44 protein-coding genes and 4 tRNA genes (1 of these 48 cut by a window edge) are annotated in these 48,825 nt (G+C 40.7%); 38 read left to right on the top strand and 10 right to left on the bottom strand.

Translation table 11 applies throughout. From position 1 onward, the window contains the following. Positions 1–323 precede the first annotated feature (323 nt). From ACFVS1_RS20765 to dnaA, 8 genes are all read right to left on the bottom strand, one after another. On the bottom strand, positions 324–1,391 hold the full coding sequence (locus ACFVS1_RS20765) for an HD-GYP domain-containing protein (protein WP_387550150.1): 1,068 nt from the start codon (positions 1,389–1,391) through the stop codon (positions 324–326). Between the two features lie 395 nt (positions 1,392–1,786). Beyond that, positions 1,787–4,345: a DNA gyrase subunit A gene (gene gyrA / locus ACFVS1_RS20760; RefSeq protein WP_387550117.1), complete on the bottom strand. Its 2,559-nt coding sequence runs from the start codon at positions 4,343–4,345 to the stop codon at positions 1,787–1,789. A 97-nt stretch (positions 4,346–4,442) separates the two neighbouring features. Beyond that, positions 4,443–6,368, bottom strand: a complete 1,926-nt coding sequence (gene gyrB / locus ACFVS1_RS20755) for a DNA topoisomerase (ATP-hydrolyzing) subunit B (protein ID WP_352924396.1) — start codon at positions 6,366–6,368, stop codon at positions 4,443–4,445. A 75-nt stretch (positions 6,369–6,443) separates the two neighbouring features. After that, positions 6,444–6,707, bottom strand: coding sequence for an extracellular matrix regulator RemB (remB, locus tag ACFVS1_RS20750; RefSeq protein WP_352924358.1), 264 nt, complete (start codon positions 6,705–6,707; stop codon positions 6,444–6,446). Between the two features lie 12 nt (positions 6,708–6,719). Then, entirely contained in the window at positions 6,720–7,838 is a 1,119-nt protein-coding gene (gene recF / locus ACFVS1_RS20745; RefSeq protein ID WP_048687943.1) for a DNA replication/repair protein RecF, read from the bottom strand. A gap of 21 nt (positions 7,839–7,859) precedes the next feature. Then, positions 7,860–8,072 carry a S4 domain-containing protein YaaA gene (gene yaaA / locus ACFVS1_RS20740; protein WP_034316192.1) on the bottom strand — a complete coding sequence of 71 codons (213 nt, stop codon included), beginning with the start codon at positions 8,070–8,072 and terminating at the stop codon, positions 7,860–7,862. Positions 8,073–8,291: 219 nt separating this feature from the next. Beyond that, positions 8,292–9,428: a DNA polymerase III subunit beta gene (dnaN, locus tag ACFVS1_RS20735; RefSeq protein ID WP_352924356.1), complete on the bottom strand. Its 1,137-nt coding sequence runs from the start codon at positions 9,426–9,428 to the stop codon at positions 8,292–8,294. A gap of 192 nt (positions 9,429–9,620) precedes the next feature. Further along, complete coding sequence (dnaA, locus tag ACFVS1_RS20730) at positions 9,621–10,970, bottom strand: chromosomal replication initiator protein DnaA (RefSeq protein WP_352924354.1); 1,350 nt, start codon at positions 10,968–10,970, stop codon at positions 9,621–9,623. 931 nt (positions 10,971–11,901) lie between these two features. Here dnaA and rpmH point away from each other — a divergent pair. The 11 genes from rpmH to ACFVS1_RS20675 all read left to right on the top strand — a co-directional run bounded on the left by rpmH (position 11,902) and on the right by ACFVS1_RS20675 (position 22,290). Beyond that, positions 11,902–12,036, top strand: a complete 135-nt coding sequence (gene rpmH / locus ACFVS1_RS20725) for a 50S ribosomal protein L34 (protein WP_034316183.1) — start codon at positions 11,902–11,904, stop codon at positions 12,034–12,036. A gap of 80 nt (positions 12,037–12,116) precedes the next feature. Further along, on the top strand, positions 12,117–12,473 hold the full coding sequence (rnpA, locus tag ACFVS1_RS20720) for a ribonuclease P protein component (RefSeq protein ID WP_063234313.1): 357 nt from the start codon (positions 12,117–12,119) through the stop codon (positions 12,471–12,473). Positions 12,474–12,648: 175 nt separating this feature from the next. Next, positions 12,649–13,437 carry a YidC family membrane integrase SpoIIIJ gene (spoIIIJ, locus tag ACFVS1_RS20715; RefSeq protein WP_352924352.1) on the top strand — a complete coding sequence of 263 codons (789 nt, stop codon included), beginning with the start codon at positions 12,649–12,651 and terminating at the stop codon, positions 13,435–13,437. Then, the gene (gene jag / locus ACFVS1_RS20710) at positions 13,434–14,054 is read left to right on the top strand and encodes an RNA-binding cell elongation regulator Jag/EloR (RefSeq protein WP_387550112.1); all 621 of its coding nucleotides are present in this window, start codon (positions 13,434–13,436) and stop codon (positions 14,052–14,054) included. Before spoIIIJ ends, jag begins: the two co-directional genes overlap by 4 nt. A gap of 337 nt (positions 14,055–14,391) precedes the next feature. Continuing rightward, positions 14,392–15,777: a tRNA uridine-5-carboxymethylaminomethyl(34) synthesis GTPase MnmE gene (mnmE, locus tag ACFVS1_RS20705; protein WP_387550110.1), complete on the top strand. Its 1,386-nt coding sequence runs from the start codon at positions 14,392–14,394 to the stop codon at positions 15,775–15,777. 21 nt (positions 15,778–15,798) lie between these two features. Next, positions 15,799–17,685: a tRNA uridine-5-carboxymethylaminomethyl(34) synthesis enzyme MnmG gene (gene mnmG, locus ACFVS1_RS20700; RefSeq protein WP_352924346.1), complete on the top strand. Its 1,887-nt coding sequence runs from the start codon at positions 15,799–15,801 to the stop codon at positions 17,683–17,685. Positions 17,686–17,715: 30 nt separating this feature from the next. Continuing rightward, complete coding sequence (gene rsmG / locus ACFVS1_RS20695; RefSeq protein ID WP_241589435.1) at positions 17,716–18,432, top strand: 16S rRNA (guanine(527)-N(7))-methyltransferase RsmG; 717 nt, start codon at positions 17,716–17,718, stop codon at positions 18,430–18,432. 379 nt (positions 18,433–18,811) lie between these two features. After that, the gene (noc, locus tag ACFVS1_RS20690; RefSeq protein ID WP_387550107.1) at positions 18,812–19,672 is read left to right on the top strand and encodes a nucleoid occlusion protein; all 861 of its coding nucleotides are present in this window, start codon (positions 18,812–18,814) and stop codon (positions 19,670–19,672) included. A 259-nt stretch (positions 19,673–19,931) separates the two neighbouring features. Further along, on the top strand, positions 19,932–20,693 hold the full coding sequence (locus ACFVS1_RS20685) for a ParA family protein (protein WP_352924342.1): 762 nt from the start codon (positions 19,932–19,934) through the stop codon (positions 20,691–20,693). After that, positions 20,686–21,546 (top strand): ParB/RepB/Spo0J family partition protein, encoded by an 861-nt coding sequence (locus ACFVS1_RS20680; RefSeq protein ID WP_387550105.1) that lies wholly within the window; start codon positions 20,686–20,688, stop codon positions 21,544–21,546. The genes ACFVS1_RS20685 and ACFVS1_RS20680 overlap by 8 nt, the downstream gene beginning before the upstream one ends. Before the next feature lie 42 nt (positions 21,547–21,588). Beyond that, positions 21,589–22,290, top strand: coding sequence for a DUF554 domain-containing protein (locus tag ACFVS1_RS20675; RefSeq protein WP_352924338.1), 702 nt, complete (start codon positions 21,589–21,591; stop codon positions 22,288–22,290). A 54-nt stretch (positions 22,291–22,344) separates the two neighbouring features. On the opposite strand, the gene yyaC is transcribed toward ACFVS1_RS20675, so the two are convergent. Further along, positions 22,345–22,980, bottom strand: a complete 636-nt coding sequence (gene yyaC, locus ACFVS1_RS20670; RefSeq protein WP_352924336.1) for a spore protease YyaC — start codon at positions 22,978–22,980, stop codon at positions 22,345–22,347. Positions 22,981–23,373: 393 nt separating this feature from the next. Between yyaC and ACFVS1_RS20665 the strand changes: the two genes are divergently transcribed. The 25 genes from ACFVS1_RS20665 to rlmN all read left to right on the top strand — a co-directional run bounded on the left by ACFVS1_RS20665 (position 23,374) and on the right by rlmN (position 45,767). Continuing rightward, on the top strand, positions 23,374–24,210 hold the full coding sequence (locus tag ACFVS1_RS20665; RefSeq protein ID WP_387550102.1) for a mechanosensitive ion channel family protein: 837 nt from the start codon (positions 23,374–23,376) through the stop codon (positions 24,208–24,210). A gap of 20 nt (positions 24,211–24,230) precedes the next feature. Beyond that, complete coding sequence (locus ACFVS1_RS20660; RefSeq protein ID WP_034316158.1) at positions 24,231–24,428, top strand: DUF951 domain-containing protein; 198 nt, start codon at positions 24,231–24,233, stop codon at positions 24,426–24,428. Positions 24,429–24,596: 168 nt separating this feature from the next. Beyond that, on the top strand, positions 24,597–25,697 hold the full coding sequence (gene ychF / locus ACFVS1_RS20655; protein WP_387550101.1) for a redox-regulated ATPase YchF: 1,101 nt from the start codon (positions 24,597–24,599) through the stop codon (positions 25,695–25,697). Positions 25,698–25,890: 193 nt separating this feature from the next. Next, positions 25,891–26,175: a 30S ribosomal protein S6 gene (rpsF, locus tag ACFVS1_RS20650; protein ID WP_034316153.1), complete on the top strand. Its 285-nt coding sequence runs from the start codon at positions 25,891–25,893 to the stop codon at positions 26,173–26,175. Positions 26,176–26,244: 69 nt separating this feature from the next. After that, the gene (gene ssb / locus ACFVS1_RS20645) at positions 26,245–26,769 is read left to right on the top strand and encodes a single-stranded DNA-binding protein (protein ID WP_057278276.1); all 525 of its coding nucleotides are present in this window, start codon (positions 26,245–26,247) and stop codon (positions 26,767–26,769) included. A gap of 48 nt (positions 26,770–26,817) precedes the next feature. Further along, positions 26,818–27,057 carry a 30S ribosomal protein S18 gene (rpsR, locus tag ACFVS1_RS20640; protein ID WP_053348323.1) on the top strand — a complete coding sequence of 80 codons (240 nt, stop codon included), beginning with the start codon at positions 26,818–26,820 and terminating at the stop codon, positions 27,055–27,057. 236 nt (positions 27,058–27,293) lie between these two features. Beyond that, positions 27,294–28,241 (top strand): YybS family protein, encoded by a 948-nt coding sequence (locus tag ACFVS1_RS20635; RefSeq protein WP_387550098.1) that lies wholly within the window; start codon positions 27,294–27,296, stop codon positions 28,239–28,241. Positions 28,242–28,282: 41 nt separating this feature from the next. Then, positions 28,283–30,253: a DHH family phosphoesterase gene (locus ACFVS1_RS20630; RefSeq protein WP_352924329.1), complete on the top strand. Its 1,971-nt coding sequence runs from the start codon at positions 28,283–28,285 to the stop codon at positions 30,251–30,253. Beyond that, positions 30,250–30,699: a 50S ribosomal protein L9 gene (rplI, locus tag ACFVS1_RS20625; RefSeq protein ID WP_352924327.1), complete on the top strand. Its 450-nt coding sequence runs from the start codon at positions 30,250–30,252 to the stop codon at positions 30,697–30,699. Before ACFVS1_RS20630 ends, rplI begins: the two co-directional genes overlap by 4 nt. Positions 30,700–30,839: 140 nt before the next feature. Further along, positions 30,840–32,204, top strand: coding sequence for a replicative DNA helicase (dnaB, locus tag ACFVS1_RS20620; RefSeq protein ID WP_034316139.1), 1,365 nt, complete (start codon positions 30,840–30,842; stop codon positions 32,202–32,204). Positions 32,205–32,483: 279 nt separating this feature from the next. After that, positions 32,484–33,776 (top strand): adenylosuccinate synthase, encoded by a 1,293-nt coding sequence (locus tag ACFVS1_RS20615; protein ID WP_076368493.1) that lies wholly within the window; start codon positions 32,484–32,486, stop codon positions 33,774–33,776. A 264-nt stretch (positions 33,777–34,040) separates the two neighbouring features. Continuing rightward, positions 34,041–34,116: transfer RNA gene (locus ACFVS1_RS20610), tRNA-Lys, on the top strand. Between the two features lie 8 nt (positions 34,117–34,124). After that, a tRNA-Glu gene (locus ACFVS1_RS20605) sits at positions 34,125–34,196 on the top strand. A gap of 23 nt (positions 34,197–34,219) precedes the next feature. Then, a tRNA-Asp gene (locus ACFVS1_RS20600) sits at positions 34,220–34,295 on the top strand. A 29-nt stretch (positions 34,296–34,324) separates the two neighbouring features. Continuing rightward, positions 34,325–34,397: transfer RNA gene (locus tag ACFVS1_RS20595), tRNA-Phe, on the top strand. Between the two features lie 410 nt (positions 34,398–34,807). Next, complete coding sequence (locus ACFVS1_RS20590; RefSeq protein ID WP_387550095.1) at positions 34,808–36,226, top strand: peptidoglycan DD-metalloendopeptidase family protein; 1,419 nt, start codon at positions 34,808–34,810, stop codon at positions 36,224–36,226. Between the two features lie 280 nt (positions 36,227–36,506). Continuing rightward, positions 36,507–37,214, top strand: a complete 708-nt coding sequence (yycF, locus tag ACFVS1_RS20585) for a response regulator YycF (protein ID WP_034316131.1) — start codon at positions 36,507–36,509, stop codon at positions 37,212–37,214. Positions 37,215–37,219: 5 nt separating this feature from the next. Further along, positions 37,220–39,052, top strand: a complete 1,833-nt coding sequence (walK, locus tag ACFVS1_RS20580) for a cell wall metabolism sensor histidine kinase WalK (RefSeq protein WP_387550093.1) — start codon at positions 37,220–37,222, stop codon at positions 39,050–39,052. After that, positions 39,049–40,380, top strand: coding sequence for a YycH family regulatory protein (locus ACFVS1_RS20575; RefSeq protein WP_387550091.1), 1,332 nt, complete (start codon positions 39,049–39,051; stop codon positions 40,378–40,380). Before walK ends, ACFVS1_RS20575 begins: the two co-directional genes overlap by 4 nt. Next, positions 40,367–41,164: a two-component system regulatory protein YycI gene (locus ACFVS1_RS20570; protein WP_352924320.1), complete on the top strand. Its 798-nt coding sequence runs from the start codon at positions 40,367–40,369 to the stop codon at positions 41,162–41,164. The genes ACFVS1_RS20575 and ACFVS1_RS20570 overlap by 14 nt, the downstream gene beginning before the upstream one ends. 6 nt (positions 41,165–41,170) lie before the next feature. After that, entirely contained in the window at positions 41,171–41,965 is a 795-nt protein-coding gene (locus tag ACFVS1_RS20565) for an MBL fold metallo-hydrolase (protein ID WP_241589446.1), read from the top strand. Between the two features lie 273 nt (positions 41,966–42,238). After that, positions 42,239–43,459 carry a S1C family serine protease gene (locus ACFVS1_RS20560; protein WP_352924318.1) on the top strand — a complete coding sequence of 407 codons (1,221 nt, stop codon included), beginning with the start codon at positions 42,239–42,241 and terminating at the stop codon, positions 43,457–43,459. 150 nt (positions 43,460–43,609) lie between these two features. Further along, the gene (locus ACFVS1_RS20555) at positions 43,610–43,771 is read left to right on the top strand and encodes a CxxH/CxxC protein (RefSeq protein ID WP_101223962.1); all 162 of its coding nucleotides are present in this window, start codon (positions 43,610–43,612) and stop codon (positions 43,769–43,771) included. A 372-nt stretch (positions 43,772–44,143) separates the two neighbouring features. Continuing rightward, positions 44,144–44,623: a 23S rRNA (pseudouridine(1915)-N(3))-methyltransferase RlmH gene (gene rlmH / locus ACFVS1_RS20550; RefSeq protein WP_352924316.1), complete on the top strand. Its 480-nt coding sequence runs from the start codon at positions 44,144–44,146 to the stop codon at positions 44,621–44,623. Positions 44,624–44,699: 76 nt separating this feature from the next. Further along, entirely contained in the window at positions 44,700–45,767 is a 1,068-nt protein-coding gene (gene rlmN / locus ACFVS1_RS20545; protein WP_387550087.1) for a dual-specificity RNA methyltransferase RlmN, read from the top strand. Positions 45,768–45,829: 62 nt separating this feature from the next. Here rlmN and ACFVS1_RS20540 read toward each other — a convergent pair whose 3' ends face one another. After that, positions 45,830–46,162: a heme oxygenase gene (locus tag ACFVS1_RS20540; protein ID WP_214744458.1), complete on the bottom strand. Its 333-nt coding sequence runs from the start codon at positions 46,160–46,162 to the stop codon at positions 45,830–45,832. 294 nt (positions 46,163–46,456) lie between these two features. Between ACFVS1_RS20540 and ACFVS1_RS20535 the strand changes: the two genes are divergently transcribed. Together ACFVS1_RS20535 and ACFVS1_RS20530 are read left to right on the top strand one after the other, a co-directional pair. Further along, positions 46,457–47,905 (top strand): DEAD/DEAH box helicase, encoded by a 1,449-nt coding sequence (locus ACFVS1_RS20535; protein WP_387550084.1) that lies wholly within the window; start codon positions 46,457–46,459, stop codon positions 47,903–47,905. A 335-nt stretch (positions 47,906–48,240) separates the two neighbouring features. Beyond that, a protein-coding gene (locus ACFVS1_RS20530) for a catalase (protein ID WP_387550082.1) crosses the window boundary here: on the top strand, positions 48,241–48,825 show its 5' end (the start). 1,485 nt of this gene lie beyond the right edge of the window; only the first 585 of its 2,070 coding nucleotides appear in the window; its start codon is at positions 48,241–48,243; its stop codon lies off the right edge, out of view.

Below are 48,825 nucleotides of genomic sequence, written 5' to 3'. Positions count from 1 at the left end.
TGTTTGACTTGCTCATTTGCTTTTTTGATAGTGTGTGCTCACTTAAAATTTAACGTTGGCGCTTTGTTTTGTTCAGTTTTCAAAGAGCAATTTATGTCATTTGTTTAGAAACGACTTTAATAATATATCATCTATATTATTTTTTGTCAACAACTTTTTTCTTTCGCTGTCGACTTAGTTATTATATCTAGTATAAGGAATAAAAGCAATAGTTATTTTAAAATAAATAATATAAATGAATTCATAGATTTCAAATCCCATGACTGTACACCTATTCAAGAAGAAAAAGCTTACGTTTTAAGAGTAAACTTTTTCTTTGAACATTATAGTATTTCTTCTATATATAATTCCCGGTTAATACCTAAATTGATAATTTGTTCACTATCCATCACCTTTATGACCGGTCTTGTTTGCGACCCGGCATCAATAAAAATGATTTCAGCGATGAATCCATTGTTCAGTTTGACCCTGCTTCCAATGGAAAAATTAGCGAAGCTTGATAACAAGGTTTTAACTACCCCAATATCAAATTTACCAAAATCATCATGTAAGATCATCTCTAATACCTTAAACGGTGATTGTTTCTTTCTATATGCCCTTTCGGAAGTCATGGCGTGAAATACATCTGCAACAGCAATGATTTTTGAGAATAAGTGCATGGGCTTTGTTTTCAATCTTTTGGGATATCCCGTTCCATCTAACCTTCCATGATGCTCTAGAACGGCTATCTTCACACTATCCTTTATGATGGAACTATCTTTAATCATCTTGTAGCTGAAAATAGGATGAGTATGTATCTCCTCATAATCATCCGCTGTAAGGCTTTCCGTTTTATTTAATAACCTTGGTTGCAGCTTTGCCATCCCGCAATCTGCCAGACATCCGCCAATTGCCGCTTGGTAGACATCAGCCCTATCGCACTTCATTTTAAATGCAATATATCCTCCAAGCAATCCAATGGAAATGGCATGATGATAAACATATTCTTCTTTATTGCAATAGTGGTGCAGCATCATAATGTTTCCCGGTTCCTCTAAAGCCTTATCCATAAGGGGAATCATGATTAAACGAATCATGGCCACCTCGACTTTACTGCCTGCCTGCCAATTTTTAAATAATCGTTTATATGTTTGTACTGACTTAAGATATAAATCCATAAAACCCGATGACTCTTCCATTTCATCCAATTCTGGATCTATTACTTCTTTCGGCAGAAATTTCTTTCCATCAATCAAAGTTTTTTCAACACTTACCTCAGTTATTAAAAAGGCTTGCAAAGCCTCAATCAATCGCGTGGTCAATATTGTTTTTTCATGCATTATGGGGCGGTTCGTAAGACCTTTAATTTCTTTCGAGAGGATGCAGCCTTCGATTAAATAGCGAGTTTTCACTAGCAAAACGTTTCACCTCGGTAGTATTAATAAGTATCATTTCCCTTTAAAAACATGGTAATAACTTATCTTTATTATGATTAAATACCTAAAGAAAATCAATTTATTAACAACTTTTCCCGAAACAGATAAGACTTTTTACTCATCCCCAAACCACTCTTGATATCATTTTGAAATTCAGCTAATGCGCAAAAAAAAGACCCAGCTTAATTGCTGGGTTGACAGTTTTTTAGGTTTATACAATTTAGGCGTTGCCTTTTTGGTTTAACTTTTGATAGAACCCGTTGCCTAAAGTCTTCATTGTTCTATAAATGGAATTAGTAAAACTTTAACTCTAGGCTAAAATTCAAAAGGGGTTCGGAATTTTAATTCCGAACCCCTTTTTTATGAAAAGATTATTCTTCCGTATCTTTTTCAGTTTCTTCATTTTCTTCAATTACAGTAGGTTCAGGATCAGAATCCGGATCTAGAGTCGTGACCGTTTCTATATCCAGGTCTTTTTCTTCTTCTTCTTCTTCTTCCCTTCCTACAATGGCAACCGTCGAAACATATTCATTATCTGCGGATTCGAGTCGGATGAGCTTAACACCCTGTGTATTTCGGCCCGTTTTAGAAATGCCTTCGACTTCCATTCGGATCAATACACCAGCTGCTGTAATCAGCATCAAATCTTCATCTACACCCGTAACTGTTTTCACGGCTATAAGTTCACCATTTTTCTCAGTGACATTACATGTTTTTATTCCTTTTCCTCCACGGCTTTGAATACGGTATTCTTCCGCAGAAGTCCGTTTTCCATAACCGTTTTTCGTAACGATCAGGACTTCTTCATCATCTTCAAGAATTTCCATTCCGACAACTTCATCATTCGTCCCTAAGGAAATCCCTTTCACTCCCGCTGCAGTACGTCCCATTGTCCGTACATCCGTCTCTGGGAAACGGATCATCATCCCGGACTTCGTTCCGATTATGATCTGCTTCTCTCCATTCGTAAGTCGGACAGAAATCAATTCATCATCTTCACGTAAACCTAGGGCAATTAAACCGTTATTACGGATATTTGCAAAAGACGACAAAGGTGTACGCTTCGATATCCCATGTCTGGTCGTGAAGAATAAATACCAATCGTCCGCAAATTCCTTCACGGGTATGATTGCATTGACCCACTCACCTTTATCGACTTCCAACAGGTTGATAAGCGGCAATCCTTTTGCCGTCCTGCCATATTCAGGTATTTCATATCCTTTGGCACGATAGACTTTACCTTTGTTGGTGAAGAATAATAGAGTGTCATGAGTCGATGTGGTTAACAAGTGACCGACAAAGTCATCTGTATTCGTTCCCATACCCTGTATTCCGCGCCCTCCGCGTTTTTGACTGCGGTATGTGGTTGCAGGCAAGCGTTTAATATAACCGTTATGCGTAAGTGTCACGATTATATTTTCCTCTGGGATTAAATCTTCATCTTCCAGGCTTTCAAATCCGGCTAATGTGATTTCAGTTCTCCGTTTATCATCAAAACGTTCTTTAATTTCAAGAAGCTCTTCACGGATAATTTCAAGAACCTTTTCCTCATCAGCAAGAATCGCTTTATATTCTGCAATTATAGCCATTAATGCCTGATATTCATCTTCAATTTTTTCACGTTCCAAACCTGTCAAACGCTGTAAACGCATATCCAGGATAGCTTGCGCCTGTTTTTCGGAAAGTGAGAATTGTGTCATTAAGCCTTCACGGGCAATGTCTGTCGTTTGGGAACTGCGGATCAACGTAATGACTGCGTCCAAATTATCAAGTGCAATGCGCAACCCTTCTAAAATATGGGCGCGGGCTTCCGCTTTCCGTAATTCAAATTCAGTCCTGCGCCGTATGACTACCTGCTGATGCTCCAAGTAGTAGTGCAGGCATTGTTTTAAATTAAGCACTTTAGGCTGACCGTCCACCAAAGCAAGCAAATTGATTCCGAAGGTGGTCTGCATCGCAGTATGCTTATACAGGTTGTTTAAAAGGACATTCGCATTAACATCCTTTCGAAGCTCCATGACAATACGCATGCCATTGCGATCCGATTCATCCCGTAAGTCGGTAATGCCTTCGATTTTCTTATCTCGAGCAAGTTCTGCAATTTTTTCAATCAATCTTGCTTTATTCACTTGATAAGGGATTTCCTTAACAAGGATTACCTGTTTACCATTCGGTTTCTCTTCAATCTCGACTTTCGCCCGTTGAATGATTGATCCTTTTCCGGTTTCATAGGCCTTTCTGATTCCGCTTCGTCCTAAAATCAAACCGGCTGTCGGAAAGTCCGGCCCAGGGATATATTCCATCAACTCTGGAATTGTAATTTCAGGATTCTTACTTAAAGCCAATACTCCGTCAATTACCTCACCTAATTGATGGGGTGGAATATTGGTTGCCATCCCTACCGCTATTCCTGATGAACCATTCACTAACAAGTTCGGGAAGCGGGCAGGCATAACGGCTGGTTCTCTTTCTGAACCATCGTAGTTATCCTGGAAATTGACCGTATCTTTATTTAAATCTCGGAGTAGCTCCATCGAGATTTTCGACATTCTCGCTTCTGTGTACCTCATTGCGGCAGCTTGGTCACCATCGACCGAACCGAAATTCCCATGACCATCTACAAGCATATAGCGATAGTTAAAAGGTTGCGCCATCCGTACCATCGTTTCATATACAGCCGAATCACCATGCGGATGATATTTACCGATGACTTCCCCGACGATACGGGCTGATTTCTTAAATGGTTTATCCGAAGTCATTCCAAGATCGTTCATTGCATAAAGAATTCTTCGGTGTACCGGTTTTAAACCGTCCCTTACATCAGGCAAAGCCCGCGACACGATAACACTCATCGCATAATCCAAAAACGATGTCCGCATCTCGGTACTTATATTTATTTCTTTTACACCTGATCTTTCATTTTCTGACATGGAGCCAACCTCCTATTAAAAGCTTATACTCTCTTTTAAATTTAACTGTTCGTACACTATGTAAAGAACAGGATGTAAAAAGCATCCTGTCAAAAAATCAGATATCAAGATTTTTTACATAAATTGCATTTTCTTCAATGAAGTTACGTCGCGGTTCGACCTTGTCGCCCATCAACATCTCGAAAGTTTCATCTGCCTCGGCAGCATCTTTCAAACTGACTTGAAGCAGCGTTCTCGTTTCAGGGTTCATGGTCGTTTCCCACAATTGCTCCGGATTCATTTCCCCCAGCCCTTTATAACGCTGCAGGTTAGGCTTTGGAGTACTTGGCAAACTCGCCATGATTTCTTCAAGCTGGCGGTCATTATAAGCATAATCCACTTTTTTCCCTTGCTGAATCTTGAAAAGTGGCGGCTGAGCAATATATATATATCCATACTCGATGATTTTTCTCATATACCGGTAGAAGAATGTCAACATCAGCGTTCTGATATGGGCACCATCGACATCCGCATCGGTCATGATAACAATTTTATGATATCTAGCTTTTTCAGTATTGAATTCATCACCAATGCCTGTTCCAAGTGCTGTGATGATCGTACCTATTTCTTCATTGTGCAGGATTCTGTCCAATCGCGCTTTTTCAACATTAAGGATTTTACCCCTTAGCGGCAAGATGGCTTGGAAATGACGGTCTCGCCCTTGTTTTGCCGATCCCCCCGCCGAGTTTCCTTCAACGATGTATAATTCGCTGATACTCGGGTCCTTAGAAGAACAATCTGCCAATTTACCTGGTAGATTGGATACTTCCAAAGCACTTTTCCTCCGGGTCAATTCACGTGCTTTCTTCGCTGCCAATCGGGCTCTCGCTGCCATTTGCCCTTTATCTACAATTTTTCGGGCCACGGCAGGATTTTCGTATAAGAAGGCATCAAGTCGTTCCGAAAGAATGGAATCAGTAACCGTTCTTACCTCAGAGTTTCCGAGTTTGGTTTTCGTCTGACCTTCAAATTGCGGGTCAGGATGCTTAATCGAAATGATTGCCGTTAAACCTTCCCGGACATCTTCACCTGAGAAATTGGCATCCGCTTCTTTTAAAAGACCATTTTTCCGTGCATAATCATTGATGACACGGGTCAAAGCAGTCTTGAATCCTGATTCATGTGTACCGCCTTCATAGGTATGAATATTATTGGCAAAAGAAAAGACATTACTGATATAGCTGTCATTATATTGCAAAGCCAATTCAACGGAAATTCCATCTTTCTCGCCTTCCATGAAAATCGGTTCCTCATGCAATACCTCTTTAGATCGGTTCAAATGCTCAACATAAGATTTGATGCCGCCCTCATAGTGGTAATCCCTGATTTTCTCTTCATCTTCACGTTTATCTTCAATGATCAGCTTCAAGCCTTTATTCAGGAATGCAAGCTCACGGATTCGTGTGGCTAATGTATCGAAATCATATTCCAGGGTATCTGTGAAAATTTCACCATCAGGAATGAAGTGTACAGTCGTTCCTGTATGATCGGTTTCCCCGATGATTTTCAAATCTTCTTTTGGGATACCGCGGTTAAATTGCTGATAATGGATTTTACCTTCACGATGAACGTAAACTTCCAATACCGTGGATAAGGCATTAACTACTGATGCCCCCACACCATGCAGACCGCCGGAGACCTTATACCCTCCGCCGCCAAATTTACCGCCTGCATGAAGGACCGTCATGATTACTTCTACAGCTGGGCGTCCCATTTTTTCATGGATCCCCACTGGAATTCCCCGACCATTATCGACTACGGTTATGCTATTGTCTTCTTCGATCGTCACTTTGATTTCCGTACAGAAACCAGCTAGTGCCTCATCAATACTATTATCGACAATTTCCCAAACAAGATGGTGAAGTCCTTTTGCAGAGGTAGTGCCGATATACATTCCCGGACGTTTACGAACTGCTTCTAAGCCTTCTAAAACCTGTATCTGATTCTCATCGTATGCCTGAGCTTGTACTTCTTTTTGTTCCATTGTCATACGTATCACCTACACTTTTCTTTTGGCATTTATCAATTTTCAGGAGTAAATATAACGTTTAGCTACAATTCAAAGAATATCTATATCATCGATTAAGAGCGATGGCTGCAGTGAACGCTTTTTCAAAGTGGACGACGCAAGCGGTGAATAATATACCTGTTTGTCCGTCACTACAATCGATTTAACCGAGTTTTTTGCTAAATGGTAAGTTACATCAGACTTTTTCTCCAAAAATTCACTCATGATTGGGGAGGTCTGAAGCAGCTTCTTATCTAAAATGGCTATGACATCGTCCGTTTTCACAAGAATGTCTTCACCAATATGGAGATACATACATTCACCTCATCATTTAACCTTTTTTATACTTCCTTGACTAACATAAAAGGTGGACGCTTCTCTTAGGGTTTGATGATCGATTCCATCAACGGAGGGTGTCGTCACGAATGTTTGCACTTTCCCTTGTATTGTATTCAGTAAATGGGATTGACGGAAATCGTCAAGTTCCGATAACACATCATCCAATAATAAAATGGGATACTCGCCGATTTCTTCATGGATCAGCTCAATTTCAGCAAGTTTCAAAGACAGGGCCGTGGTTCGCTGTTGTCCTTGTGAACCGTATGTCTGGACATCCCGGTCATTCACAAAAAAAACCAGGTCGTCACGATGAGGACCTACCAGTGTTACACCCCGTTCAATTTCCCTTGTTTTTATTTTATCAAATTTTTCTGTGTATACTTCTATCATTTTCGTCAAATCCATAGATTCTGATACATCAAGAGACGGTTTATATTGGATTTTCAATACTTCTAGATTTCTGGAGATCCCCGAATGAATCGGCTCTGCCCATTGCTGGAGCTTTAAAAGAAACTCGTATCTTCTTTCGACAATTTTCGCTGCATACTGAATAAATTGATCGGTCAGCACGTCAAGCATCGTCGTATCCGTTTGTTTCCGGGTCTGCAGAAGCTTTAAGTAATGATTTCTTTGTTGAAGTATTTTATGATATTGGCTCATATCATGAAGGTATACGGGAGAAACCTGGCCAATTTCCATATCTATAAAACGGCGTCTGACTAGAGGACTTCCCTTTACAAGGTTCAGATCCTCAGGCGCAAACATGACCACATTCATATTTCCGACATATTGACTCAACTTTCTTTGTTCAATATGGTTGCACTTTGCCTTTTTCCCTTTTTTTGAAATGGTCAGCTCAAGTGGTATTGAGGTATTTCTCTTTCTAACTCTTCCCTCTATTTTAGCATACTCTTCATCCCAGCGAATAAGTTCTTTATCATTTGAGGTGCGATGAGATTTTGCCATTGCTAAAACAAAAATAGATTCCATTACGTTTGTTTTTCCTTGAGCATTCTCGCCGAGGATTACATTGACTTTATTCTCAAAAGTCAGATTCAATTCGGTATAGTTGCGGTAATTTTTCAAACTTATATTTTCAATATACATATTCCGCTCTTCCCTTATGTTTTAGCTTGTAATTGTGTAGGTGCCAAATCCAGGAATCTCTATTTTATCACCTGATCTTAATTTTCTGCCTCTTCTCACGTCTAATTCGCCATTAATATAAACCTCGTATTCACTTAAGAACCATTTCGCCATTCCGCCGCTTTGAATTAAATCGGCCAACTTCAGGAATTGACCAAGCGTAATATATTCAGTATTGATTTTTATGGAGTCCATTTCATGCCTCACTCATTTCTAAGTAGTCTTTAATATTTCATTTTACTAAATTAATCCCATTAAGACAAAGTATAGCTTTTTCAGTTCTTATTTTTAGCGATTCAGCGTTCCGTACAGCATTTAAAAACGCCTAAAACCCTTTGGTAACCTATGTTTAAATATAAAAAAATTAAAGACCTGCTATACAAGCCTTTAATTTTTTTGAAATATTATTTTAGCTTAGTAAGTTCTTACTGGGAGAATTAATTGCAGCATGGAATCATCATGTAGCGGACGAATGACAAACGGACGCATTGCACCTGTGAAATTAATTTTTATATCGGAACCTTCCAATGCTTTTAGAGCATCCATTACAAATTTGGCACTGAATGAGATTTTCAGGTCTTCACCTTCAATGGCTTCTGCCTGAACCTCTTCAATTACTTTACCAATTTCAGGAGTATTGGAAGAGACTTCGATTATACGGCCTTCCAGGGTTGACAATTTGACGACATTATTTCTTCCTTCTCTCGCCAATAAAGAAGCCCTGTCGATCGCTTGTAGAAAATCCTTGGTGTGAACAGTCACATCGGTTTTGCTATCTGATGGAATCAAGCGTGATGTATCAGGATAATTCCCTTCAAGAAGTCTTGAGAAGAATAATAAATTTTCAGCTTTGAAAAGTACTTGGTTTTCGGTAATGACGATTTCAATGAGTTCGTTTGTATCATCAAGGATTTTACTTAACTCATTCAGACTTTTACCTGGGATGACAACACTATAGGTCCCGTTAATTTTATTTTCTATTTTGGCTGTCCTCATTGCAAGCCTATGACTGTCTGTTGCAATACAGGTCAATTCGTCATCTTGAACCTTCAAGTTTACACCTGTTAAGATGGGGCGTGTTTCTGACGTGGACACTGCAAAGCCGGTTTGTCGGATAAGGGTCTTTAAAAGGTCCGTTGGAAGTTTGAAGATATTTTCTTCTTCAATGATCGGAAGATGTGGATATTCTTCCGGATCCAGTCCATTTAGATTAAATTCAGCTTTGCCGGAACGAATAATCGTTTGAAAGTTGTTCTCCACTTCAATTTCTACCGTATCCATCGGCAGCTTTTTGACAATTTCACTGAAAAAACGGGCATTCAGGACAATACCGCCGCTGCTTTTAACTTCAACAATTTCATCTCCGTCAACCTCAGCCGGAATGAATGATTGGATGGAGATATCAGAATCACTTCCTGTTAGAGTGACACCTTCACTAGTAACGCTTATTTTTATCCCCGTTAGAATCGGAATCGTCGTCCTTGATGTGACTGCTTTCATTACTTCTTGGACACTATGAACTAATCGATCTCTTTGGATTATAAATCTCATGTTTCATCCTCCAATTTTTAATTGCCGAATAGGCATATTTATTAATAATTTTTATTAAAAAAGATAGTAGTAATAGTAGTAGGGCCTGTTGATATGTGGATAAGTCCACTCAACCTAAGGAAAAACAGTCTATCCACATGTGGACAGACTGTGTGTAAGTAGTCGTCAGTTATTCACATTATCCAGAATCTATTATACCCTCAGCTGATCCTGGATTTCTTTTACCTGACGCTGAAGCTGGGTGTCCGTCTGCATGAGTTTGGAGATTTTTTCATGCGCATGGATAACCGTCGTATGATCGCGACCTCCAAATTCATCACCTATCTTGGGCAGGGATGAGTCCGTCAACTCCCTGGAAAGATACATGGCAATCTGTCTTGGAAATGCTACGGATTTAGTCCGTTTTTTCGCCTTGAAATCCTCAAGTTTGACACTATAATGTTCACCGACCGTTTTCTGGATTTCCAAGATGGTGATTATTTTAGGTTTTGAGCTAGGGATGATGTCTTTTAATGCTTCAGCTGCCAAATCGGCATTTATATCTTTATTAATCAATGAAGAATAAGCGACGACACGAATAAGTGCACCCTCAAGCTCTCGAATATTGGAATCGATTTGGTTGGCGATATAGAGCATGACTTCGTTCGGGATATCAAGTCCCTCAGCTTTTGCCTTTTTACGCAATATGGCAATCCGCGTTTCCAGATCAGGTGGCGTGATATCCGTGATCAAGCCCCACTCAAACCTTGAACGGAGGCGATCCTCTAGTGTAGGTATTTCTTTTGGCGGGCGGTCACTCGAGATGACGATTTGTTTGCTTTCTTCATGCAATGCATTGAATGTATGGAAAAACTCTTCTTGAGTTTGTTCTTTTCCCGCAAGAAATTGAATATCATCAATTAATAAAACATCCACGCTTCGGTATCTATCACGGAATTCCCCAGCTTTATTGTCCCGGATCGAGTTGATGAATTCATTCGTGAACTTTTCAGACGATAAATAAACGACCTTCGCATTCGGATTATGCTCTAGAACATAATGCCCGATTGCATGCATTAAATGAGTTTTTCCAAGGCCGACGCCCCCGTATATAAATAAGGGATTATAGGCTTTGGCCGGAGCTTCTGCAACAGCGAGAGACGCGGCATGGGCAAAACGATTGCCGGAGCCGATGACAAATGTATCGAATGTATTTTTCGCATTAAGCATATGCTGTGGAAATGCAGCATGCTCCTTATCCTGCTTTTTTATCTTTTTAGGCTGAACAGGAACGGTAAAATCATCATCTTCGTGATTGGGGGGAATGATGAATTTTGCTTCCAATTCCTCACCGGTAAGTTCAAACAATACATCCGAAATAAGATGGGAATAGCGTTCTTCAAGCCAATCCCTGGCAAATTCATTGGGAGCGGTGACTGTTAATGTATCACCTTGCAGTAAATAAGCCTTGGTTGATTTAAGCCAAGTCTCAAAGCTTGGTTTACTGATTTTTTTTTCGATTTTTCCGAGCGCCTGGTTCCAGAGGCTATCGATGTTATCCAAACTTATCCCTCCTTTGCAAAATATTTTTAATAATTGTATCTAAATGTATAGGCACAAATAAACTCATCGATTGCCGTCTTTATATTAATTTTGACAGCAAAGGTTCGGTGAGCTGTATTAAGGGATTTTTGTGTTGTGTAATGGAGTGCCTAAAAACTATATCTTGCGCTGTACAACCTTTGTACAATCTACATCTGGTGAACCAATGTAGATTTGAATGTTTATTCATCAACAGGTATTTTAAGAAATATATAATAAAGAAGAAAAAAGGGTTTTCGACAATATCCACCATCTGTGGACAGATTAATATACACAGGTCGGATAAACTATCCACAAGTTATTCACAGTCTGTGGATAAACGTTACCTGTTGATAAAGTTATTCAGAGTGAAAACACAAATATAATATCAGAAATTCAGGCGTCTTGCAATGGGTTAGAAAACTTTATCCACAACTTACCGAGCTTGTGGGAAAAACTTTTCCACAGGCCATTGTTATGTGCAAAAGTCTATAAAATGGGATGTGGATAGAAAAAAACATGTCGAAATTTATCCACAGACCGTGATTATAGGCTCGACTAATTTGTTTTGAATGAGGTTGTTCAAGCCGAAAGAGCAGCATGGGACTGATCGAAAGATGATTCACGTCCATTCTTATTATTTGTCGAATGTTGTTTCGATCAAGGGGGATTCATTGCGAATCTTATATTTGGGCTCATGGATAAAATGATGGAAATTTCCCTTTCCCCAAAAATTTCTATATCAGTTCGGAGCAAAATCATTTACAATAGGCTAGGTAATAAAAAAAGGCCAACTGGACATTGAGCATTAAAAAAGAATTATTTTTATGGATGAGGTTGACAAGTAGAAACCTCCATCTATATAATTGTAAAGACTGTCTTTAACTGTTATTCCTCAGGGAGGTGTCATATAATGAAAAGAACTTATCAACCGAATAACCGCAAACATAGTAAAGTTCACGGTTTCCGTGCACGTATGAGCACGAAAAACGGACGTAGAGTAATCGCTGCACGTCGCCGTAAGGGCAGAAAAGTATTATCTGCATAGACCACTGAAAAGTCTCAGTGGTCTTTTTTCGCAAAATAAGGGATTTACTGAGACTCAATTCATGTAATGAAGGTGTAAAAATGAAAAAAAAGTTAAGGATTAAGAAAGAGGACGAATTTCAGCTTGTTTTTAAAAAAGGTGAATCTTCTGCTAATCGGCAATTCGTTGTCTATGTCCTAGAAAAGCCAGGTCAGGATTATTTTCGGATCGGCCTTTCAGTCAGTAAAAAAATCGGGAACGCCGTTGTAAGGAACCAAATCAAAAGATACATACGGCAAGCGTTTTTGGAATTGAAAGAAGATATAGAAGAGGGTAAGGATTATATTGTGATTGCTCGAAAACCAGCGGCGGAGATGGACTTTTTCCAGGTGAAAAGCAGCTTGATCCATGTCCTGAAACGTTCTAAATCACTAAACTTTAAAATGAAAAAACAATAAAGTCCCCCTACCATCGAATAAGCACTCCTCGGATCATGTGGTTACTTGAGAAAGATGACATAGAAAATCCCGATTGTAACTGTGGAAAAAGTGGATTACTTTTCCTTGGAATCTTCTAATAAACAGTTCACAATTGTTTCAAAAAAGATTGATTGCAGTTAGGAGGAAATTACGGTTGAAAAAACGAATATTACTCATTATTGGACTAGCCTCGATAATGATGTTGTTAGCAGGGTGTACGGAAATTAAAGAACCTATTACTGCGGAGAGTGAAGGTTTTTGGAATTCATACATTGTCTATCCATTATCAGCCCTGATCATTTGGCTTTCTGAAGCATTTGGCGAGAACTATGGTTTGGGAATCATCGGTGTTACTCTTATCATTCGCTTAGCATTACTGCCATTAATGATTAAACAGGTGAAAAGCTCGAAAGCCATGCAGGCCATTCAGCCTGAAATGAAAGAACTTCAAGCAAAATACAGCTCAAAAGATGCTGCCACACAACAAAAACTACAGCAAGAAACAATGGCTCTATTTTCAAAATATAATGTGAATCCATTGGCGGGATGTTTGCCGATATTGGTGCAAATGCCGATTTTGATCGGATTTTACCATGCAATCAGCCGTACGGAAGAAATTGCTTTACATAGTTTTCTTTGGTTTGATTTAGGTTCCCCGGATCCTTATTATATTTTACCGGTCGTTGCTGGTATCACGACCTTTATTCAGCAAAAGATGTCCATGGTTGGAATGAACTCCAATCCACAAATGGCGGCACAAATGACCATGATGCTTTACATCATGCCAATCATGATTGTTGTATTTGCTATTAATTTCCCCGCTGCTCTTTCTCTTTACTGGGTAGTTGGTAACATCTTTGGTATCGTTCAAACATATTTCATCAAAGGTCCGGATCTTAGAAAAGCAGCTGCGGAAAACGCGGGAGGGGCAAAGAAAAAGTGAAAAAAGTGACTGCTACAGGACAATCTGTCGAAGAAGCAGTAAATTTAGCTTTAGCTCAACTGAACAGCACTAAGGATCGCGTGGAGATTGAAGTGGAAGATGAAGGCAAAAAAGGATTTTTTGGTTTATTTGGTGCAAGGAAGGCAATCGTCCATGTGACATTGCCTCCGGATCCCATTGAAGAGACACTTGGATTTTTGAAGAATGTCTGCGTCGAAATGGAAGTCAATGCACAAATAGATGTCACCCGAAAAGGGAAGAACGTAACTTTCCATTTATCAGGTGATAAAATTGCCTTATTGATTGGAAAAAGGGGTCAAACATTAAATTCACTTCAGTATTTAGCGCAGCTTGTCGCAAATCGGTATTCAAAGCAGTATTTGAATATTACTGTAGATGCAGAAGATTATCGAAATCGCCGCAATGAAACCTTAATCCAATTGGCTGAAAGAATGGCAAATAAAGCCATGAAAACAGGTAAAGCTGTTTCACTCGAGCCGATGCCATCCTATGAACGTAAGGTCATCCATAATGCCCTCTTGGATTATCCAAAAATAAAAACGACTTCAAGTGGGACGGAACCTTATCGCCACTTGGTCATTACTCCACTTAAATGAACCTTCTGCTTTTAAGCAGGGGTTCTTTTTTTTAGGCCCCGCCATCAATGTGTGTCGAATATGTTTTTGCAAAGTATCAATTCAACAATAAGTGACATATTTCTTTATCTTTATATATTTTTTATCCGTAAAGGGAAGCGGACGACATTTGTTATTCACATGTGGATAAGTTAAAATGAATGTTACAGAATATGGATTAATGGCATGTGGATAACTCTTGAGAGGAAGGAGTATCTACTTTTTTTCATCAATATACTGTGGTATTGTAGTAATTTAGGGATTCGACGATTTTATTATCAGAAAAAAATAGAAACATCAATATATAAGAGGTGAAAGCATGGAATTCGATACAATCACCGCTATCTCTACACCCTTAGGGGAAGGGGCAATCGCCATCGTTAGAATCAGCGGTGATGAGGCCATAGAAATAGCCGACAGGATCTTTAAAGGACCAGGTGGAAAAGGATTGCTTGATGTGAAATCACACACGATTCATTATGGCCACCTTATCCAGCCTAAAACAGGTGAAATCATAGAGGAAGTCATGGTTTCGGTCATGATGGGTCCAAAGACATTTACAAGGGAAGATGTAGTTGAAATAAATTGTCACGGTGGAATCGTTTCGGTCAATCGGGTATTGCAGCTCATTCTCTCACAAGGTGCTCGTTTAGCAGAACCTGGTGAATTTACGAAACGGGCTTTTTTGAATGGCAGGATCGACCTCTCTCAAGCTGAGGCCGTTATGGATTTAATCCGGGCTAAAACGGATAAAGCGATGAATGTTGCATTAGGTCAAATGGAAGGCCGGCTTTCGAAATTAATCCAAAGCCTGCGTCAAGAAATTTTACAGACCCTCGCCCAAGTCGAGGTTAATATAGATTATCCGGAATATGATGATGTCGAAGAAATGACACATCGTTTATTTTTGGAAAAGGGCAGTTATGTGAAGAAGGAAATAGAGAAGCTGCTTCACACGGCCCAACAGGGTAAGATACTTAGGGATGGGCTTGCGACCGTTATCATAGGACGTCCTAATGTAGGGAAATCTTCTTTGCTTAACAGCTTAGTTCATGAGAATAAAGCAATCGTCACTGATATTCCAGGTACAACACGTGACGTTATTGAAGAGTATGTCAATGTTCGCGGTGTACCGCTTAAACTTGTCGATACGGCAGGAATTCGCGAAACGGAAGATATCGTTGAACGAATTGGAGTTGAACGGTCCCGTGCAGTATTAAAAGAAGCTGATTTAATCTTGCTTGTATTGAACTATTCCGATGATTTCACTACTGAAGATGAGAAACTATTCCAAGCGGTCGAGGGAATGGATGTCATCGTCATCATCAATAAAACAGACCTTCCACAAAAAATCGATATGGAAAAGGTTAAGGAAAAGGCGGCATCCCATAAAGTTGTTACGACTTCATTACTGGAAGATCGAGGGGTCGATGAATTGGAGGAAGCCATCGCTTCTTTATTTTTCGAAGGTTCTTTAGAAACGGGAGACCTGACCTATGTTTCCAATGCCAGGCATATAGCTTTGCTGGGGCAGGCATTACAGTCTATCGAAGATGCAATCGATGCTATTGAAATGGGTACGCCGGTTGATTTGGTTCAAATCGATTTCACGAAAGCCTGGGAGCTGCTCGGAGAAATCATTGGCGAAAGCGTTCAGGATAATTTGATCAACCAATTGTTCTCTCAATTTTGTTTAGGAAAATAAGTGTAAAAGGAGGAAAAGGATATGCAATACGAAGCAGGTAGTTATGATGTCATTGTTATTGGTGCAGGTCATGCTGGCAGTGAGGCCGGTCTTGCAGCGGCAAGAGTCGGAGCTAAAACGTTGATGATCACCATTAACTTGGATATGGTCGCCTTCATGCCATGCAATCCCTCCGTTGGCGGGCCGGCAAAAGGGATAGTCGTTAGGGAAATTGACGCTTTAGGCGGAGAAATGGGGAAAAATATCGACAAGACCCATATTCAAATGAGGATGCTCAATACGGCTAAAGGTCCGGCTGTTCGTGCATTGAGGGCGCAGGCAGATAAATTTCTCTATCAACAAGAAATGAAAAAGACGATAGAAGACCAAGAAAATTTGACATTGATTCAAGGAATGGTAGAGGAATTAATTGTTGAAAACGACGTATGTACGGGTGTCATCACTAAAACAGGCGCGGTGTACCGTGCGAAAACTGTCGTAATCACGACTGGAACATATTTACGCGGTGAAATCATTTTAGGGGAACTGAAATATTCAAGCGGCCCAAATAACCAGCAGCCTTCCATCAGGCTTTCTGAACATTTGGAGCAGTTAGGATTTGACTTGGTCCGTTTTAAAACAGGAACGCCGCCACGTGTGAATAGCTCTTCCATAGATTACAGCAAAACGGAAATTCAGCCTGGCGATGAAGTGCCACGGGCATTTTCTTATGAAACGACGAAGTTCATAACGGATCAATTGCCATGCTGGTTAACGTACACGAATGAGGGTACACATCAGCTCATTGATGAGAATCTGCACCGTTCACCAATGTATTCCGGAATGATTAAAGGAACCGGCCCCCGTTATTGTCCATCGATAGAAGATAAAGTCGTTCGTTTTAATGATAAACCACGGCATCAAATCTTCTTGGAACCTGAAGGCCGCAATACAAAGGAAGTTTATGTGCAAGGTTTATCCACCAGTCTGCCTGAAGATGTACAAGTGAAAATCCTGCAAACAATTCCAGGACTTGAAAAGGCGGAAATGATGCGTGCAGGATATGCAATTGAATATGATGCGATCGTTCCTACGCAGCTATGGCCTACACTTGAAACGAAGAAAATCAAAAATCTGTATACGGCAGGCCAAATTAACGGGACGTCCGGCTACGAGGAAGCAGCAGGACAAGGATTGATGGCCGGTATTAATGCAGGATTGAATGCAATCGGTAAAGAAGAACTGATTTTAAGCCGTTCGGATGCCTATATTGGTGTACTCATTGATGACCTTGTGACGAAAGGTACGAATGAACCATACCGTTTGCTGACTTCACGTGCGGAATACCGTTTATTATTGCGTCATGATAATGCCGATTTACGCTTAACGGAAATTGGATTCAATATCGGGATGATCAAAGAAGAACGCTACAATCGTTTCCTTATGAAAAAAGAAGCGGTTGAAATGGAAAAGGAACGACTGAAATCAAACTTCATCAAACCGACCAAAGAGGTTCAAGAAGTCATTACTGCAAGCGGCGGCAGTGAGTTGAAGGATGGAATCCGTGCCTCCGATTTATTGAAACGGCCTGAAATGGATTATTCCCACATTCAGAAGTTGGCGCCAAGTGATGTCGAACTGAGCGATGAAGTGACGGAACAGGTCGAAATCCAGATCAAGTATGAAGGATATATCGAAAAATCCTTGCAGCAAGTCGATCGCCTGAAAAAAATGGAGAATAAAAAAATTCCAGAGAATATCGATTATGATGCAATTTCTGGTCTTGCAACGGAAGCACGTCAAAAATTAAAGCAGGTCCACCCGCTATCAGTAGCTCAGGCTTCAAGAATTTCAGGTGTGAATCCCGCTGATGTTTCCATTTTGCTTGTTTATTTGGAACAAGGTAAGATCGCCAGAGTATCTCAGTAATGGAAATACCCGAAAAGGATTGAAGCAAACATGAATATTGAACAGTTCCAACAAGCACTGCTGGAGAAAGGGATCGAGCTTTCTCCTCAGCAGCTTGATCAGTTTGACACTTATTATCGATTATTGGTGGAATGGAACGAAAAGATGAACTTAACAGCCATCACTGATAAAGAAGAAGTTTATCTGAAGCATTTTTATGATTCAATCAGTGCAGCCTTCTATTTTGACTTTAATAAATCATATCGAATTTGCGATGTTGGGGCTGGAGCTGGATTTCCGAGTATTCCATTGAAAATTTGTTTCCCTGATATCCACGTCTCGATTGTGGATTCCTTGAATAAGCGAATTTCCTTTTTGAATCACCTTGCTGATTCCTTGCAATTAAAGGGAGTTTCCTTCTATCATGACCGGGCTGAAACCTTCGCCCAAAAACCAGAGCATCGCGAATCCTATGATATTGTCATGGCAAGGGCGGTAGCCAGGATGTCTGTTTTAAGTGAATTATGTTTGCCGCTTGTTAAACCGGATGGGACGTTCATTGCCATGAAAGCGGCTAGTGCACAAGATGAAATGGACAATGGGAAGAAGGCCATTTTTACGTTAGGCGGAGAAATCGAAGAAATTCATCCTTTCACATTGCCAGAGGAAAATAGTGAAAGAAACATCATTACTGTAAAAAAAGTGAAGAAGACTCCTAAAAAATACCCGAGAAAACCAGGGACACCAAATAAACAGCCTATTGAATAATCTTTGCAAGAAGAGTATGTTTTTCATAGTAAGCGCTGATGATTCAGATATATGGCTGGTACTCGCCCTTCTTTTCTTTTACTATAAATGTATGAACTTATTATTTTCACTCAATCCTGCATTTGCCAACAAGAAGGCATTTAGGTGCATGTTAAAACGTGTGCACTGTGCTGGCTGATTCAGGGAAATAGTCTAGGACATGCCGGCCGATATCCTTAATAACTGGCCTTCCATTCCTCATTATTGCCTTGATGGCGCCAGTCGACATGATTTTTACAGTGAAGGGCCATATGTATAACCATGTCGGGAAATGTATGCAGGACTTGTCCTTTAAATAGAGAATATGTTATTTGGGAGTTTTAAAAGGTGGTGTAGGAAGATGAAGCATCCTTTTTCGCGGTTCTTTGGGTTTGGCGAAAAGGAAGAAGAGCAACTAGAGATGGAGACACCTAGCAATAATAATGAAGAGATAAGAAAAATTTCCATTTCTGATATTGTGCCTAATCGATTTCAACCAAGGACCGTTTTTAATGACGATAAAATTGCTGAATTGGCTCAAACGATTCATACACATGGGATCATTCAACCAATTGTAGTAAGGGCTTATGGTCAGGGAAAATATGAAATCATTGCAGGTGAGCGTCGTTTCCGGGCCATGCAAAAGCTTGGCTGGGAATTGGCACCTGCTATAATCAAGGATTTCACCGATACAGAAACGGCTTCCGTCGCGCTGATAGAAAACCTTCAGCGTGAAGAACTGACACCGATTGAAGAAGCTTTGGCTTACGGAAAACTATTGGAGCTGCATAGTTTAACCCAAGAAGCTCTGGCACAAAGACTGGGAATAGGTCAATCTACCGTGGCGAATAAGCTTCGGCTGCTTAAGCTGCCACAGGAGGTTCAGGATGCACTTCTTCAAAAGCAAATTACGGAACGCCATGCCCGCTCGTTGATACCGTTAAAGAGTCCTGAAAAGCAGCTTAAACTGCTTTTGGAAATCATCGAAAAAGGGTTGAACGTCAAGCAGACCGAAGAGCAGGTCGTCAAGCTCCTCACGGGTACTGTGCAGAAGCCGAAACCTAAGCGAAAAGCGTTTAGTAAAGACATGAGGATTGCCGTGAATACCATACGCCAATCACTCAATATGGTTACAGACAATGGAATAAATTTGGATGCAGAGGAAGAAGAATTCGAGGAGTATTATCAGTTCACGATAAAAATACCCAAGAAAAAAAATTGATTCCCCATCCTTAGCCCGCTTGGTAGTCTTCGATTACCAAGCTTTTTTATTTTCTCGCCAAAACTGGCATTTTCCGCCTTGAAAATATTCAACTTTCCCCGGATTTTTAATGCTTTTAGGTGTATTTGAAATTTTAAGAGGAATTTCAGAAAACGATTTCTTCCAGTAATATTCATGATAAAATAGAAAGAAATAAATGGATTTACGGTACTAATCAATAGATATAGCGTGATGAAGATAGTTGAAAGCAGGTGAATTCGTGGGGAAGATTCTCGCCATTGCCAATCAAAAGGGCGGTGTTGGAAAAACGACAACTTCTGTCAGTCTAAGTGCTTGTCTCGCATATATAGGACAGAAAGTCTTGATGGTCGATATTGACCCGCAGGGAAATGCGACAAGCGGTGCAGGGATTGACAAAGCCGATGTGGAACAATGTATTTATGATGTATTGGTTGATGATGTCGAGGCCAGTACCGTTATCATGGAAACAAAGGTAGAAAACCTATATGCCATACCTGCGACAATTCAACTTGCAGGTGCAGAAATTGAACTTGTTCCAACCATCTCGAGGGAAGTCCGATTAAAAAGGGCGTTAGAATTGGTGCAAAGCCAATATGATTATATTGTGATTGACTGCCCGCCATCGCTGGGTTTGCTTACGCTTAATGCCTTAACGGCCGCTGATGCCGTTTTGATTCCGGTACAATGTGAATATTATGCATTGGAAGGTTTGAGTCAACTGTTGAATACGGTCCGCCTCGTCCAAAAGCATTTGAACCATGATTTGAAAATCGAGGGTGTGCTCTTGACGATGTTGGATGCAAGAACAAATCTAGGTCTCCAGGTCATAGAAGAAGTAAAAAAATACTTTCAGGATAAAGTCTATCAAACGATCATTCCCCGCAATGTCCGTTTGAGTGAAGCACCAAGCCATGGAGAACCGATAATTATATATGATCCAAAGTCACGTGGGGCGGAGGTCTATCTAGAACTGGCAAAGGAAGTGGTATCAAATGGCTAAAGGACTTGGCAAAGGACTTAACGCACTTTTCAACAGTGGGGAGATCAGTAAAGATGAAATCGTGCGCGAAATCAAAGTAAGGGAATTAAGGCCAAATCCTTATCAGCCCCGAAAGAACTTTCGGCTTGAAGCTATAGAAGAATTAAAACAATCCATCATGGAACACGGGATATTACAGCCGATTATTGCCCGGGAAAGCATTAAGGGATATGAGATCGTGGCTGGGGAAAGGCGTTATCGTGCTGCAAAGGAAGCTGGTTTAAAGACAGTTCCGGTCGTTGTGAGAAAATTGAGCGAACAGCAGATGATGGAACTGGCGATTTTGGAAAACCTGCAACGGGAGGATTTGAATCCGATCGAGGAAGCTGTCGCTTACCAAACACTTCTTGAAAAATTGGAATTCACCCAGGAGCAATTGGCCAATCGGCTAGGTAAAAGCCGGCCCCATATAGCAAACCATGTTAGATTACTTTCTTTGCCTGAAGGAATTAGGAGATATATCTCCGACGGGGAAATTTCCATGGGGCATGGACGGGCATTGCTAGGTTTAAAGAAAAAAGAGTTGCTTAAGCCGGTAGCGGATAAAATCCTCAAAGAAGGTATGAATGTCAGACAGCTAGAGCAATATATACATCAATTGAATGATACCGTTTCACGTGAAACCAAATCTAAGAAACAAGAGAAAAAAGATATATTCATAAAGCAACGGGAGACAAGTCTGCGTGAAAGACTAGGAACGAGCGTAACGATAAAACAAAGCAAGAAAAAAGGAAAAATAGAAATAGAATTCTTTTCAAAAGAAGATTTGGAAAGAATTTTGAATTTGATCGATCAAGAGAACCTTTCCTCTTAGATCGCCTTTATGACGACTTATGCAGAAAATTAGGTGGATGAGATGGTATTATTAGGGGCCTTGGTGAATGGTGCCTGCATTTTAATCGGTTCGATTTTAGGAAGGTTTTTACAACATATACCTGAAAAGATAAAAGAAACGGTCATGAGCGGCATCGGTTTGGCTGTCATGGTCTTAGGGTTGCAGATGGGGTTTAAAAGTGATAATTTCCTTGTTGTCATTTTAAGTATTGTCGGAGGGGCTGTCCTTGGTGAATGGATGAATCTTGAGGCCAGGCTTAATTCTTTAGGCAATTGGCTTGAACGCAGGATGAAAGCGAAGGAAGGAACTTCGATATCTCAGGGGTTTGTAACGGCTACACTCATATTTGGCATTGGGGCGATGGCCATCATCGGTGCCCTCGATAGCGGTATCCGGAATGATCATGACGTTTTGATAACAAAAGCGATCATTGATGGATTTACGGCATTGGTCCTCGCCAGCACGCTCGGCATAGGTGTACTTTTTTCAGCATTTCCAGTCTTTCTTTATGAGGGATTAATGGCGATTTTTGCAAGGCAGATCAATACGATGATCCCAACTGCTTTAATGGATTCTTTCATATTGGAAATGACGGCAACTGGGGGAGTCATGATTTTGGCAATTGGTTTGAATATTATCGGTGTCACCAAAATAAGGGTGGCGAATCTGCTTCCAGGCATAATGATTACCGCCATTCTGGTTACTTTCATGTATTATGTATAAAAAAGAAGGAAGGGGATGACCCCTTCCTTCTTTTTTATGATAAGAAAAAATCGATCATAGTGTTTTTTCTTGCTTGAATGACCATGTGAAAGGAGTGATGGTAGGTTTTATTGGATAATGATTTTGTGCTTCATGAATTCCCTCGGCAATGGTTTTGGCCATTTTTAGCACAAGATTAAGGCGAGTGTTCTGCAAGACCATGAATTCCATGAATCCACTTACATTCACGATTCCTGTAATATGGGCATTTCCAACGGAAGGAAGATCTTTATTGACCCCAGCACCTGGCTTCACTGGTCCTTGGCCGATTTGAACGATGCCGACGCTTTTCATTTTCCCTAAGCAAGCATCGATTCCGACTATAAATGGATTGGCATGCATCTTTTTGATTTCATTTAATTTTTCCTGTAAATTCATCGCATGTATAGGGTCATCCAGAGTACCATAAACATGGAATGAAGAAGAACTTTTTTCAGCTTTTTCACTAAGCAGAGTGCCGACAAGTGGTCCGAGTGAATCGCCTGTGGAACGGTCTGTGCCTATACAGACGATGACGATGGGTTGAGGCTTTCCGGTAGGTAGGAGGTTGATCAATTCCTGGGAAATTTGTTTGGATGCATCCGTATCTTCATGCAGGATGCGACTCAATCTATTTTTATTATTATTAAATAGACTAGAATTCAGATTCATCGGCTCAACTCCTTTACTTTATTTGGTATTACAGTATACGGATAAAAAGAGGAAAATATACGGTAATTAACATAATGGATGAGGGAATTTTTTGTAGAACATGCAAAAAGTTGAAGGGGATATGGAATCGTCGCTTATCCTCTATTAATTCCTTTCATTTATACTTTCTAGTAAATAATTACTTGAATATTTGGGAAAAAACTTCTAAATCTTTTACCTATATACCCATAATTTTTTTGTACAGAAACCATTATTTATTGATAAAATAGAGAAAATCTCTCTATTTCATGGTTATCTCCGTGCATGAAGGGTAGAGGAATACGTCTATATGGGAAAAAATCATATGGGGAGTATAATAGTTTTGCTGTTATTTGCAATAGGCAGGAGGAAAATATGGTTCGCATTTATGATAACGTTACAAAAGAGATATTGGATGAAAAGATATGGCTGCTGTTGGGCGAGGGCATCATTAAAATCTTCCTTGTTCTGTTGTTATCGCGTATTATTATTACAATAGGAAAGACTATTCTGAATAAATTTTTCAAAACACGTTTAAGGAGTCCCATTCGGGTATCGGAGCGCAGGGAAGCGACACTCATTAAATTGCTAGAAAATATCATTACCTATGTCATCAACTTCATTGCCTTGATGATGATTTTGGAAATTTTCGGCCTTGAAGTGATGCCATTACTCGCTGGTGCCGGTGTTCTCGGTTTGGCAGTTGGTTTTGGTGCTCAAAGTTTGGTCAAGGATATAATTACCGGGTTTTTCGTTATTTTTGAAGATCATTTCTCGGTTGGGGATTATATTAAAATCAATAATTTTGAAGGGGAAGTCATGGAAATCGGGCTTCGTACGACGAAAATTAAAAGCGGTGCAGGTGAATTGCACTTCATTCCCAACGGCAGCATCATCCAGGTTACGAATTATTCCATTTTAAACAGTGTGGCTGTTGTTGATGTGACCATACCTAACGATGGATCGGTCGAGCGTGCCGAGAAGGTGCTGATTCATCTTTTAAACAGTATGGAAGGCAAATACGAAGCCTTGGTCAAAGCACCAGAATTTTTGGGAATTGAAAAAATCAGTCCTGAAGAAATCGTCTTTCGGATTAAAGCGGAAACAAAGCCGATGCATCACATAGAAATCAGTAGGATATTAAGAAAAGAAATAAGTGCTGCGCTTGATTATAGTGGGATTAAATCTACGTACAATGGCAGCGAGTCATAAGAGTTAGGGGGCTCATGGTTATGGAAGAAAAGGAATTTGCACTAAAGGATATTGTGGAAATGAAGAAGCCACATCCGTGTGGAGTGAATAAGTGGAGAATTATACGGCTCGGTATGGATATCCGGATAAAATGTGAAGGGTGCGGACATAGCGTGATGCTGCCCCGACGTGAATTCGCAAAGAAAATGAAAAAAGTTCTGCAAAAGCATGAGGAGTGATCATGCTTTTTTTTTGGGAGTGAAAGTAGTCCTGCGTTTCTCATGATTTACTTGTCTTTTTAGGAAGCGAAATCTATAATTGGGAAAGGTTTAGGTAATTGGATGGTCTTTATAGAAGATCAGTTCTTTTCCCATATGTACGAATCATCTTGAAGGAGTGAAATATAAATGGCTTTAACAGCTGGTATAGTCGGTTTGCCTAACGTAGGTAAATCCACTTTATTTAATGCAATTACTCAGGCAGGTGCGGAATCTGCCAACTATCCTTTCTGTACGATCGACCCGAATGTCGGGATCGTGGAAGTGCCAGATCACCGTCTGCAAAAATTGACTGAATTGGTAAAACCGAAAAAGACGGTTCCGACCGCATTTGAATTCACGGATATAGCCGGGATTGTAAAAGGAGCAAGTAAAGGAGAGGGATTGGGTAATAAATTCCTTTCCCACATCCGTCAAGTGGATGCCATTTGTCAAGTCGTCCGTTGCTTTGCAGACGATAACATTACCCATGTTTCCGGAAAAGTGAATCCAATCGATGATATTGAAGTCATCAACCTTGAATTGATCCTTGCCGATTTGGAATCAGTTGTCAAACGCATCGACCGTGTCGGAAAAATGGCCAAGCAAAAAGATAAAGCCGCTGTTGCAGAACATGAAATCCTTGTGGCTTTAAAAGAAGCGTTGGAAGATGAAAAGCCTGCACGTTCCGTTGAGTTTACTGAAGAGCAGCAAAAAATCGTGAAGGGCATGCATTTACTTACAGCGAAGCCGACGCTTTACGTGGCGAACGTGAGCGAAGATGAAGTGGCGAATGCTGACGATAATCAATATGTACAGCAAGTTCGTGAATATGCTGCGAAGGAAAATGCCGAAGTAATCGTGATTTGTGCCAAAATCGAAGAAGAAATTGCAGAGCTTGAAGGTGAAGAAAAGGAAATGTTCCTTTCTGAACTTGGCATTGAGGAGTCAGGTCTTGATCAGTTGATCCGTGCTTCTTATAATCTGCTTGGATTGGCAACATACTTTACAGCTGGTGTACAGGAAGTGCGTGCTTGGACATTCCGCAAAGGAATGAAGGCCCCTCAATGTGCAGGCGTCATTCACACGGACTTCGAACGTGGTTTCATCCGTGCCGAAACGGTTTCTTATACCGATTTACTTGAAGCGGGCAGTCATGGTGCCGCAAAAGAAGCAGGTAAAGTCCGTTTGGAAGGAAAAGAATACATCGTTAACGATGGCGATGTTATTCATTTCCGTTTTAACGTTTAAGATTCCAAGACCCTACCGTTCCATATGTAGGGTCTTTTTTGAGACTTGAATCATCAGATTACAATTAATTGTAATAAGTCGAACCGTTCGTTGCAAAGCCTCTTTAACTATGCTATAATTTTATCTTGTGAGTAATTATAAATAATTGCTCCTTGCCCAATTGGGCCGCTTAGACCAAAAGGAGGTGACAGTGATGAGAAAATACGAAATTATGTATATCATCCGTCCAAACATTGAGGAAGAAGCTAAAAAAGCTTTAGTTGAACGTTTCAACACAATCCTTTCTGATAATGGTGCGGAAGTAGAAGCAAAAGAATGGGGTAAACGCCGTCTTGCATACGAAATCAATGATTTCCGTGATGGTTACTACATGCTTCTTAAAGTTAACGCTGAAAGTGCTGCGATTCAAGAATTCGATCGTCTTGCTAAAATCAGTGAAGACATTATTCGCCACATGGCTACTAGAGAAGAAGTTTAATTCAATATTTAATATAAATTCTAATCTTGTTTCACATGAAACAAGCTTGAAACCTAGGGGTTGATTCTGATGATGAATCGCGTAGTTTTGGTAGGACGCTTAACTAAAGATCCTGAATTACGATATACACCTAATGGAGTTCCCGTAGCTACCTTTACTTTGGCTGTGAACCGTAGTTTTACGAATCAGCAAGGTGAACGTGAAGCGGATTTCATTAACTGTGTAGTTTGGCGTAAACCGGCAGAAAATGTAGCTAACTTCCTGAAAAAGGGCAGTTTAGCTGGCGTGGATGGACGTGTCCAAACACGTAATTATGAAGGACAAGACGGCAAACGCGTATATGTGACGGAGATTCTGGCTGAGAGCGTTCAATTCCTTGAACCACGAAGCAGTTCAGCGGGTGAAAGAAATGAAGGCGGTTCTTACGGTGGGGGTCAAAGAAGTTATGGCAATAACGGAAATGACAACAATTCGTATGGACAAAATCCTAATCAGAATCAACGGAGCAATAACAACTACACTCGTGTAGATGATGATCCATTTGCAAATGACGGTAAAACAATCGACATTTCAGATGATGATCTTCCGTTTTAAACAGCCGTTTAAAATGAAAATTCAAAAAAGCAGGGAGGGAAATATATTATGGCAATGGGTGGACGTAAAGGACGCGGTAAGCGTAAAAAGGTTTGTTATTTCACATCTAACGGAATCACTAAAATTGATTACAAAGATACAGATCTTCTTAAAAAATTCGTCTCAGAACGCGGTAAAATTTTACCACGTCGTGTAACTGGCACAAGCGCTAAATATCAACGTAAATTAACGATTGCTATTAAACGCTCACGTACTATGGCATTACTACCATACGTATCTGGTGAATAATAAATTGGCACATTGAGGAGTTATCCTTAATGTGCCTTTTTTATAAGTTATCACTTATGCCTGAAAACTGCAGAATTGCGGTTTTTTTTTATTTCAGAAGGAAGTTACCCGGGCGTTTTCCTCAGAAAAAATAATCATATCCTAAAAAAGAATGTGATGTTTGAAATATCCTGGCCGTAACGGATACAATATAAAGATGGAGATAAGACATAATAATAACAGGGGGTGAAATAGAGATGAATAGCGGGAGACGAATTGCCGAGGGCGGAGCACTTCTGGCACTATATTGCATTTTATTGTTCATCACCATTCAAATCCCACTATTGGGTATTTTCACTACTTTCTTTTTACCCATTCCATTCATACTCGTCACAATCAAACAAAAGGTATCATGGAGTCTTGGTTACTTATTTGTAGCCTCGTTATTGTCGATCCTCATCGGGACGATATTGTCTGTTCCGATGACCTTGCTCATGGGGGCAACAGGAATTGCGATCGGCCATTTTTTGAAAAAGGACAAACCGATGGCACCTATGTTCATAAGCGCAGTCCTTGTCTTTCTGGGGGGCATTTTATTAATGTATGCAGCTTCAGTTTTGATAATGGATGTTAATTACATAGAAGAATCGATGAACATTCTTGAGGGGTCCATTGAAAATTCAATCGGCATCATGGATTCTTTTGGACAGGCACCGACGGAACAAGTCGAAAAGCGGGTGTATGAATCAATCGATATGATGAACACGCTGATGCCAAGTTTGTTCGTTTTGATGTCCGTCATCATGGTATTATTGATTTTCCTTGCGGCGCACCCCATTGTGAAGAGATTCAGTGATAAGGCGTTAAAATGGCCCCATTTTCGAGATCTGCGACTCCCGAAAAGCCTTTTATGGTATTATTTAATTACGATGCTTCTTGCTCTTTTTGTGAATACGGACAAGAACAGTTTTGTATATATGGCGATAACGAACCTATTTTTCATCCTGCAGTTCTTCATATTATTACAAGGATATTCCCTGATATTCTATATCGCTCATGTTAAGTCATGGGTTAAGGCGATACCTGTTTTAATCGTGGTTTTTTCTTTGCTTATCCCGATTCCGATTATTACGACGGCCGTCCGATTTTTAGGTATAATAGATTTAGGCTTTCCATTTAGGGAGACAATCAAGAAAAAGGAATAGAAGACTTTTTTGCAAAACAGATGCTTTTAGGAGCTGAAACTATGCCATCTTATTTGAAAGAATACTCGATTAAGTCCCCATTATATGGGGTGCTCGCCGCGGTCGTTTTACTTTTGGGCGTCCTGGCTTATTATAATTGGGTTATTGCACTTGTTGGATTATTGATTCTTGCTGGTTTATTTTATTTAACATTAAGAATGGTAGAAAAAAAGCAACGGAAGACAGAAGAGTATATAACGACTTTATCTTACCGTTTAAAGAAGGTAGGCGAAGAGGCGTTATTGGAAATGCCGATTGGGATCATGCTCTTTAATGAGGATTATTACATTGAATGGACCAATCCATTCCTGGCTTCTTGTTTTAGTGAAGACTCCTTGGCAGGAAGATCGCTATACGATGTTGCGGACTCGATCGTACCGTTAATCAAGCAAGAAATCGAGACAGAGACACTTACGCTCCACGATCGGAAATTCAAGGTGGTCCATAAGCGTGATGAAAGGCTTCTTTACTTCTTTGATGTGACGGAGCAAGTGGAAATCGAGAAATTATATGAAGATGAGCGAACGGCAATTGCGATCATACTTCTTGATAACTATGATGATTTGACCCAGGGAATGGATGATCAGCGTAAAAGCAGCATTAATAGCTTGGTTACCTCACTTCTTGATAAATGGGCAAGGGATAATGGCGTTTTCTTTAAACGTGTTTCTTCGGAACGATTCATCGCTGTCTTTAATGAGCATATCCTTCAGCAGCTTGAAAAGGGAAAATTCTCGATTTTGGATGAAATCAGGGAAACGACGGCAAAGCAAAATGTACCATTGACCTTGAGCATCGGTGTCGGCTCGGCCGTGCCATCCTTGCCGGAACTAGGTACTCTTGCACAGTCCAGCTTGGATCTCGCTTTAGGACGTGGCGGTGACCAGGTAGCCATAAAGCAAGCGAATGGAAAAGTGAAGTTCTATGGCGGCAAAACCAATCCGATGGAAAAACGCACGAGGGTCCGTGCCCGTGTTATTTCGCATGCATTAAAGGATATAGTACTTGATAGCGATAAAGTCATTGTCATGGGCCATAAAAACCCGGATATGGACGCAATCGGTTCAGCGATCGGCATTTTGAAGGTTGCCCAAATGAATGAGCGTGAAGGCTATATTGTTATCAACACCCAGCAGCTCGATAGCAGCGTCCTTCGTTTAATGGAAGAGATCAAAAATAAAGAAGAGCTGTATGCCCGGTTCATAACACCTGATGATGCATTTGAAATGATTACGGATGAGACCTTGCTGGTTGTGGTTGATACGCATAAACCTTCAATGGTAATTGAAGAGCGGTTATTGAATAGGATCGATAAGGTTGTGGTCATCGATCATCATCGCCGGGGTGAGGAGTTCATCAAGAACTCATTGCTTGTCTATATGGAGCCATATGCATCTTCAACCGCAGAACTTGTGACCGAACTGCTTGAATATCAGCCGAAACGCTCAAAGATTGACATGCTGGAGTCGACGGCGCTTCTTGCGGGTATCATCGTCGATACGAAAAGCTTCACTCTGAGAACGGGTTCACGCACTTTCGATGCGGCCTCTTATCTAAGGGCGCATGGAGCTGATACGGTGCTTGTCCAAAAATTCTTAAAAGAAGACGTGGACACATACATCAAACGTTCGAAGCTCATTGAAGAAGTCATCTTTTATAAAAAGGGTATTGCCATTGCCTCTGCAAAAACCGATCAGGTTCATAATCAGGTGCTCATTGCTCAGGCTGCGGACACCCTATTGACCATGGATGGCGTTGTCGCTTCCTTTGTAATGGCTAAGCGATCCGATGATACAGTTGGCATAAGTGCGCGCTCTCTCGGTGATATCAATGTACAGGTGATCATGGAAATGTTGAATGGAGGCGGACATCTAACAAATGCAGCCACTCAGCAGGTATGCTCCATTGATGAAGCCGAAAGTCGATTGAAGGCAGCTATTGATGAATATTTAGAAGGGGGACATAAAGAATGAAAGTAATATTTCTAAAAGACGTAAAAGGTAAAGGGAAAAAAGGGGAAGTTAAAAATGTTGCAGATGGTTATGCACATAATTTCCTGCTTAAACAAGGATTGGCTGTTGAAGCAAATAATACAAATGTAAAAACTTTGGAAGCCCAGAAAAATAAAGAAGAATCACTTGCAGCGGAAGAGCTGCAGCAAGCTGAAGAATTAAAGGTGCAGCTGGAGAAATTAACGGTTGAACTATCTGCCAAAGCCGGCGAGGGCGGGCGTTTATTCGGTTCAATCACGACTAAACAAATTGCCTCGGAGCTTCAGAAAAAACACGGTATCAAGATTGATAAACGTAAAATGGAGCTTGCCGACGGGATCCGTTCTTTAGGGCATACAAAGCTTCCAGTCAAGCTTCATCCTGAGGTCACGGCGACACTGACTGTGCATGTAAAAGAAATTAACTAATTTTAGCTGTTTCATATCTGTGAAAAATTGATAAAATAGAGATAGACGAAAAATGTGATTGGGCATGTTGTCCTTTCACTTTTTTCTTTTTTGCTAGAAACATATAAAAGGTATCCTCTTAGAATGGGAGGTTTTAAGATATGATAGAACAATTTCAGGATAGGATTCCCCCTCAAAATATAGAAGCAGAACAAGCAGTACTGGGCGCCATTTTTCTAGAGCCCTCTTCATTGACCGTTACATCGGAAGTTTTGATTCCAGAAGATTTTTACAGAAGCTCTCATCAAAAGATCTTTAATGTGATGCTTAAATTGAATGACGAAGGAAAAGCTGTCGATTTGATCACGGTGACAGAGGAACTGGCTGCGACAAAAAACCTTGAAGAAGTTGGCGGAGTTTCTTATTTAAGTGAATTGGCCGGATCGGTGCCGACTGCGGCCAATATTGAATATTATGCCCGCATCGTCGAGGAGAAGTCATTGCTGCGCCGTTTGATCAGGACAGCGACCAACATCGCTCAGGAAGGCTACAGTCGCGAGGACGAGGTCGAGGAGCTGCTCGGGGAAGCAGAAAAAACGATCATGGAAGTGGCCCAGCGTAAAAATTCAGGGTCCTTTCAAAATATTAAGGATGTATTGGTTGCGACGTACGATAACATAGAAATTTTGACTACCCGTAAAGGGGATGTCACGGGAATACCGACAGGGTTTGCTGAACTGGATCGAATGACAGCAGGGTTCCAACGTAATGACCTCATTATAGTGGGTGCCCGTCCTTCGGTTGGTAAAACCGCTTTTGCATTGAATATCGCTCAAAACGTTGCGACCAAAACGGAGGAGAATGTAGCGATTTTCAGTCTTGAAATGGGTGCAGAGCAGCTCGTTATGCGTATGCTCTGTGCTGAAGGGAATATCAATGCCCAGAATTTGCGGACAGGTTCCTTAACAGATGAGGATTGGCGTAAACTGACGATGGCGATGGGAAGCTTGTCGAATGCCGGCATTTATATCGATGATACGCCAGGTGTGAGGATTGGTGAAATCCGTTCAAAATGCCGTCGTTTGAAGCAGGAACATGGCCTTGGCATGATATTGATCGATTACCTGCAGTTAATTCAAGGCGATGGTCGTTCAGGCGACAACCGTCAGCAAGAGGTATCCGAGATTTCACGTTCACTCAAAGCGCTCGCCCGTGAACTTAAAGTCCCTGTCATTGCCCTTTCCCAGCTATCGCGGGGAGTGGAGCAGCGTCAAGATAAGCGCCCGATGATGTCTGATATCCGGGAATCCGGGAGTATCGAGCAAGATGCTGATATCGTCGCATTTTTATACCGTGATGATTATTATGATAAAGAATCCGAGAACAAAAATATCATTGAAATCATTATAGCGAAACAGCGTAATGGTCCAGTAGGCACGGTTTCGCTTGCATTCGTGAAAGAATATAATAAATTCGTTAACCTTGAACGCCGCTTCGATGATGATTCGATGTCTCCCGGCGCATAGAAAACTGCCTGCCATTCATGCAATGGCGGGCTTTCTCTGTTTCGGGAAAAAGAAAGGCCGTTATGATAATAGAAAAATAAATCAAAGGGTACAATAATGTTTGACAATCCAAAAAACCGGAAAGATATTTCGCATTTTTACGAACGAATAAATTATTAAAAAGTATATTGTTCGGATTTTGTATTGACTTCCAGTTTGGATTATTGATAAAATAGGTTTGTTTGATAAGAACCGGTTAATGATCGGTATTACGTGAACCTTTGGAGGTGCTTTATTCAGATGTCATCAGTTGTAGTAGTCGGTACACAATGGGGAGACGAAGGTAAAGGTAAAATAACAGATTTTCTATCCCAGAATGCGGAAGCCATCGCTCGTTATCAAGGTGGGAATAATGCAGGGCATACAATAAAATTTAACGGCGTTACCTATAAACTGCATTTAATTCCGTCAGGGATTTTTTATAGTGATAAGATTTGTGTCATTGGAAATGGTATGGTGGTTGATCCAAAAGCTCTTGTAGAGGAGCTTGCTTATTTACATAGCCATGGGGTGAGTACGGATAATCTTCGTATCTCGAACCGTGCACATGTCATTCTTCCTTACCATATCAAATTGGATGAAGTCGAAGAAGACCGTAAAGGCGCCAACAAAATTGGAACGACTAAAAAGGGAATCGGTCCTGCATATATGGACAAAGCTGCTCGTAACGGAATCCGCATGGCAGACCTTTTGGACCGTGAAATTTTCGAGGAAAAATTGTCTCAAAATCTTGTCGAAAAAAACCGTATGTTTGAACGTTTCTATGAAACGGAAGGTTTCAAAATCGAAGATATCTTGGAAGAATACTATGAGTACGGACAACAAGTGCAGAAATATGTTTGTGATACATCCGTTGTATTGAATGACGCACTTGATGAAGGAAAACGGGTATTATTCGAAGGGGCACAAGGTGTTATGCTTGATATCGATCAAGGAACATACCCATTCGTCACTTCATCTAACCCGGTTGCAGGGGGCGTTACGATCGGTTCTGGTGTAGGCCCTACGAAAATCAACCATGTGGTTGGAGTATGTAAAGCATATACAAGCCGCGTGGGCGATGGTCCTTTCCCTACAGAATTACATGATGAAGTCGGCAACCAAATCCGGGAAATTGGCCGTGAATATGGTACAACTACAGGCAGACCTCGCCGTGTAGGCTGGTTTGACGCTGTTGTCGTTCGCCATGCTCGCCGTGTCAGCGGGATTACCGATTTGTCATTGAACTCGATTGACGTATTATCAGGTCTTGATACGGTCAAAATTTGTGTGGCTTATGACTACAAAGGCGAGATTATTCATGAGGTTCCAGCAACTTTGAAAGCGATTGGCGAATGTAAACCAGTCTATGAAGAGCTGCCAGGCTGGTCAGAAGACATCACAGGCTGCAAATCGTTGGACGAGCTTCCAGAGAACGCTCGCCACTATGTAGAGCGCGTATCTCAATTGGTTGGCATTCCTTTGACCACTTTCTCTGTCGGTCCTGACCGTAACCAAACTAATGTCGTGAGAAGCCCTTGGCGTCTAGCGTAATTCATGAAAAAGGAGCTGGCTTTTTTGCCGGCTCTACTTTCGTTATTAAGATGCATCTTCTGTCACGTTCGATAGGCCCGGGATACCGAATGAATGGATTAAACTGTAGGGAAAATGAAAAGATAAGAAAAAAATAATTTTATTTCAAAAAACTATTGCCAAAACTATACTAATCATGATATTATCAAAAGCGTCGTCACAATAGAACAAGCCATTAACAAGCTGCTTAAGTTCACATCATGCAAAGAAACATTTCATTAGTACGAGCCATTAGCTCAGTTGGTAGAGCATCTGACTTTTAATCAGAGGGTCGAAGGTTCGAATCCTTCATGGCTCACCATTTTTTCCGGCCCATTGGTCAAGCGGTTAAGACACCGCCCTTTCACGGCGGTAACACGGGTTCGAATCCCGTATGGGTCACTTCTTTATATAAATGCTTTACTGGTCCCGTGGTGTAGCGGTTAACATGCCTGCCTGTCACGCAGGAGATCGCGGGTTCGATTCCCGTCGGGACCGCCATTTTATTTTAATACTAAAATAGAATATTTGGCTCAGTAGCTCAGTCGGTAGAGCAAAGGACTGAAAATCCTTGTGTCGGCGGTTCGATTCCGTCCTGAGCCATCCTTTTATAAACGCCTTCCTTTAGGGCGTTTTTTTGTTTTTCATTCAAATGTATTTTGAATGAAATCTTGTTAATAGATTGTTAACGATTTGTAACATACCAATTTAGACCAATAGGACATATAACTTGCTTTTAACCTTACTGGGCTTAGGTCCACCCCCTTTTCCGCAGTTTATTGAGCCTTCCCCATAACCAATTTTATTGGTACATGTTGTCACCATTTATACAGTTCTATTACATTATGAAGTCTGTTTCTTGTTTTTTTTCTTAATATGGTAGAGTTATGAGTGATAAAAACCATTATAGCAATCAGTCATGAGCATGTGGATATTTAAATTGGACTAATAAAACTCAAAATAAATTTGATTAGTTTCTTAATTGGTGACTGAGCCGTTAAGGAGGACAATTTATGTTTAGCTCAAAAGGTAAGGGGATCATCCTGTTGATGGTTTCCATCATTTTAGTACTTGCAGGAAATCGGGCAACTGCTGCTGGGCTATCGGAAACTGCAACCATACAGCATGTTTATCTTAACGATGAGTTCGTCGGAAGTGTCACGGATGAAACGGAAATCGAAAAGATCGTAGCCGATAAGGTAGAAGAAGCACAGGAAGATTATCCTGACTTTACATTCGATAAGGAGAAACAGCTGACTTTTGTACCTGAAGAGGTATTCGATGAAGAAGTAAAAGACGATCAGGCTGTTAAGGGAATTCAAGATCAGTTGAATGTGAAAGCAGAGGCGTATGAAATCGACATAGATAATCAGGCAGTCGCTTATGTTGCGTCAAAGGAAGATGCCGAGGACGTTCTGGAGAAAATCACTTTATTATATGTGAATGAAGAGGAATATGCTGAATACGAATCAGGTAAAAAAGAAAGTGAAAAAGATGCGGATCCGTTAAAAGAGCCAGGAAGTAGAATTCTGGACATCGAATTTTCACTTCCAGTCACCTCTATAAAGACAATGGTAAATCCAGACGAAGTCAAGAGCGTCGATGATACCCTTTCCATGATAGAAGAAGGAAAGGAAGAAACGACGATCTATGAGGCTAAGGAAGATGAAGATCTTGAAGCCATTGCCACTAGGCATGATATGGACCTGGATCAACTGCTGGAGCTGAATCCGGGACAGGATGAGAACAAAGGGGTTAAAGCGGGCGAGCGTCTCTATGTGACCCAGCGTACCCCCTATGTGAACGTTATGGTAGAAAGAGAAGTATTTAAGGAAGAGAGAATTCCTTTTCAAAAGAAAGTGAAGAAGGATGACGAACTCCTTAAGGGCGAGATCATTACTGATCAAAAGGGGAAAGAGGGGATTCTTGCATTCACCTATAATGTATCTGAAACAAATGGAAAGAAAATCAGTGAAACGATCGTAAAAAAAGAAGTCACGGAAAAAGCCAAAACAGAAATCACCAGAAAAGGCACCAAGGTCATTCCTTCACAGGGAAGCGGGGCATATTCATGGCCTGCAGATGGGGGCTATATTTCCAGTAAGCAGGGCCAGCGCTGGGGGAAACTTCATAAAGGTATTGATATTGCCCGGCCAACCACCAGGACCATAACGGCAGCAGATCATGGGATAATCGAAACTGCCGGAAACTCCGGAGGATATGGAAATAAGATTACGATCAACCATAATAACGGGTATAAGACAGTGTATGCCCATTTGGATTCAATAGATGTACAAGCAGGACAAAAGGTTGAAAAAGGCATGAAAATCGGCATGATGGGATCAACAGGGCACTCGACTGGTGTCCACCTCCATTTTGAAATATATAAAAATGGGTCTCTCGTTAATCCGCTAAACTATATAAGTCAGTAATCGGTGGAAGTCTTCGAAAAATATTCGAAGACTTCTTCTGCTTCATACATAGATGAGAATAATAGGAAAAAGGTGATTTAATGCCTATAAAATGATAAAGTAGAATAGAGACAATTTGCTTTCATTCCGGTGTTCAGCGCCTTTTATTGGGTATATATATGTAAGTTTGCTGAACTAGGTTGCGAAGATTGGTGCAAGCAGAAGGAAAAGTGAATAAGGTCCCGGATAAGGACACGGTTTTTAATAGATTCAGTTCAGTTATTAAAAAGGAGATAAGTACATGGATAAAAAGATTCTGGTAGTGGATGACGAAAAGCCAATTGCTGATATATTACAATTCAATCTAAAAAAAGAAGGCTATGAAGTTTTTTGTGCCTATGATGGCAATGAAGCCCTCAAAATGGTAGAAGAACGGCAACCTGATTTGATTTTACTGGATATCATGCTGCCGCAGCGCGATGGGATGGAAGTCTGCAGGGAAGTAAGGAAGAAGTATGAAACGCCGATCATCATGTTAACGGCAAAAGATTCAGAGATAGATAAGGTCTTAGGATTGGAGCTTGGTGCAGACGACTATGTGACAAAGCCATTTAGTACCCGGGAAATAATTGCCCGCGTTAAGGCGAACTTAAGACGTCAGCAAGCTGTTCCGGTTCCTGATCAGGAAAATGAACCGAAGGAAATTACGATAGGAACGCTCACGATCCATCCGGATGCCTATGTGGTATCCAAGCGGGGCGATACGATTGAATTGACGCATCGCGAATTTGAGTTGCTTCATTACTTAGCGAAGCACATCGGTCAGGTCATGACAAGGGAGCACTTATTGCAAACTGTGTGGGGCTATGATTATTTCGGGGATGTACGGACGGTCGATGTAACGGTCAGACGTCTTCGTGAGAAGATTGAAGACAATCCTAGCCATCCTGGCTGGATTGTAACTAGAAGAGGGGTCGGTTATTACCTGCGTAACCCTGAACAGGAGTAGTTTCTATGAAAAAGGTTGGTTTTTTTCGCTCAATCCATTTTAAATTTGTTCTGATTTATGTTTTGCTCATTTTCGTAGCGATGCAAATAATCGGGGTATATTTTGTTGGGGAATTGGAAGAAAATCTTGTTGGGAACTTTACGAAATCAATAAAAGGCCACGTTAATCTGCTTACCTACAGCATTGGTGAAGAAATGGAAAAAGAGAGGGGAGAGGAAGATCCAACCCTCGAAGAAGCGATTGATACGATATTGAAAGACCGGGATAATTCATCGAATGATATTTCGGAAGTACGTGTCATCGACACCCGCAGCAGACGCGTGATCGGAACTTCAGCCCCAGGTAACCAGGATATTGTAGGGAAGAAGACAACAGAGGTCCTTATTAAGAATACGCTCATTTATGGAAAAGAAGATAATGATATATTTCGGGATAAGAAAACAGGCAGGCGGCTCTGGGTCCTTTCGACACCCGTTGAAGCAAATGGAGAGGTCATTGGCGCCGTCTATGTAATAGCTGAGATGGAAAATGTCTTTGAGCAGATGGATGAAATCAATAGCATCTTCATGACGGGTACGGCCATCGCCTTAGTCATTACGGCCATCTTGGGAATCCTGCTCGCACGAACGATCACTAGACCAATGTCTGATATGAGAAAACAGGCACTGGTGATGGCAAAAGGGAATTTCTCCAGAAAAGTCAGGGTATATGGCGATGATGAAATTGGCCAGCTTGCCGTCACTTTCAATAATTTGACCAAAAAGCTTCAAGAGTCGCAATCAAGTACAGAAGGAGAGCGGCGTAAGCTATCATCTGTCCTTGCCAATATGACGGATGGCGTAATTTCAACGGACAGGCGCGGGCGGGTGAATTTGATTAATGAACCTGCGGCACAATTATTGAATGTCTCGCGTGAAACCGTCATGAATCAACCGATCATTGAGGTTTTGGGTCTTGAAGAAGAATATAAATTTGATGATTTACTGGAAGAGCGAGAGTCCGTAATCCTTGATTACAGCAAAAAAAATCGGCCTTTCATTTTGAGGGGGAACTTTTCGGTCATTCAAAAGGAAACGGGATTCGTTAATGGTTTGATTACTGTTTTGCATGATATAACAGAGCAGGAAAAGATCGAGAGTGAACGCAGGGAATTTGTTGCCAATGTATCACATGAACTGCGAACTCCGCTAACGACGATGAGAAGTTACCTGGAGGCATTGGCTGAAGGTGCATGGAAGGACGAGGAAATCGCTCCATCCTTTTTAAGTGTGACCCAAAATGAAACGGAGCGAATGATCAGGCTTGTTAATGATCTGCTACAGCTTTCGAAAATGGACAGTAAAGATTACAGGCTTAAAACAGGCTGGGTGAATTTCAATAAATTCTATGACCATATCATCGATCGTTTTGAAATGACGAAAAATGATGACATCACGTTTAAGCGTGATTTGCCGAAGGAAGCTTATTTTGTAGATATTGATGAAGATAAAATTACCCAGGTTCTTTATAATGTAATCTCCAACTCATTAAAGTACTCACCTGAAGGGGGTCAAGTGACTTTCCGCGTCAGGGCATCTGATGGCTTTATTATTGTGAGCATTACTGATCAAGGAGTGGGTATCCCGAAAAACGTCATTGATAAAATATTCGACCGCTTCTACCGTGTGGATAAAGCAAGGGCCCGTAACTTAGGCGGGACAGGGCTTGGTTTAGCGATTGCTAAAGAGATGGTCGTGGCGCATGGCGGGAAAATATGGGCGGAAAGTGTGGATGGAAAAGGAACTACCGTGTTCTTTACACTTCCTTACGAACAGGAAGAAGAGGATGATTGGTCATGAATTTTGAACGTGCAAAAAGTATCATACTGATTATTTTGGTTGGGACAAGCATTTTTTTGACATGGAGCATTTGGACTTACGAGCCTGAATATGATCCATTTGAACAATCGTCGGAATTTATAAAGATTAAAAGCGATGTCCAGATTGTCAGTGATGTCATTAAACCAGTCAGTATCCTTTTCCATGGCAATGGGCAGCATTTCCTGACTTCCAATTCGGCAGAAATGAATGAAATGGAAAAAGAATTTTCGCAATGGCGTTTCAGAGGCTTAAAAGAGGTATCCGTAAAAAGGCTGCAAAGGAAATTTGATGATTTTGTCCATGAAGATGGGTCGATTGAAATTGAATTTTCCGATGATATACCCATCACTCTTTATAAAACGGTATTGAATATAACGGATAAGGAAGTGCCTGAATTTTCATTTGATCGAATCATCATTAAACAAAAGGATATCAGCGGTAATGAATCTGCCGTTTACTTTGTTTCCTACGATCAAGAGAGGATTTATCAAGGTATGGTGGACTCTAAAAAACTAAGGAATTTCATGGATTCATTTTATAGGGATTCGTACGATAAGCACCCTGAATACACAGCCGAAACGATAAACGGCAAAAGGACGCTGTTCGTCCCGGAAAACCCGGTGGAGATCAACAGACTTGAATATTATATTGACTATTTGGATATTGGAAACTTGAAAAATGCGTTATTTAATTATCCGAAGTTCGTACGCCAGGAACCCGTTTCGGTCGGTGAGGAATACACGGATGGTACAAGACTAATGACGGTCAATAAAGAGAATTACTTAATTTCCTATATCAATCCGGCACAAAAGAACAAGTTTATCGGCAGTTCCAGTGACCTTCTGCAAAAAAGCATCGATTTCATCAATGATCATGCTGGCTGGGAAGATAACAATTACCGCTTTGCCTATATGTCGGAGAATGAACAACGAGTGGTATTCCGCTTATTCGTGAATGGTTATCCGGCCTTCAATGATTACGGAATGACCGAAATCGAGCAAATTTGGGGGAAAGAAGAAATTTATAGCTATGACCGCCCGTACTTTTCACTTGACTCAGTCCTCCCGTCAGAAGGAGCGGCAGTGACCTTAGCAAGCGGAAAAGAAGTATTGGAACAGCTGAAATCGAAAGATAATATCGATTTCAAAAGTGTGGAGGACATCTCGATTGGTTATAGATTGAATAAATCCCTCGATTCCAAACTTGTGACTCTAGTTACACTCGATCCCACTTGGTATTATCGTGTAGGCGATAAATGGTTTGTTGTGCCTTTTGAAGAAGGAGGCGATCAAAGTGGATTGGAATAATACAAAGTCGATATTCATCATGGTTTTCTTTATTTTGAATATTTTTCTTCTTTATCAATTCCTGGAAAAGATTAATGACTCCCAATTGGAAAGCTTTACGGAGCCCCTTACGGACGAACTTTTAAAAGAAGATGAGATTTCAATAGAAACCCCACTTCCGAAACAAAAGTTGAAGGATCAATTCCTGATTGCCCAGAGCAAGACCTTCGAGAAGAAAGATATACAGCACCTAAAGAATCAGAAAACAAAAATCATCGATGATAAGAAGCTTGTGGGTACATTTAAAGTACCGGTTGGCATGAAAGCGGAAATTAATGCTGCAGACCTTGATATATTCCTAAAGGAGTATATATTAAATGGAAGTGAGTATCATTTTTGGAGCTATGATGAAATAAGCCAGACCATCACCTGCTATCAAGTGGCAGATAAAAAGATGTTTTATAATAATAGTAAGGGAAAGGTCACTTTATATCTGAACAAGAATGGTGAAATCGTCTCCTATGAACAGATGTATTTAGAGGGGATCGAAAAATTCAACAAACCTAAAGAATTGGTATCTGCTTTAACTGCTATTGGAGCATTGTATGATAATGGTGATATTGATCCCAAAAGCAAAGTCACCAATGTAAAATTGGGTTTTTACAATTCACTGCAGACGACATCTGTGTCACATTTACTTGTGCCAACATGGTGGGTGGTCATTAATGGCGAAACGGATCTCTTCGTGAATGCTTTTGATGGAGAGGTCATTGAATTGAATACAGAAGAAAAAATACTGGAGTGAGTATAGATGACAATGCATTTTAGTGTTCTCGCAAGCGGGAGTACAGGAAATGCCTTTTTCGTGGAAACGGGGGATCAATCATTCCTTGTCGATGCGGGCTTAAGCGGTAAAGCCCTGGAAGCATTGTTTCAGGATATAGGCCGTGATATGTCAAAGCTATCCGGTATCCTTGTTACCCATGAACACAGCGACCATATTAAAGGTCTTGGAGTGGTTGCCAGAAAACATAAACTCCCGATATATGCGAATGCAAAAACATGGAATGCCATGGATCGATCAATCGGTGAAATTGCAACCGAACAAAAATTCACATTTGAAATGGAACAGGTCAAAACGTTCGGCAGCCTTGATATAGAATCTTTCGGCGTTTCACATGATGCGGCAGAGCCGATGTTTTACGTCTTTCATCATGAAGATAAGAAACTTGTGGTCATTACCGATACAGGGTACGTAAGTGATCGGATGAAAGGTATCATCTCAAATGCCGATGCATATGTATTCGAAAGTAACCATGATGTGTCCATGCTGAGGATGGGAAAATATCCATGGAGCATCAAGCGCCGGATTTTAAGTGATGTCGGACATGTTTGTAATGAAGACGCCGCCCTTGCCATGAGTGAAGTGGCCGGTGATAAGACCAAGCGGATTTACTTGGCCCACTTAAGCCTTGATAACAATATGAAGGATCTAGCAAGAATGTCAGTGGAACAAACGTTAAAGACAAAGGGGATCATTGTAGGTGAACAATTTTCCTTATATGATACAGACCCAAAAAGACCGACGGAACTTGTTACATTATAATTAAAAGGAATGGATGAGGGATACCTTGTCCATTCCTTTTTATTTTTAAAAAATTTAGATTCGTAAGTTACGAATCGGATTAAAAGGGGTATCGTTTGGTTAAAACTGTATAGGTAAAAGAAAAATGGCTGTATATTAGTCAATTTTAAGTTTTCCCTTAAATAATAGCATGCATTTTTTTAGAAAAAATTCGGTAATTGAGTATAATTGAGGGAGGATACCAAACAATAGAATGGCTATAATTCATTCCTAAAATGAGAGGATGGGGCGGTCTTGGGTTATTATGATCAGAATGATGAGAACCAAAATAAACGGAAAAAGAGCCATACGAGCTATTTTCTAGCAGGCTTGGGGGGCGCCATTATCGGGGCCTTACTTATTTTATTAGCCTTTCCGGGAAGTGGACTGTTAAATAACGATGATAACGAAATGACAACAGAAAAATCAACGGGAGGTGAGTCCACGGAGCAGGCTCAGCAAAACCTTACTGTTGATGTAACAAGTGCCGTCACCAATGCGGTTGATAAAGCCAGCGACGCAGTGGTCGGCATCACTAACATTCAGGAAACGAACTTCTGGGGTAAAGGGAGCAACGCCGAGGACAGTTCGGCAGAAGCCGGCACAGGTTCGGGAGTCGTCTATAAAAAAGATGGCGGCAAAGCCTACATCGTCACGAATAATCACGTCATTGAAGGAGCTAATGAACTGGAAGTGACATTAAGTGATGGCACTAAATTGCCAGCTGAACTACAAGGCAGTGATCCATGGACAGATTTAGCCGTCATTGTCGTGAATGGTGATAAAATCAAAACCATTGCAGAATTCGGAAAATCCGGCAAATTGAAACCTGGTGAGCCTGTAATTGCCATTGGTAACCCACTAGGCCTTCAATTCTCTGGATCGATCACACAAGGGATCATCTCTGGTTTGGAGCGCACGATAGAGGTCGATATCAATGAGGACGGCCAAGTGGATTGGAATGCAGAGGTCATTCAGACCGATGCCGCGATTAATCCAGGTAACAGCGGGGGTGCACTCGTTAATATGTCAGGGCAGGTCATCGGAATAAATTCGATGAAAATTGCAGAAAATGCAGTGGAAGGAATCGGACTTTCCATCCCAATCGATTCAGTTATCCCGATTATTAATGATATTGAGGAATTTGGTGAAGTGAAACGTGCTTTCTTAGGTGTGAACTTGGCATCTGTAGAAGAAATTTCCCAATACCATCAACAAAATACATTAAAGCTGCCAAGGAAAGTTACTTCTGGCGTTGCAATAACAGGCGTTCAAAGCAACTCTCCAGCATCTAAAGCAGGATTGAAGGAATTTGACGTCGTAGTTGGAATGGATAATGAAAAAATCCATGATGTCGTGGAATTAAGAAAATACCTTTACAATGAAAAACAAATCGGTGATAAAGTTAAAATCACTTATTACCGTGATGGAAAGAAAGGTACTACCGAAGTCACGCTTTCAAGCAGCGAAATTTAAAAGGACAGGGGGCAGAAACTGCCTCCTGTTCTTTCTATTTCCTTGCGCTTTTCTTATTTTTTGTTACGATTACCTGTGGATATATACAGAAAATAAGAAACTCAAGTAACCTGTGGATAGGAATAATGAATGGGAAAGGAGATATGAAAGATGAAATTATATTGCTGTCAGGAACACGTGGACATGGCGCTGGATGAAGTGGTATACGAATGTGAAACCTATCCTGTTTTAACGCTGGTTTCTGAAGAAAATCAGTTATCAACAACCTGTGAATATTGTCGAAACGTGGCAATATATCTAGTAGGGAACTAATATTCCCATACAAGATGTGGATAGTTTTTGTGGATATGTGGATAACTTTTGTGGATAACATGTTTGTAACCTGTTCTTAACATTTTCTTAAGAATAAACTGGAGGGTTGAATTGTTTAGAACAAACTTTTGGTTAGACGAATAACCAACCATCATTCTATATCGAATCTGAACTAAGTCCAGACTAAATTCTTCAATATACATTAAAAAATAATGAAAGTTACCGTTGCCGCTTTCAGTGGCAGCGGTTTTTATTTTTGAAAAATTGGAAAGGATATGCTTGTTTTGCTTATAGGTCACTGTAAGGTATGATAATAGGTGAGCAAATCCAACAATTGATAGTAAAGACATTAATGAAAGCTAGAGGATATATATGAAAATAACGATTATTACTGTTGGCAAGCTAAAGGAAAAATACTTAAAGCAAGGAATTGCTGAATATACAAAAAGGTTAAGCGCCTATGCTAATATAGAACTTGTCGAAGTACCGGATGAAAAGGCTCCGGAGAACCTGAGTGCAGCGGACATGGACATTGTAAAGCAAAAGGAGGGTGAACGAATCCTGGCGAAAGTCAGCCCGGACACCTATGTAATAACGCTGGAGATCAGTGGAAAACAGCTTACTTCAGAGCAGCTAGCCACTCATTTGGATCAGCTCGCCACCTATGGAAAGAGCAAAATTGCCTTTATTATAGGCGGGTCGCTGGGGCTTGGCACTGAGGTGTTATCAAGAAGTGATTATGCCCTTTCCTTCTCGAAAATGACCTTTCCGCATCAATTAATGAAACTGGTTCTAGTGGAGCAAATATATCGTGCTTTTCGGATAAATAGAAATGAACCATATCATAAATGAAAGAACTCCGGGGATTTCCCCGTAAGGTTAATGGGTTAACATTTTAAATTTTATTGTAATGAAAAGAGGGTAACGAATGAATAAAGAGTCCATTTATGGTTTAACATTCGAACAATTGACAGCGTGGCTTTCGGACCATGGCCATAAAAAATTCAGAGCTTCCCAAGTCTGGGAGTGGCTTTATAGAACACGTGTGACGAATTTCTCTGAAATGACGGATGTTAATAAAGAGTGCATAAAATTACTTGAAGAGCACTTTGTCATCCAGACTTTGACTGAGCACGTTAAGCAAGAATCAGCAGATGGTACGATCAAGTTTCTGTTCAAATTACAGGATGGAAACCTTATCGAAACCGTCATGATGAGGCATAAATACGGCATTTCGGTTTGTGTCACCACCCAAGTCGGCTGCAATATTGGCTGCAGTTTCTGTGCCAGTGGATTATTGGCCAAAAGCCGTGATTTATCGAGCGGCGAAATAGTGGAACAAATCATGAACGTTCAACTGCATCTGGATAAATTGGAACAAGGGGATATTGTAAGCCATGTAGTTGTAATGGGTATAGGTGAACCGTTCGATAACTTTGAAAATATGATAGACTTTTTGAAGGTGCTCATGGACCATAAGGGTCTTGCCATCGCTGCCAGGCGCATTACTGTTTCGACGAGCGGTCTTGCCAATAAGATTTATGAATTCACCGATACCCAATTACAGGTGAACCTGGCCATCTCATTGCATGCGCCGAACAATGAGCTCAGGACACGGATCATGAAAATAAATCGGGCTATCCCGATAGAAAAATTGATGAAATCTCTTGATTATTATTTAGAGAAAACGAATAGGAGAATTACGATTGAATATATCCTATTGAAAGATGTCAATGACCACCAAGAAGAAGCAGAGCAACTTGCCGATCTTCTTGAGGACAAAAAACATCGGCTCTATGTCAACCTGATTCCATACAATCCTGTAGATGAGCATAGCCAATACCAAAGAAGTGAAAAAGAGTCCGTTCTATCGTTTTATGATACGCTGAAAAAGAGAGGCGTAAATTGTAAAATTCGCCAAGAACATGGAACGGATATTGATGCGGCTTGCGGTCAGCTTAGAAGCAAACAAATCAAGAAGGCTGAAGCTAAGTAAATTCATCAAGATAAAACAAAAAGAGGCCGCATATGTTGCGGCCTCCTTTGGCGTGCATTTCATTATTTAGCTATTTCCTTTACCGAGGCGACTTCATACGTTGTAAGCTCGCTGCCTAGAATTGGAGATTCTTTTTTTGCTTCTCCGGAACCTGGTTCAGGCCGTTTATGTGCAGCTTTGAATGCATCGCTATTTCTCCAAGCAGTAAAATTATCAAGGTTTTCCCAATACATATTAACGCTCAGTTCATCGTAATCCGACAAATTCTGCGTTAATAGAACTTCAACTTTTACGAAGCCTTCCATCGTATCAAGTGGACCTGGTGCAGTAAATCCTGGGGCCATGACTGCACCCATCCCTTTTTTGACTCTGATTCTATTCGTTACGATAATCATAAATCAGCTCTCCTTTTGGACTTCGGTTTAGAATCCACACCCTATTTTCCGCAATTTCATACATATTTTAGCATATTGAAAGAAGCAGGGTCCATTTTGATTAACTTCAGATCATGATATCCAGATGACCATAGTTTTATGATTACGGATGTTTCATTATAGTGAAAAAAGGCAATTGAATTTGGTTATTACAAGGTTTATCAATGCATTTCGCGTATAATAGTACTCTGTATAAGGAAATTACGATTATGGAAACAATAAGGCAACATACTAAACAACAAAAGAGGCTGTTATATGAATGAATTGAGTTTTACTGACTATACATTAAGCGATGAAATTGTAAGGGCATTAGAAAGCTTGGGATATCAACGTCCAACCGAGGTACAGCGTGAAGTGATTCCAGTGGCGCTGAAAAAGCGTGATCTTGTCGTTAAATCGCAAACGGGAAGCGGCAAGACTGCTTCATTCGGCATACCGATCTGCGAAATGGTCGATTGGGAGGAGAATAAGCCTCAGGCGCTTATTTTAACTCCGACACGTGAGCTTGCCGTGCAGGTTAAAGAGGATATTACGAATATTGGCAGATTTAAAAGGATAAAGGCTACTGCGGTTTACGGAAAACATCCATTCGCACTGCAAAAAGCCGAACTGAAACAAAAAAGCCATGTAGTCGTTGGAACCCCGGGACGTGTTCTGGATCATATCGAAAAAGGGACATTCGCCTTGGAACGCTTAACTCATTTAGTTATTGATGAAGCGGATGAAATGCTGAATATGGGCTTCATTGAACAAGTGGAAGCCATTATTAAAGAGCTTCCGAAAGATAGAGTAACCATGCTGTTCTCTGCTACGTTACCTGAGAGTATAAAAAAACTATGCAAGCAATATATGAAAGACCCTTTGGATATTGAAATCAAAGCAAAGGGATTAACGACGGAGAAAATTGAACATGCTCTTATTGAAGTGAAGGAAGATGATAAGTTTTCCCTGCTTAGAGATGTCACCATTACGGAAAACCCCGATAGCTGCATTATTTTCTGCCGGACAAAAGATAGGGTGGACCAAGTATGTGAACAGCTGCTGGAAATGGAATATCCGTGTGATATGATTCACGGCGGCATGCTTCAGGAAGATCGCCTTGCAGTGATGAATGAATTCAGAAGAGGTGAATTCCGCTATTTGGTTGCGACAGATGTTGCTGCACGTGGAATTGACATCGACAATATAACCCATGTGATTAACTATGACCTGCCATTGGAAAAGGAAAGTTACGTACATCGGACTGGAAGAACGGGACGTGCCGGTAAAAAAGGAAAGGCCATTACTTTTGTGACGCCGTACGAAGACAAATTCCTTGCTGAAATCCAAGGATATATCGGTTTTGAAATTTCTAAGATGTCTGTTCCTTCAAAAGAGGAAGTCTCCAATAAAAAAATGGAATTCGAAGCGAAACTGGAAGCTCGTCCAAAGATCAAAAAAGATAAAAGTGAACAATTGAATAAACAAATCATGAAGCTGTATTTTAATGGCGGCAAGAAAAAGAAACTCAGGGCTGTGGATTTTGTCGGAACCATCGCTAAGATTGATGGAGTGAATGCAGAGGACATAGGGATCATTACGATCCAGGATAATGTTTCTTATGTGGAAATATTGAATGAAAAGGGACCGCTTGTCTTGAAAGTGATGAAAAATACGAAAGTAAAAGGCAAGCTTTTAAAGGTTTCAGAGGCCTTTAAGAACTAACGTGTTGAATGAAAGAAGCGGGAAGAGCGAAAATCGTTCTTCCCGCTTCTTTTTTATATGTTTTCTTCCCGTCCCCATTGTTTCAAAACTGGGGACGGAAAGAATTCGACCTATCTCAGACATAATTCGACCTACGTCTTGAAGAATTCGACCTACCTCCGGAAGAATTCGACCTACGCCAGGCAGACCTCCACCGTTAAGATTCTTTTTCTGAATTCTGTTTAACCGTCAAAATAGAGTGGTATATGAGGAAGGATAATGCAGTTATTTCAAATCAAATAAATACATACAACACGATTTAATCTGAATTCTTACACATGGAGGGATTGAGCGGGATGACGAAAGCAAATGAAAGCGGAAGAATCGATGAGCAAAGTAAGCAGCGGCAGCTGGATCAATATCGAGTGGACGATAATGGGAAAAAGATGACGACCAACCAAGGTTTGCGTGTTTCTGAGGATGAGCATTCTTTGAAAGCGGGAACCCGTGGTCCAACTTTGATGGAGGATTTTCATTTTCGTGAAAAAATGACTCATTTTGACCATGAGCGTATTCCCGAGCGGATTGTCCATGCGCGTGGATCTGGAGCACATGGATATTTTCAGGTTTATGAACCGATGACCGAATATACAAAAGCCAAGTTTCTTCAAGACCCTTCAGTCAAGACACCAGTATTCGTTCGCTACTCCACGGTGGCAGGTTCCCGAGGATCGGCCGACTCGGTCCGTGATGTAAGGGGATTCTCTACAAAGTTTTATACCGAGGAAGGAAACTATGATTTGGTCGGAAATAATATTCCGGTATTTTTTATCCAGGATGCCATTAAGTTCCCGGATTTAATTCATGCGGTTAAACCGGAGCCCCATAATGAAATACCTCAGGCCGCGTCTGCCCATGATACTTTTTGGGACTTCGTCGCA

The sequence above is a fragment of the Peribacillus sp. NPDC058075 genome (assembly GCF_042885195.1).
GTDB lineage: Bacteria > Bacillota > Bacilli > Bacillales > DSM-1321 > Peribacillus.
Note: the sequence above shows the minus strand (reverse complement) of the source record. Positions and strands in the feature narration are given on the sequence as shown.

Excerpts from the sequence above, each read along its gene's own strand:
- ACFVS1_RS20565 (WP_241589446.1), top strand. The coding sequence starts at position 41,171 with ATGACAATGCATTTTAGTGTTCTCGCAAGCGGGAGTACAGGAAATGCC.
- ACFVS1_RS20555 (WP_101223962.1), top strand. The coding sequence starts at position 43,610 with ATGAAATTATATTGCTGTCAGGAACACGTGGACATGGCGCTGGATGAA.
- rsmG (WP_241589435.1), top strand. The coding sequence starts at position 17,716 with ATGAATATTGAACAGTTCCAACAAGCACTGCTGGAGAAAGGGATCGAG.
- mnmG (WP_352924346.1), top strand. The coding sequence starts at position 15,799 with ATGCAATACGAAGCAGGTAGTTATGATGTCATTGTTATTGGTGCAGGT.
- ssb (WP_057278276.1), top strand. The coding sequence starts at position 26,245 with ATGATGAATCGCGTAGTTTTGGTAGGACGCTTAACTAAAGATCCTGAA.
- rpmH (WP_034316183.1), top strand. The coding sequence starts at position 11,902 with ATGAAAAGAACTTATCAACCGAATAACCGCAAACATAGTAAAGTTCAC.
- rlmH (WP_352924316.1), top strand. The coding sequence starts at position 44,144 with ATGAAAATAACGATTATTACTGTTGGCAAGCTAAAGGAAAAATACTTA.
- ACFVS1_RS20660 (WP_034316158.1), top strand. The coding sequence starts at position 24,231 with ATGGAAGAAAAGGAATTTGCACTAAAGGATATTGTGGAAATGAAGAAG.
- gyrA (WP_387550117.1), bottom strand. The coding sequence starts at position 4,345 with ATGTCAGAAAATGAAAGATCAGGTGTAAAAGAAATAAATATAAGTACC.
- mnmE (WP_387550110.1), top strand. The coding sequence starts at position 14,392 with ATGGAATTCGATACAATCACCGCTATCTCTACACCCTTAGGGGAAGGG.
- recF (WP_048687943.1), bottom strand. The coding sequence starts at position 7,838 with ATGTATATTGAAAATATAAGTTTGAAAAATTACCGCAACTATACCGAA.
- noc (WP_387550107.1), top strand. The coding sequence starts at position 18,812 with ATGAAGCATCCTTTTTCGCGGTTCTTTGGGTTTGGCGAAAAGGAAGAA.
- rnpA (WP_063234313.1), top strand. The coding sequence starts at position 12,117 with ATGAAAAAAAAGTTAAGGATTAAGAAAGAGGACGAATTTCAGCTTGTT.
- remB (WP_352924358.1), bottom strand. The coding sequence starts at position 6,707 with ATGTATCTCCATATTGGTGAAGACATTCTTGTGAAAACGGACGATGTC.
- gyrB (WP_352924396.1), bottom strand. The coding sequence starts at position 6,368 with ATGGAACAAAAAGAAGTACAAGCTCAGGCATACGATGAGAATCAGATA.
- ychF (WP_387550101.1), top strand. The coding sequence starts at position 24,597 with ATGGCTTTAACAGCTGGTATAGTCGGTTTGCCTAACGTAGGTAAATCC.
- ACFVS1_RS20575 (WP_387550091.1), top strand. The coding sequence starts at position 39,049 with ATGAATTTTGAACGTGCAAAAAGTATCATACTGATTATTTTGGTTGGG.
- walK (WP_387550093.1), top strand. The coding sequence starts at position 37,220 with ATGAAAAAGGTTGGTTTTTTTCGCTCAATCCATTTTAAATTTGTTCTG.
- ACFVS1_RS20675 (WP_352924338.1), top strand. The coding sequence starts at position 21,589 with ATGGTATTATTAGGGGCCTTGGTGAATGGTGCCTGCATTTTAATCGGT.
- rplI (WP_352924327.1), top strand. The coding sequence starts at position 30,250 with ATGAAAGTAATATTTCTAAAAGACGTAAAAGGTAAAGGGAAAAAAGGG.
- ACFVS1_RS20630 (WP_352924329.1), top strand. The coding sequence starts at position 28,283 with ATGCCATCTTATTTGAAAGAATACTCGATTAAGTCCCCATTATATGGG.
- ACFVS1_RS20615 (WP_076368493.1), top strand. The coding sequence starts at position 32,484 with ATGTCATCAGTTGTAGTAGTCGGTACACAATGGGGAGACGAAGGTAAA.
- yyaC (WP_352924336.1), bottom strand. The coding sequence starts at position 22,980 with ATGAATCTGAATTCTAGTCTATTTAATAATAATAAAAATAGATTGAGT.
- ACFVS1_RS20635 (WP_387550098.1), top strand. The coding sequence starts at position 27,294 with ATGAATAGCGGGAGACGAATTGCCGAGGGCGGAGCACTTCTGGCACTA.
- ACFVS1_RS20665 (WP_387550102.1), top strand. The coding sequence starts at position 23,374 with ATGGTTCGCATTTATGATAACGTTACAAAAGAGATATTGGATGAAAAG.
- yycF (WP_034316131.1), top strand. The coding sequence starts at position 36,507 with ATGGATAAAAAGATTCTGGTAGTGGATGACGAAAAGCCAATTGCTGAT.
- ACFVS1_RS20535 (WP_387550084.1), top strand. The coding sequence starts at position 46,457 with ATGAATGAATTGAGTTTTACTGACTATACATTAAGCGATGAAATTGTA.
- dnaN (WP_352924356.1), bottom strand. The coding sequence starts at position 9,428 with ATGAGATTTATAATCCAAAGAGATCGATTAGTTCATAGTGTCCAAGAA.
- rlmN (WP_387550087.1), top strand. The coding sequence starts at position 44,700 with ATGAATAAAGAGTCCATTTATGGTTTAACATTCGAACAATTGACAGCG.
- ACFVS1_RS20680 (WP_387550105.1), top strand. The coding sequence starts at position 20,686 with ATGGCTAAAGGACTTGGCAAAGGACTTAACGCACTTTTCAACAGTGGG.
- dnaB (WP_034316139.1), top strand. The coding sequence starts at position 30,840 with ATGATAGAACAATTTCAGGATAGGATTCCCCCTCAAAATATAGAAGCA.
- ACFVS1_RS20590 (WP_387550095.1), top strand. The coding sequence starts at position 34,808 with ATGTTTAGCTCAAAAGGTAAGGGGATCATCCTGTTGATGGTTTCCATC.
- ACFVS1_RS20540 (WP_214744458.1), bottom strand. The coding sequence starts at position 46,162 with ATGATTATCGTAACGAATAGAATCAGAGTCAAAAAAGGGATGGGTGCA.
- rpsR (WP_053348323.1), top strand. The coding sequence starts at position 26,818 with ATGGCAATGGGTGGACGTAAAGGACGCGGTAAGCGTAAAAAGGTTTGT.
- yaaA (WP_034316192.1), bottom strand. The coding sequence starts at position 8,072 with ATGGACTCCATAAAAATCAATACTGAATATATTACGCTTGGTCAATTC.
- rpsF (WP_034316153.1), top strand. The coding sequence starts at position 25,891 with ATGAGAAAATACGAAATTATGTATATCATCCGTCCAAACATTGAGGAA.